The following is a 57,383-nucleotide window of genomic DNA, read 5'->3' as shown; positions in this document are numbered from 1 at the left end:
CCTGAAGGAAGAAGGCATTTGCCAAGACGATGAGATTTTGTTCGTCGGCACCAAGAAGGGGCTGGAATCCAAGATCGTGCCTGCCGCCGGGGTCAACTTTAAGACCATCGACATCCAAGGCTTTGACAGAAAGCACCTGTTGAACAATGTTAAGACCATCCAGCTCTTTTTAAAGGCGACCAAGCGGGCCAAGGAAATTCTGACTGACTTTCAGCCGGACGTTGTCCTGGGCACTGGCGGTTACGTCAGCGGGGCGATTGTCTACGAAGCCAGCAAGATGAAGATTCCGACCATGATTCACGAGTCTAACTCCGTGGTCGGGGTGGCCAACAAGTTCTTAGGCCACTACGTGGACAAGATCTGCTATACTTTTGACGACGCGGCCAAGGAATTTCCAGAAAAAAAGAAGCTGGTCAAGACCGGCAACCCGCGTTCCCAGCAGGTTTTGAGCTTAAATGCCAAGCCAGTTGACCTGGCAGGCGATTTGGGCCTTAACCCCCAGATTCCGACTGTCCTGGTCTTCGGGGGTTCCCGGGGCGCCTTGGCCATCAACCGGGTCATGCTCAAGTCTTTGATGGAGCTGAAGAAGAAGCCTTACCAAGTGATCTGGGCAACCGGGACTTACTACTATGACGCGATTGAGAAAAAGCTGGCTGATGTTGACTACGGCGACTCCATCAAGGTCGTGCCGTATATCGCCAACATGCCGGGCCTTTTGCCGGAAATGACCTGTGTTGTTTCCCGGTCCGGGGCAACCAGCCTGGCTGAGTTCACGGCCTTGGGCGTGCCAGTCATCTTGATTCCTAGTCCTAACGTGACCCACAACCACCAGATGAAGAATGCCATGGACCTGGAAAAGGCCGGGGCGGCTTTGGTGATTGCGGAAGATGATCTGAACGAAAATACCTTCGTGTCCTCCATCGACCACCTGCTTTTGGACCAGAGCTATGCCGAAAAAATGCGGCAGGCTTCCAAGGCCTTGGGCGTGCCCGATGCATCTGACCAGGTCATCAAGGTCATGAAGGAAATTGCCAAGAAGAACTGATAATAAACGATTAGGAGGAAGCAATGGCTCGCAAACGGATAACCCGCAGAGACCCAGAAGAGGAGCTCTCTAAATTCTTACGCCACGAACCTGGCCAGGGGCAGGAAACACGCAAATTGTCGAGCCAGCTTACTTCGCTTAAGAAAGAACGACGGCGGGGCCTGCTTACCCGGCTGGGTTCGATCATGACCGTCTGCCTTTTGGCCATCGCTTTTTTAACCTACTACGTCTCGCCTTTAGCCGACGTATCAACGGTCAGGGTGCTCGGAGCTGATGACCTGGATGGCAAAAGCATGGTTGAAGTGGCCCAGATCAAGGCTTCTGACAAGGTCGTTGATGCCTTGCGGGGGCAAAAGAAGATCAGCAAGAAGCTGGCCGCTAAATACCCTGAAGTGGCTTCGGTCACTTTATCGGTCAAGGGGCTGAACACCTTGAACATGCAGGTGCATGAGCGGAAAGTGATCGGCTATATTAAAGACGGGTCCAGCTACCGGAAGATTCTCGCTAGCGGGGACCTGGGCACCAAGAGCCTGGCCTGGAGCGAGGTCGACCATGACAAGCCGCTTTTTATCGGCTACAGCAAGCAGGTGGCCTTGAAGACCAACCTTAAAATTTTTAACTCTTTTCCTGAATATTTCAAAAAGCAGGTCAAGATGCTGTCTGGCAATACCAGGCGCAAAACCCAGATGATTCTGGTCATGAAAGATGGCAATGTGATAATCGGCAACACTGAGACGATAAAATCCAAGGTTAAGTACTATAACTCGATTAAACAGGATTTGACAACCAACAGTGTCATTGACATGGAAGTCGGTGCCTTTACCCGCCCTTTGACTAGCGCGGAAAAAAAGGCTTACGGCTTGTCTTAGTTTTGTATCTTTAAAGAATTATGATATTATCTATATATTAGAATTGGGGGAAGGAAACTTGGATAATTCAACTTTGTTAGTTGGTTTGGACATTGGGACCACGAGCATCAAAGTCGTTGTTGCCGACGCCGCTCATCAAGAGCTGCAGGTTTACGGGGCAGTCGCCGCTCCTACGCGGGGGATGCGGCATGGCAAGATCGTTGATATCGATCAAGTTGCTGAATCTGTCAAAAACGCTATCCAGCAGGTCAGCGAGAAGACCAATAGCAAGATCAACCGGGTAGTGACAGCCTTGCCAGTCAGCATGCTGCAGCTGGAAAGTACAACCGGTCTGGTCAACATTTCTGATTCCGGCAAGGAAGTCGCTAATGAAGACGTCCAGCGGGTCATGCAAGCGGCTATCAAGGCTGCCAAGAAAAAGGACCGGCAGGCAGTGGCCTTCTTCCCCAGCCGCTTTTTGATCGACGGGGAAAAGGACGTTGACGACCCGCGGACCATGATTGCCCGTTCACTTCTCGTGCAGGGGCTGGTAATGACGGCGCCGTCAGCGGAGATTCACAACATCAACACGGTCTTGAAGCACGCCGACATCCGGAACAACTTCTTTGTTCCGGCACCGATGGCCGTTTCCAGCGTAGCCCTGGATGAGGCAGAGAGAACCTTCGGGGCAATTCTGCTGGATATGGGCGGCGGCAGCACGACCGCCACGGTCATCCGCGATGGCCAGATCAAGTATGCTACCGTCGACTTGAAGGGGGCGGCCGACATTACCCACGACATTTCCGTGGTTTTGTCAACGACCATGAGCGATGCTGAAGCTTTGAAGCGGGATTATGGCTATGCCGACCCGGAACTGGCTTCAGAAAATGAAAAATTCGCGGTCAAGGCTGTAGGCAGGGACGAAAACAACCTGGTCAGCGAGAAGTATCTCAGTGAGATCATCAATGCCCGTCTGCAGCAGATCTTGCGCCGGGTGGGCCGGGGCCTTTACAACCATGATGCCCTGTCTTTGCCGGCCGGGGTTATTATTACCGGGGGCAGCGCTCTTTTGGCCGGGATTGATGACCTGGTAGCGGCTGACTATGACGTTAAGGCCAAGATCTACCAGCCAGCCCAGATTGGCCTGCGCAATCCGGTTTATTCAGTGGCCTACGGGATCGTCAACTATGCCAACAACCTGAGCGATATCGGCTACCTGGCCAACACCGTGATTTATCAAGATTCAGCTCTTGCTTCAAACGAGCGGCCGGCCAGTGCCGGAAATAGTCAAAAAAATGCTAAAAGAGTGACGCGGAAAGCTGAAAATGACACTGAATTAGCTTATAATAAGACTAAGCATGATGGGGAAGTAGACACTGAAACCCGACATGAAGAAAAGACTAATAATAACGAAAATAAAAATAAGGGCTTAGCTGCATTTTTCAGAAAGTTCTTTGATTAAGGGTGGTAAACGTAGATGGCTTTGGATTTTACTTTTGATTCAGATGACAACAACAACGCAGTTATCAAAGTAATTGGCGTTGGCGGGGCAGGCGGTAATGCCGTCAACCGGATGATTGAAGACGGCGTTCAAGGCGTCTCCTTTATCGCGGCCAACACTGATGTACAGGCTTTGAACAGCAACAACGCTGAAGTTAAGATTCAGCTGGGGCCGAAACTGACCAGGGGCTTGGGGGCAGGTTCACATCCTGAAACCGGGCAAAAGGCCGCTGAAGAAAGCGAAGAAACGATTGAAGACGCACTTAAGGGTGCGGACATGATTTTCATCACTGCCGGCATGGGCGGTGGTACTGGTACCGGGGCAGCCCCGGTAATCGCCAAAATTGCCCGGGAAACCGGCGCTTTGACGGTTGGGGTGGTTACCCGCCCATTCAGCTTTGAAGGTCCTAAGCGGTCTAAAAACGCTGCTGAGGGGATTGCCAAGCTGAAGGAATACGTTGACACCCTGGTCATCGTTGCCAACAACCGGCTTTTGGAAATCGTTGACAAGAAAACACCGATGATGGAAGCCTTCAAGGAAGCCGACAATGTCCTCAAGCAGGGTGTCCAGGGCATTTCCGACCTGATCACTTCAACTGACTACGTGAACCTGGACTTTGCTGACGTTAAGACGGTCATGGAAAACCAGGGGGCAGCCTTGATGGGGATCGGCCGGGCCAGCGGCGAAAACCGGACGGTGGAAGCAACCAAGATGGCGATTTCCTCACCGCTTTTGGAAGTTTCCATCGACGGGGCTAAGCAGGTCCTCTTGAACATCACTGGCGGTCCGGACTTGACCCTGTTTGAAGCCCAGGATGCTTCAGAAATCGTTTCAACGGCTGCCGGCGAAGACGTCAACATCATCTTCGGTACGGCCATCAACCCTAACCTGGGCGATGAAGTCGTGGTTACGGTGATCGCTACCGGGATTGATGACGAAGCTGAAGCAGCTGCTTCCAAGCAATTGCCAGGCCGCGGCCACCAAGTGAGCGCGCCTAGAGAAAAGCCAGCTGCGCCTAAGATCTTGACTCCAGAAGAAGCCGCTCCAGCTGCGCCTGTTCAAGAAGCGCCAGTTCAAGCTGAAGCAGCTAAGCCGGCCAGCCCGGTCAAGGAAGAGAAGCCAGCCATGATGGACCCGATCAGCGTTTGGGGCCTCAACGACGATGACTACTCAAGACGGCAAAACCCGGAAGAACAAAAGCGGCAGGCTGAAGAAAAGGAAGCGGCTTTGGATGCTGACCCAAGCAGCGCCATTTCCCAAATTGACATCAACACCGATTACGACGACGATGATGACGACGATATTCCGTTCTTCAAGCACCGCCGGGACCGGTAAAGGAGGCAGAGTAAATGAACAACAAATTTAAGGACTTTTTCGGCTTCGGCGACAACGATTCCTACGAGGAAAGAGACGCCTACGAGGAAAATTACGACGAACAAGAAGAAATGCAAAACAGCTACCGGCCAACTAACAGCCGTGACAGCAATGTCGTGTCCATTAAGGCCGGCCAGGCTGGCAGCGGCCCAAGCAAGATCGTCCTTTACGAACCGCGGGTATATTCTGACGCTAAGGAAGTAGCCCAGAACCTGCTCAACCAAAAGGCGATCATCATCAACTTCAGCCGGATGGACGACGCTTCTGCCCGCCGGGTAGTCGACTTCATCACCGGGACGGTTTACGCCCTCAATGGTGAAATCCAGCGCGTCGGCGACAAGATCTTTCTGGCTACTCCGCCGAAGTTTGAAACTGACGGCAAGATCACTGAACTGCTTGATAAGAAAGATACTTTAGGTTAATGCAAACATTTTTGGTTTTTTTGTACCGGCTGCTCTACTTCATCTGTGAAGCTTACAGCCTTTTGATCATTATTGATGCCTTTATGTCTTGGATTCCGGCCATCAGCGAATCAGCGGCCGGCCGCTGGATCGACCGAATCGTCAACCCCTTCGTCAACCTTTTCCGGCAGGGGCCGATCCTGCGCTTGATCTACGCGACTGGCATCGACATTTCACCAATGATTGCACTGTTTGTGATCTACTTTGTCCAAAGCGTTGCCTTGGGCTGGCTCTTTAATATTTTAGGGAGGATCTTCCTGTGATGGACAAGCGCCAGGCCAGCAGCTTTTACCCACATTTTGCAATTGAAGAAAGACCAACAATTGACCAATTTGTTGGTCTTTTTAATCGCCTCTTGTTTACCGGCCAGGCCTTTTTAACGGACTTCCTGGACCCCCGGCAAAGGCAGATCATGGAGACGATCGCCGGCGGGGAAGCCATCGTGCAGGCTTTTGGCGGCTATGAAGAAGCGGAAAAGTGCCGGCTCTACATCAGCCTGGAATGGGAGAACCTGCGCCCAGATGACTACCAGGTTCAGCTTTTTGAAATTGAATATCCGCAAAAGTTTGCCAGTCTCCGCCACAGCCAGATTCTGGGCAGCCTGGCCAATTCCGGGGTAAAAACAGATACTTTTGGCGATATCATCACGGATGGGCAAGGCCGGTGGCAGTTTTTCGCGGAAAAAGAACTGGCTGGCTTTTTTGCCAGTCAAATCGACCGGATGGGGCCAGTCAAGGTCCGCCTGGAAGAGAAGCCCTTAAAAGACCGCCTGGAAGCAGAAGACAATTCCGAGCTCATTACCGCTGTGGCTTCCTCCATGCGCCTGGACGCGGTTTTAGCAGCTCTAAGCAATAAGTCCCGCAGCCAGGTTAAAGAGGCCCTGGAGGCCGGCGAGGTCCGCTTAAACTGGCATGAAGAAGAAAAAGGTGAAAGCCTGTTGAAAGTTGGCGACATTTTGAGCCTGCGCCGCTTTGGCCGGGTCAAGCTCTTGTCTGTCCAGCCCAGCAAAAAAGGCCGCCTGCGGGTGGAAGGCCAGTTTTGGCCAGCAAAAAGGCAATAAATATTTGACAAAGGGCCGGTTGATGCCTTAAACTCTTTTACTGTAGATAGAAAACTTTTTTCATTGTTTTTTTATCTCTTGCATAATTACGATTAATAAATCAGACTGACAGTCCTGCTTAAAGGCGACCTTAGCGAGTTAATGATGGTGGAAGATTAACACAAGCCGGCGAGCGATCAGCTGCCGATTGGTCTGAGCGGGGGCCGGCACGATAAGCCGGCAGGAGTGGGGCCCTTCGGGGCTCAATTTAGGTGGTACCACGATAGTCTCGTCCTATTTTAGGATGAGGCTTTTTATTTTAGCGAAAGGATTTTTTTATATGCGGGTTAAGGATACGCTGAACCTGGGCAAGACCAAGTTCCCAATGCGGGGCAACCTGCCCAAGCGGGAAGCAGAATGGGAAAAGAACTGGGAAGACCAGAAGTTTTATGAAAGACGCTTGAAGCTTAACGAAGGCCATGAAAGATTTGACCTTCACGACGGCCCTCCATTTGCCAACGGCAACATTCACATGGGTCACGCCTTGAACAAGATCACCAAGGACATCATCGTCCGGAGCAAGAACATGGAAGGCTACTACGCTCCTTACGTTCCAGGCTGGGATACCCACGGCCTGCCAATTGAGCAGCAATTGACCAAGCAGGGCGTTGACCGCAAGACCATGGACCGGGCTGCTTACCGGGAATTGTGCCGGAAGTTTGCCATGGAGCAGGTTGAAAAGCAGCGGACCGACTTCAAGCGCTTGGGCGTCATGGGCGACTGGGACCACCCTTACATCACCCTTTTGCCGGAATTTGAAGCCGCAGAAATCCGGGTCTTCGGCAAGATGTACGAAAATGGCTACATCTACCAAGGCAAGAAGCCGGTTTACTGGTCCTGGTCCAGTGAATCAACTTTGGCGGAAGCCGAAGTCGAATACCACGACGTGGAATCACCATCAATTTACATTTCCTTCCCGGTTAAGGACGGCAAGGGCAAGCTGAGTGAAGAAAACACCTACTTCCTGATCTGGACGACCACTCCATGGACTATTCCTTCCAACCAAGGGATTGCCGTTAACCCGAAGTTTGACTACTCAGTTGTTGAAGTTGGCGACCGCCGCTACGTTGTCGGTACTGACCGCTTGAGCGCCGTAGCCGAAATCTTGGGCTGGGACAGCTACAAGACTGTTCAGCACCTTAAGGGGACGGACATGGAATACATGGTGGCCAAGCACCCTTACATCGAAGGCCGCGACAGCCTTTTGATGGAAGCTGTCTACGTTACTGACGATGATGGTACCGGCCTGGTCCACACCGCTTCCGGCTTTGGTGAAGACGACTACAACACTGCCATGCGCTACGGCTTTGACGTTTTGTCCCCAATGGACAACAAGGGCTGCTTCACTGAAGAAATCCCTGACCCGGACCTGGTAGGCAAGTTCTACACTGACACCAACGAAATCGTCAAGGACAAGCTGGCGGCTGCCGGCAACCTTTTGCACTACAGCACCTTTGTCCACTCCGCCGCTCACGACTGGCGGACCAAGAAGCCGGTAGTCTACCGGGCAACCACGCAATGGTTTGCCTCAATCTCCAAGTTCAGAGACCAGATCCTGGACCAGATTGAAAAGACCACCTTCTACCCGGCCTGGGGCAAGACCCGCCTTTACAACATGATCAAGGACCGGGGCGACTGGGTAATTTCCCGCCAACGTGCCTGGGGCGTGCCTTTGCCAATCTTCTACGCTGAAGACGGCACCGCCATCGTGACGCATGAAACCATCGAACACGTGGCTGACCTCTTTGCCAAGGAAGGCTCCAACGCCTGGTTCACCCACCCGGTTGAAGAACTTTTGCCAGAAGGCTTTACTTCAGAACACTCACCAAATGGCAAGTTCACCAAGGAAACTGACATCCTGGACGTTTGGTTTGACTCCGGGTCATCCTGGAGCGGGATCCAGGCTCTGGGCAGAGACGTTCACTACCCGACTTCCATGTACCTGGAAGGCAGCGACCAATACCGGGGCTGGTTCAACTCCAGTTTGATCACCAGCGTGGCTACCAACGGGGTAGCTCCTTACAAGTCAGTCCTGTCTCAAGGCTTTACTTTGGACGGGCAAGGGCGGAAGATGTCCAAGTCATTGGGCAACACGATCGCTCCTAACGATGTCATCAAGCAAATGGGGGCCGAAATCATCCGCCTCTGGGTTGCTTCTGTTGACGCTTCCGGCGACGTCGGCGTGTCAATGGACATCCTGCGCCAGGTTTCAGAAGGCTACCGGAAGATCAGAAACACCTTCCGCTACATGCTGGCCAACACCGCCGACTTTGATCCGGAAAAGGACCGGGTAGCTTACAAGGACCTGCGCAAGATCGACCAGTACCTGGAAGTCAAGCTTAACGACTTAGTTGCCGAAAGCATCGTCAACTACGATAAGTATGACTTCGCTGACGTTTACAAGCTGGTCTTCAAGTTCATTACCAACGACCTGTCCGCCTTCTACCTGGACTTTGCCAAGGATGTCCTTTACATCGAAGGCAAGGACAGCCACGCCCGCCGGTCAATGCAGACGGTGATCTACGATGCCGCTGTCAAGCTGGCCAAGATCCTGGCACCAATTTTGCCGCACACCATGGGCGAAGTTTGGGGCTACTTGAAGGAAAATGAAGAAGACGTCTACCTGTCCAACTTCCCTGAAATCGAAGACTACGCTGACGCTGACGATTTGAAGGAAAGCTGGGGCGAGTTCATGAAGCTCCGCGACGATGTTTTGAAGGCTCTGGAAGAAGCCCGGGACCAAAAGCTGATCGGGAAGTCCTTTGAAGCCAGCGTAACGGTTTACCCAGGCGAAGCAGCCAAGGCTGCCTTGGACAAGCTGGCTGGGGAAGACTTCCGGGAAATCTTGATCGTGTCCAACCTGGTCATGGGCCAAGGGGAAGTACCGGCTGAAGCCAAGCAATTTGACCAGGCCAGCGTACTTGTCCGCCGGGCCGAAGGCGAAGTCTGCCCACGTTGCCGGATGTACCGGACTGACCTGGGCGCTGACAGCCGTCTGCCGCAACTGTGCGGCCGCTGCGCATCTATCGTGGCCGGCGACCACCCGGAAGTACTTGAAGAAGGCCTGGAAGACTAATGCGGACCGGACTTGTAAAACAATTTGCCGAAAATGCAAGTTTCGGCTTTATCGAAGACGACCAAAATCACAAATCATATTTTGTCTTTTATACTGCCATCAAGGAGGAGGGCTATAAGAGGCTTGAAGTCGGCCAGCGGGTGAGATACCAGCTTGCCCAGGGTAAACACGGATTGCAGTGCATCAACGTTTACTTGGCCAAAGACTAAGCAAAGGAATGACATATGGATTTAAAGGAAACTGAAATTTCAACGAAGGAGGCTTTCCACGGCGGCTTCATCAACCTGCATGTTGAAACCGTGATGCTGCCAAACGGGAAAACCGCCTCCAGAGAGCTGGTCGACCACCGGCCTGCTGCCGCGGCCATCTGCATCAACGATGAAAAAAAGATGCTCCTGGTTACGCAATGGCGGGAAGCGATCAAGCAACTGACTCTCGAAATTCCAGCTGGAATGATTGATGCTAGCGACGTGAGTCCCTTGGATGCAATGAAGCGGGAGTTAAATGAAGAAGGCGGCCTGAAAGCCGAATACTGGGAAAAGGTTGCCGAATTCTATACTTCACCAGGATTTTGCAATGAAAAGCTGTACCTTTTCTACTGTGACACGCTCAGCCCAGTGGCTAACAAACTGGACCTGGACGAGGATGAATTTTTGACGGCAGAATGGTACAGCCTTGAAGAGTTAAAGAACTTGTTGACAGAGGGCAAAATTGTCGACGCAAAGACCATTTATGCTATTTCCGTATGGGAAAACATGCTGCTGACCGGTTCAGAAGGTTAGACTATGACAGAGAAACGTTCCGATTACCGCCGCCGCCAGGCAGAGCAAGCAGAAAAGGCAAATAGACAGGAAGCAGCTGATTCAGCTGCTTTTCCTGCTTTTAAGCAGGACCAGGACCAGAAGACCTTGAAGGCAGAAAGGCTGAAAAAAAGGCTGAATTTTGCTATCCTGGTCGTGTGCCTCTTGATCATCCTGGTTTGGGTGATTTTATTGAAATTTTAAACTGAATTGAGGATTACCGATGAAAATTGCAATCGTTGTTCCAATGGCTGAAGAAGCTGAATTTTATCATCAATACTTTTCCTCAGGTAAAAAAGAAATGTTCGGTTCAACGGAATTCGAACATTTTTCCGTTGCCGGCAACGATCTTTACCTGGGCTTGACCGGGATCGGCAAGGTCCAGGCAGCCATGAACCTGACCAGCCTCCTGGCCAAGGAAAAGATCGACCTGGTCATCATGACCGGGTCGGCAGGGTCCTTGCAAAAAGAGGTTCAGCGGATGGACCTGGTTTTACCAAGCGAATTCGCCTACCACGATGCCCACAATACTTCAGCGGGCAACTATGTCGAAGGGCAAATCCCGCAGGAGCCGGCCCGCTTTAAGCTGGACAGCGCGGAAAGAGACAAGTTCAAGGACTTTTTGGGCAAAAAGGGCGTAGCTTACAAGGAAGGCTTGGTCGTGACCGGGGATTCCTTCATCTCCTCCCAGGCGCAAAAAGATGAAATTCTGGACAATTTCCCAACTGCCCTGTGCGTGGAAATGGAGGGGGCAGCCTTTGCCCAAGTGGCCTACCACTTTAACGTTCCGCTGGTCGCCTTAAGGGCCATCTCTGACAATGGGGATGAAGACGCCGACAACGACTTTGCAGCCTTTGTCAGAAAGGTCGGTGCCCAGGCGGCAGAACTGATCGTGGAATACTTAAGGGAGAATGATTTTTAATGAAGCAGGTATATCTTGACAACGCGGCAACCACGCCGATGTCACCGACCGTCATTGACGTGATTGCTGATGAAATGGCCAATGACTTCGGCAATGCCTCTAGCACCCACACCCTGGGCCGGAAGGCCCGCAACAGCGTGGAAAAGGCCCGGCACACCATCGCCCAGGCAATCAATGCCAAAGACCAGGAGATTATTTTTACCTCCGGCGGTTCTGAAAGCAACAATACGGTAATTTTTGGCGTGGCGGAAATGCAAAAAGCAGTTGGCCGGCACTTGATTACGACCAAGATCGAACATGAATCAGTTTTAAAGTCCATGCAGCACTTGGAAGAGCTGGGCTATGAGGTGACTTACCTGGACGTGGACAGAGACGGGCATATTTCCCTTGACCAGCTCCGCGAGGCCATCAGACCAGACACGATTCTGGTCTCAGTCATGGCTGTCAACAACGAAGTCGGCAGCATCAACCCCCTCAAGGATATCGGCCAAATCGTCAAGGACAGCCAGGCCTTCTTCCATGTTGACGCTGTCCAGGGCCTGGGCAACATCGACCTGGACGTGGAAGAAATGGGAATCGACTTTATGTCAACCTCAGCCCACAAGATCAACGGGCCGAAATTCCTGGGCTTCCTGTATGAAAGAGACGGGATCCGCCTGCCAAACCGGATTTACGGCGGTGACCAGGAACTGAAGCGGCGGGCCGGTACGGAAAACGTGCCGGGGATTGCCGGCTTTGGCCAGGCTGTAGCGGAAGTTCAGGCAGAAAGCAAGGCTGATCTGCAGGCCAAGTACACTGATTTCCAGAAGATCATCTTGAGCCGGCTGGATGAGAGCGGGGTGGCCTATGAGGTCAACAGCCCCTTGACCGGCCTGGTTTCCCACCATGTCTTGAATCTCCGTTTAAACGGTTTGTCCACTTATGTCCTTTTGGCCAACCTGGACCTGGCTGGCTTCGCTGTTTCAGGCGGGTCGGCCTGCACGGCCGGCAGCCTGACCCCGTCCCACGTTTTGACGGCCATGTTTGGCCAGGATTCACCAAAGGTCAGCGAATCGATTAGGATTTCTTTTGGCCGCTACAACACGGCTGAAGAAGTGGAAGCTTTCGCGGCTGCCCTGGTGAAGGTGGCCCGCAAGCTGCAGGACCGGAAGCGGGAAGTCTAAATAGTTGCTTTTTTTACGGAATTTACTTACAATTAATAAGCGAGGTTTTACTTTATGGCTAATACTGTGATGATCAATGGCGACAAGCGGAAGTTCATGCTTAACCCAGACGTGAAGCTGTATGCGTTGATTGACGCCGGCTTCCAGAAGACCCCCCGGGGCAACTTTGTCTATGAGCACCCGCTTTACAACGAATCGCCTTACAACGCGACGACCAAGCTGAAGATGACCATCAAGAGTGACTTGACCAGCTTGACTATGGTCGTTACGGATCCAAGCGGCCTGAAGAAGGTAAACATTTTTAAGAGTAAGCAGCTGGCTCCGACGGTTGAACTTTTGGACTACATCTTGAAGGACCTGGAGGAGCGGAAGATTTTAAGCGAAGTGAAGGATTGATTTAATGGTTGACAATAGCAAGATCAGAGTCGTTGTCGGCATGAGCGGCGGGGTCGACTCATCAGTTTCGGCCCTCTTGCTCAAGCAGCAGGGCTACGACGTCGTCGGCGTTTTTATGAAGAACTGGGATGACACCAATGATGATGGTGTCTGCACGGCAACTGAAGACTACGAAGACGTCAAAAAGGTAGCCGACAAGATCGGCATCCCTTACTATTCGATCAACTTCGAAAAAGAATACTGGGAGCGGGTCTTCCAGTACTTTTTGAAGGAATACAAGGCTGGACGCACGCCTAACCCCGACATCATGTGCAACACCGAAATCAAGTTCAAATCCTTCCTGGAATATGCCCTGGACCTGGACGCGGACTACCTGGCCATGGGCCACTATGCCAAGACCATGGTCGATGAAAACGGGGTAACCCACATGATGCGGCCAAAGGATGGCAACAAGGACCAGACTTACTTCCTGAGTCAATTGACCCAAGAGCAGATCAAGCGGGTCATGTTCCCCCTGCAGGACTTGACCAAGCCGGAAGTGCGGCGGATTGCCGAAGAAGCCGGCCTGGTTAACGCCAAGAAGAAGGACTCAACTGGCATCTGCTTCATTGGGGAAAGAAACTTCAAGCACTTCCTCAGCGAATTTCTGCCAGCCCAAGGCGGGGACATGGTAACCCCGGACGGGCAGGTTGTCGGCCAGCATGCCGGCCTCATGTACTATACGATCGGCCAGCGGCAGGGCCTGGGCCTGGGTTCAACCAAGGAGTCAACCGCTCCCTGGTTTGTCGTGGGCAAGGACCTGGAAAAGAACCAGCTGATCGTGGAGCAGGGCTATGACAGCCCCCGCCTTTACGCTGACCGCCTGCAGGCTTCCGGCATGACTTTCTTTACCGGCAACCCTGAGGAGGACACGGAATTCAAGGCAACCGCCAAGTTCCGCTACCGGCAGTGCGACGTTGGCGTTACGGTCAAGTACCACGCGGCCAGCAAGACTGCTGATGTCTACTTTGACGAGCCAGCCCGGGCAGTTACCCCGGGCCAGGCTTTGGTTTTATATAATGGCGAGGAATGCCTGGGCGGCGGAAACATTGACGCTGCCTTCAAGGATGACAAAAAGCTGCAATTAGTTTAATGGCAAGGCCAAGTCCCGGCGGACTTGGCCTTGTTCGTGTTTAGCGGGGCCGTCTTTTGCTATAATAAATAGCGATAGTTACGAGAGGCGATAAAAATCATGGAAATATATTTTGTAAGACATGGCAAGACTCAGTGGAACCTGGAGCAGCGTTTCCAGGGCGGGCAGGGTGATTCAAAATTATTGCCGGAAAGTTTGGCCGACATTGAGAAGCTAGGACGTTATTTACAAGGGGAGCATTTTAAGGCGGTTTACGCCAGCCCCCTGGACCGGGCGAGAATGACGGCCCAAGGGCTGATTGACGCGGCTGGGATCCGCCTGCCCTTGCACATCGATGAACGCTTGCGGGAAATGAACCTGGGCAAGCTGGAAGGAATGAAGTACGCTGAGGCCGAAAAGCTCTATCCCCAGGAAATCGACAATTTTTGGCACCACCCGGACAAATACGACAATACTGTTGTAGAGGGGGAAAGCTATGAGCATGCCATGGCCAGGGGGCTGGATTTCGGCCAGGAAATGGCCAAAAAATACCCCAAAGACAGCGACAAGGTCCTGGTGGTCAGCCACGGAGCAGTTCTGTCAGCCATCATGGGGGCGCTTTTAGGCTATGACCTGGCCAATCTCAGACAAAACGGGGTTATCTACAATACCAGCGTTTCAGTCTTGGCCAGCCAGGAAAAGGGCCCTGCCTTCAAGCTGGTCAAGTGGTCAGACGTTACTCCTTTAGAGCATAAGATGTCAGAAACGGATGGTTTGTAATGGATCAGAAGATCAATCAGCTTTATGAAGAAGGAAAAGTCGACCAGGCAATTCATGCCTTGATTGAAAAAATCGATCATCATCCCCGGGAAACTGCCAATTACCTGCAGCTGGCCACCTACCTCCTGGACCAGGGCAGCGCTGAGCAAGCCAGGGAGCTCTTGACCAAGGCCCGGGGGATCGCGGAAGATCCCCAGGCCTTGACCTATGACCTGGCGGTTTGTGACTACGCCCTGGGCGACTTTGACCAGGCCCTGGCCCGCTTGGCCCAGATTCCGGATGATGACCTGACCATGTACCAAAAGGCCCTGGTCTACCTCAAGCTGGGCCAGAGCCAGAAGGCCCTGGCTTATGCCCTGTCGATCAAAGAAAGTGACGACCGGGTAAAAGAGCTCATCGGGGACATCTGGCTGGCTTTAGGAGAGCTGGAAGCAGCCCGGGCCAGCTACCTGGAAATTGCTGAAGGGCAGAGAAGCAGCAAGCTGAACTTTTTGCTGGGCCTCACTTATTTCAGCCAGGACCGGGAGCAGGCGGAAGAATTTTTGGCCAAGTCCAAAAAGCAGGATCCCAAATATTACCAAAAAGCCAAAGACCAGTATGAGTCCCTGCTGAAGCTGCTGAGCCAGGGAAAGGCAGGGGCTGGGAAAGAATAATAAGGAGCAGGAAATGACCGAGTTTAGCGGTGAAGTAAAGAGCGTTATTTATGAAAACGCGCAAAACATGTACAAGATCTTGCTGGTCGCCGTAAGTCAGCCTCTGGCCGGCTATGACGATGATGAAATCAAGGTGACGGGGACCTTCGGGGACCTGGAGCTTGGCCAGGAATACAACTTTACCGGTGACTTGGTCACCCACCCCAAGTACGGCTTGCAGTTTCAAGCGACTGGCTGCCAGCCGGCCCTACCGAAAGAGACTGGCGGGGTGGTCAAGTACTTGTCTTCTGACAAGTTCCCTGGCATCGGGCCCAAGACGGCGGAAAAAATTGTTGACCAGCTGGGCAGCGGGGGCTTAAAGAGCCTGCAGGCTGATCCAGCCTTGATCGCCAAGCTGGATCTTTCCCAAAAGCAAAAAGACAGCCTCTTGTCCGGCCTGGCCCAGATGGATTCCTTTGACGACCTGGCTATGACTTTGGCCAGTTACGGGATTCCCCGCAAGGTGGCCGGCCGCCTCTATCAGAAGTACCATGACCAGACCTTGAAAAAGCTGCAGGCCGATCCCTACCTGCCTTTAGGCGAGGTAACCGGCTATTCCTTCAAGCAGGCCGACCACCTGGGAATTGGCTTTGGAATTGCCCTTGACAGTCTGGAGCGGGCTGATGGCAGTATCCTGGCGGTTTTGCTCCAGGCCTTGACCATGGAGGGGGAAACCTACCTGGAACTGGAAGAACTTTTGCCAGCCGCCAAGGAACTGACAAATATAAATTTTGACCGCCTGGCAGAAGCAGTTAACGACCTGCAGGACAAGAAAAAGGTCGTCGTGGAAGAAGGCCGGGCCAGCCTGCTGGCCCCATTTCAAGTGGAAAGCGAGATCGTGACCGACCTGGAAGATCTTTTAGCCAAGGGCAAGGAAACGGACTACCGGGAAAAGGACTTGGACCAGGCTATCAAGCGGGCCGAAAAGAAGCTGGGGATCAGCTATGACCCTGAGCAAAAGCAGGCCATCAAAAACGCGGTAACCAGTCCGGTCTCCATCTTGACTGGGGGACCCGGGAGCGGGAAGACGACCATCATTGACGGGATCCTGCTGGTCTTAAAGGACCTGGCCGACATGGACGAAGAAGAAGCTGAAGAAGCGATTCTCCTGGCCGCGCCAACCGGCCGGGCAGCCAAGCGGATGGGAGAAGTCACCGGCTATCCGGCCAAGACTATCCACCGCCTCTTGGGCCTGGGGATCGATAACAGCGAGGAAATGGAGCTGAATGAATTGGAAGGGGAGATCCTGATCGTCGACGAAATGTCCATGGTCGACATCTACCTCTTTGAAAAGCTGCTCAGCGCCATCAGCAATGTTCACCACCTGGTCTTTGTCGGTGACAAGGACCAATTGCCATCCGTTGGGGCAGGGAAGGTTTTCGCTGACTTGATCGAGGCGGACTTTATACCGACCTGCCAGTTGCAGGTGGTCCACCGGCAAAAGGACGATTCAACAATCATTCCCCTGGCCCATGCGGTCAACGAAGGAGCCAACCCGGCTGTTCTCTTGCAAAAGACGGCCAGCTACTCCTTTATTCCTTGCCGGCCCCATGCCGTGCCTAGCGCCGTCGAGCAGATCACCCAGGCAGCCTTAAAGAGCGGCTTTGCGGCTGACGACATCCAGGTTCTGGGGGCCATGTACCGGGGCGACGGGGGGATCAACAGTCTGAATGACACCCTCCAGCGGGTGATCAACCCGGAAAAGGGCAATGATAAAGCCGTTGAGGCCCATGGTGAGAACTTCCGCCTGCATGACCGGGTCCTGCAGCTGCAAAATGACCCGGAGCGGGGGATCTACAACGGCGAGATTGGCAAGGTCGTGGCCGTTGACCCGGAAATGCTGGAAGACGAGGATGACGAAGTCAAGCTTTTGGTCAATTTTGACGGCAAGGAAGTGGCTTACACGCAGGCGGACTTGAATAACCTGACCCGGGCCTATGCCATCACCATCCACAAGTCCCAGGGGTCAGAATTTCCTTTGGTCATTCTCTGCTTAACTATGCAGAACTATATCATGCTCAAGCGCAATCTTTTGTATACGGCCATCACCCGGGCTTCCCAGAAGCTGGTCATGGTCGGAGAAGAGCAGGCTTTTGCCCAGGCCATGCGGGTCAAGGGCAATGAGCGGCGGACTAACCTGGTCTGGCTCTTGAAGGACCGCTTTAAGCCAGAAGAACAAAGTAAGCAAGAGAGTAGTGACTCTACAGAGAATACTCTGGATAAAGGAGAAAAAGCCGAAGACTACATCTTGACCGGGGCCCGGATCAGCCGGGCGGAGATTTCCCCCATGGTTGGCATGGAGGACCTGGTTCAGGGATGCAGGAATCTGGCGGAAATCGTCCGGACCAAGGGGCCAGGAGCCTAACTTAATAAAGTTTTTGCCAGAAAGACCACTTAGCTTGGTCTTTCTTTTTTGCCCAAAAATTAAGAAAGTTACTTTTTGTAAGTAAATTGCTGACAAGAGGAAGGCGATGGGGTATACTAAAAGCAACTTACAAAAAGTTAGTTAATTTTTGAGGAAGTTGGGTAAAAAATGACAGAAAAAGCAACAAAGAAGACAGTCAAAAATATTATCATCGGTTTTGGCAAGGGGGGCAAGACCCTGGCCAAGTTCCTGGGTCAGCAGCGCGAAGAAGTCCTCCTGGTGGAAAAGTCAGCCAAGATGTACGGGGGCACCTGCATCAACATCGCCTGCCTGCCGTCCAAGCGCCTGATTTTGGAAGGGGCAGCCGGTAGCGATTTTTCGGAAGCAGTCGCTGGCAAAAATGAGATGACGGCCCAGTTGCGGGAGAAAAACTACCAGATGCTGGCGCAAGAAGAGACGGTGACCGTCCTTGACGGCCAGGCCCGCTTTATTGGCGAAAAAGAAATCGAAGTCACGGGGCTGTCTGGCAAGCAGATTTTTAAGGGCGACCGGATCTTCATCAACACCGGGGCCAGCCCGGTCTTGCCGCCAGTTCCTGGTTTAAAAGAGAGCAAGAAGCGGCTGGATTCCACCCAGGCCATGGACTTGACCAGCCTGCCAAAAGAGCTCTTGATCCTAGGGGCTGGTTACATCGGCCTGGAATTCGCGGCCATGTTTGCCAATTATGGCAGCCAGGTGACTGTTTTGGACCACAGCCCGGAATTTTTGCCAAGAGAAGATGACGATATTAAAGCCGCCGTCAAGGCTGACCTGGAAAGAGCCGGGGTTAAATTCATCTTAGGCGCAGATGTCGAAAAAGTCAGCGACGAAGCTGACCAGGTCGTAATTGACTACCAATTAGGCGAAGAAAAACTGACGGCTGCTGCTAACAAAGTCTTGGTCGCTGCCGGCCGGCGGGCCAACACGGCTGATCTTAATTTGCCAGCAGCCGGGATTGAAACTGACGACCGGGGCAATATCAAGGTTGATGACCGCTTAAGAACAAGTGCTGACCAGGTCTGGGCCCTGGGCGATGTCAAGGGCGGACCGCAATTTACCTATGTCTCCCTAGATGACTTCAGAATTGTCAAGGACCAGCTTTTTGGCGCAGGCAAGCGGAGAGTCAGTGACCGGCAAATCCTGCCGACCAGCGTTTTCATCACCCCGCCTCTGTCAGCTGTTGGCCTTAATGAAAAAGCCGCCCAAAAGGCCGGGCTTGACTACCAGCTCTTCAAGCTGCCAGTTGCCGCCATTCCCAAGGCCAAAGTCGCCAAGGACAGCCGGGGCTTGTTCAAGGCCCTGGTTGACCCGGCAAGCGGGCAGATCCTGGGGGCCAGCCTGTACGGCCTGGAATCCCATGAACTGATCAACCAGATCGCTCTGGCCATGAAGGCCAAGCTGCCTTACAGCTTCCTGCGTGACCAGATCTACACCCACCCGACCATGAGCGAGGCCTTTAATGACCTCTTCAAGCAATAAAAAAAGAACTCCGGAAGGAGTTCTTTTTTGCTATCAAGCTTTATTTCTTTTCAACCAGCATTGGCAGAATCATTGGCCGTCTTTCAGTCCGGGAGTAGAGGAAGTCCTGCAGGTTCTCGATGATCGCCTTGCGGATTTCGCTGTCCTTAGGCTTGTCGCTCTTGGCCATTTCCGTCTTCAAGACATGGTAGACATGCTTCTGGGCCGCGTTGATCAAGTCCTGGGACTCACGCATGTAGACAAAGCCCCGGCTGAGGATGTCAGGGCCTGCCAAAACCCGCTTGTGCTTGTAGTCAACCGTGGCTACGGCTACTACCAGCCCTTCTTCAGACAGGATCTGCCGGTCACGGACCACGATGTTGCCGACGTCAGCAGCACCGGAAGTGTCGACGAAGACGTCCTTGACGTGGATGTCACCGGCGATTCTGGCCCCTTCAGGGCTGAAGCAGACCACTTCACCGTTCTTCAAGACGAAGGTGTTCTCTGCCGGCACGCCTGCTTGCTGGGCCAGGTGGGCGTGGACAACCTGCATCCGGTATTCACCGTGCACCGGGATCATGTACTTCGGCTTGGCCAGTTCGACCATCAGCTTCAGTTCTTCCTGGCCGCCGTGGCCGGAAGTGTGGACATTGTTGACCCGGCCGTGGACCACATTGGCCCCGCCTTCCATCAGCTTGTTGATCAGCTGGTTAACGCTCAAGGTGTTGCCTGGAATCGGGTTGGAAGAGAAGATCACAGTGTCATGCGGCTTCAACTTGATCTGCCGGTGGGTGCCGTTGGCAATCCGGGAGAGGGCGGCCAGGGGTTCACCCTGGGAACCGGTACAGAGGATCATTACCTTTTCCGGCGGCAGGGAGTTGATTGTTTCAGCATCGACAATCAGGCCTTCCGGCACGTCCAGGTAGCCCAGGTCGATCCCGTTTTGGATCCCGTTCTCCATGCTCCGGCCAAAAATCGCCACCTTGCGGCCGGTGTCGATCGCGGCTTGAATGGCGGTTGACACCCGGTAAAGGTTGGAAGCGAAAGTGGCAAAGATGATCCGGCCTTCGATGCCGGTGATAATGTTGTGCAAAGAGCCGGCAACGAAGCGTTCAGACTTGGTAAACTGCGGCACTTCCGCGTTGGTTGAGTCACTCAAGAGGGCCAAAACGCCTTCTTCGCCCAGCTGGGCCATTCTCTGGAAGTTAGGAGCCGGCTGGTTCATGACCGGGGTCAAGTCGAACTTGAAGTCGCCAGTAAAGACAACCGCGCCCAGCGGAGTGTGGACGGCAATCCCCAAAGTGTCGGGGATTGAGTGGGTGGTTCTGAAGAAGGTTACCTTCAGCTTGTCAAAAGTCAAAACCGTGTCTTCGTGCTCTTCATGCAGCTCGGTCCGGTCCAGGATCCCGTGTTCTTCACACTTGCTCTTGATCAGGGCCAGGGCAAAAGGCGTGGCATAGACTGGAATTTCCGGAATCTTTTCCAGCAGGAAGGGAATCCCGCCGATGTGGTCTTCATGGCCGTGGCTGACAACCAGGGCCTTGATCTTCTCCCGGTTCTTGACCAGGTAGGAGTAGTCGGAGATGACATAGTTGATCCCCAGCAGCTCATCTTCCGGGAACTTGATGCCGCAGTCCATGATGACGATTTCGTCTTGGTACTGGACGCAGTACATGTTACGGCCGATTTCGTGTAATCCCCCGATCGCGAAAACGGCTACTTCGTTTTGTTTAATCTTCACTGTCAGTTTGGCCGAAGGCAGTCAGCTTGAAGTCAGCGTGTTCTTGTTCGTACTTCAAGGAGTTGCCGGTTAATTCTTGGATGAGCTCGATGTTGTAGGGGGTGTTTTGTTCAACGAGGGCTCTGGCTTGGACAACGTTGTCGGCTTCCATGTAGAGAGTCTGGGTTGTTTCTCTGCGTGGGTTAACGATCTTGTCCTTTTGATATAAAACTTTGTAGATCATAAAAAATCTCCTTATTGTTTAATTGTAATTTGATCTCTGTTTGAGAAATTTTGCCAAAAATACTCAATAGCTAATTAAAGTTTAGCATAATTAGAAAAGCAAGTATAGAAACATACTTGATCAAAGGAGGCAAAAAAGCCCAAGCCAGGACGAAGCGGGCTGGCTTGGACTCTTGAGCCTAGTAGATGACGATAGTGTCTTCATCCAGGGCAAATGGGTTTTCCTTGTTGATCCGGTCGTAGAAGAGGTGGCCGTTCAAGTGGTCGATTTCGTGGCCGGAGACGATGGCTGGGTAGCCCTTGAGGCGGATGGTCTTTTCCTCGCCGTCAACGGTCCAGTAGTGAATCGTAACCTTGTTTGGCCGCGGAACATAGCCGTCGATGACCTTGTCAACGCTCAGGCAGCCTTCGCCTTCGCCCAGGCAGGTCTTGCGGACGGATTCAGAGATGATTTCCGGGTTAACGTAAACTTCCTTAAAGATGATTTCACCCTTGTCGTCTGGCACGAGCAGGGCAGCCATAGACACGCCTTCACCAACCTGCGGGGCAGCCAGACCGACCCCGGCCCGGAGCTGGTGCTTGGCGGCAATCTTTGGATCTTGTGAGTTTACCAGGTATTCCATCATGTCATCGGCCAGCTTGCGGTAGTGGTCTGACAAGGGAAAAGTCAATTTTTGCGCAACTTGCCGCAAAACGGGATCTCCGTCGCGGACAATATCTTTCATTAAGATCAATTTGGGTTCTCCTTTTAAAATAATCGCTAATATATTTTTACCACAAAAAGGCCTGCTATGGTTAAACATTCTCTGAAAAGCCTATGTAAACTAAAGGAAATTTGTTGACCAGGCCCAAGAGTGGTTGTACAATAGATGATTGTAAAAAATATAAACATTACTTCGGCCAGCCTGCTATCTAAGGCTAAAGGGAACTGTGCTTTTGTCACAGTTCTTTTTATGAGGAACGGGGAGGAAACATTTTTGGCAGATCAAAAGAGAAGAGAAAACATTAGAAACATCGCGATCATCGCGCACGTCGACCACGGTAAGACTACCCTGGTTAACCAGCTGCTTAAGCAGTCAGACACTTTACCAGAACACATGAACCTGGAAGACCGGGCAATGGACTCCAACGCCATTGAACGTGAACGTGGGATCACGATTCTGTCAAAGAACACCGCGGTCAGCTACAAGGGCACGACCATCAACATCCTGGACACCCCAGGCCACGCCGACTTTGGTGGGGAAGTTGAACGGATCATGCACATGGTTGACGGTGCCCTGCTTCTGGTCGACGCTTACGAAGGCCCAATGCCGCAGACCCGCTTTGTTTTGCAAAAGGCCCTGGAAGCCGGCGTTAAGCCAGTTGTTGTCGTGAACAAGATCGACCGTCCAGGTGCCCGTCCAGCTGAAGTTCTGGATGAAGTTCTGGAACTCTTCATCGAACTTGGCGCCAACGACGAACAACTTGAATTCCCAGTTGTTTACGCTTCTGCCTTGAACGGTACTTCCAGCTACTCAGACGACCCGGCTGACCAGGAAGAAACCATGGACCCGGTCTTCGACACGATCATCAAGGCCATTCCAGCTCCGCTTGACAACGAAGACGAACCTTTGCAGTTCCAAATCACCATGCTTGACTGGGACGACTACGTTGGCCGGATCGGTGTCGGCCGCGTTTACCGGGGCAAGATCAAGGTCGGCGACGAAGTTACTGTCATGAAGCTTGACGGCTCCAAGCAAAACTTCCGCGTGACCAAGCTCTTTGGTTACTTCGGTTTGAAGAGAAACGAAATCAAGGAAGCCAAGGCTGGTGACATCATCGCCATCAGCGGGATCAACGACATCTTCGTCGGTGAAACCATTGCTTCCAAGGAAAACCCAGAAGCCTTGCCAATTCTGCGGATTGACCCGCCGACTCTGCAAATGGACTTCGTGGCCAACGACTCACCATTTGCCGGCCGGGAAGGCAGCCAGGTTACCCCAGCCAAGCTGGAAGAACGGCTTTTGCGGCAAACCCGGACTGACGTTTCCCTGAAGGTTGAACCAACTGACCAATTGAACGCCTGGACTGTTTCAGGCCGTGGGGAACTGCACTTGTCCATCCTGGTTGAAGAAATGCGCCGGGAAGGCTTCGAACTGCAACTGTCCCGGCCAAAGGTTATCTACCGGGAAGTTGACGGGCAAATGTGCGAACCATACGAAGCTGTTCAAGTTGACGTACCGGACGAATACGTCGGCTCAGTTATCGACGGCTTGTCCCAACGCAAGGGTGAAATGCAGAACATGGTTTCCAAGGGCAACGGCCAGACCCGGTTGGAATTCTCAGTTCCTTCCCGTGGCTTGATCGGCTACAACAACGAATTCATGTCCGCAACTGGTGGTTACGGGATCATGAACCACACCTTCAGCGAATACAAGCCAGTCGTTAAGAACTGGAACCCAGGCCGGCGCAACGGTGCTTTGGTTTCCATCAACCAAGGTCAGTCAACTACTTACTCCCTGCAGTCAGTTGAACAACGCGGCCAGCTCTTCATCGGTGCCGGCGTGCAAGTTTACGAAGGGATGATCGTTGGTGTATCTTCCCGTGACCGTGACATCGCTGTTAACGTAACCAAGGGCAAGAACCTGACCAACACCCGTGCTTCCGGTAAGGACCACGCTGCGGCCATCAGAACGCCAAAGACTTTGACTTTGGAAGAATCAATCGAATTCTTGAACGATGACGAATACTGTGAAGTAACTCCAGAAAGCCTGCGCCTGCGGAAGAAGATCTTGAACACTTCAGAACGGCAAAAATTTGACAAGAAGAAGGCCAAGACCAACTAATTGTTAGTTTTTTGGTAAGTCTCCCCCCCTATTTATAGGAGGAGGGGCTTTTTTGTTTTATAATGAAAAGCGACGATTATTTTTAGAAGGGGAAAAACGTGAAGAAAAATAAAGTTGCTGCCACGGCCGCCAAAATAAAAGAGACATTCAAATATTTCGACTACCGGATCTTCATCGTCTACTTGCTTTTGATGACAATCGGGGTGATCGCGGTCTATTCGGCCAGTTCAGAAATCTTGCTGATCAATGGCTTCAAGGCTACGGTTTACGGGCAAAAGCAGCTCATCTACGCCTTTTTCGGGGTATTGATCTGCCTGGCCTGCTATAGCATCAACCTGGACTACTTAAGGCGGGGCAAGCTGCTCTTATGGCTACTGGCAATTGTGATTGGACTTTTAATCTATGTCCGCCTTTTTGGCCAGGCGGTCAACGGGGCCAAGGGCTGGATCAATCTGGGCCCGATCAACATCCAGCCCTTGGAATTAGCCAAGCTGGTCCTGCTCTTGTATCTGGCCCGGATGCTGGCTAAGGCCGACGGGCGGTTAGTGCGCGGGCATATTATTTCCCAGCTTTTGCCGACAGCTTTGGTGGCAGGATTTTTAATGGTCCTGGTTTTGATTGAGCCCGACTTCGGGGGGACGGCCATCCTTTTTTGCCTGGTTCTGATCATGTATTCAGTTTCCGGGATCCCGACCGGCTACGCCCTCTTGAGTATCATCGGCATCACCATTCTGGTGGTCGGGGGCTTCAGCTTGATCGTGGCCTGGAATCCGAGCTTCTTGCAGGATGTTTACGTCTACAAGCGTTTTATTGCCTTCCTAAACCCATTTAAGACGGCTGCCAATGAAGGGGCCCAGCTGGTCAATTCATATTACGCTATCCATAACGGGGGCCTTTTTGGCTTAGGCCTGGGCAACAGTATCCAGAAGCGGGGCTATCTGCCGGAACCTTATACCGACTTTATTTTGTCGATCATTGCCGAAGAAGTTGGCTCTCTTGGCGCATTAATAGTCTTGGGCCTGCTTTTCTACCTGATGATTTTGATCATGGAGCGGGGGGTCAAGGCCCAGTCTCAGTACTCCACCTTGATCTGCTTCGGGGTGACCGCGATTATCTTTTTCCAGACTTTATTTAATGTTGGCGCGGTCTTAGGCCTGATGCCGATCACCGGGGTGACCCTGCCCTTTATCTCTTACGGCGGGTCCTCACTTTGGGTCTTGTCGGCAGCGATCGGCCTGGTTTTAAATGTTACCGCGGAAGAAAAAATCAGACAGGAGGTGCAAGCAGAGGATGAGTATTAACCAAGAATTAGCTGACCAAGAGATTGCCAGCCGGACCAGCTTGATCGTTTACTTGCGTAATGTCAACAATGATCAGTTCAAGCTGCGCCGGTTCGGGGACATCGTTTATTTTTCCAAAAAGCTGCACTATTTGATTCTCTACGTTAACCAGGCAGAGGCGGAAGAAACGGCAAGCAAGCTGCGGACCTTCAGCTTTGTCAAGAAGGTTGAATTTTCCCAAAATGATGCCCTGGACCTGGACAATCAGAAGATTGAGCAGCAGATCAGTGACATGGCCAAGGAGGCCGAAGAGAAGTTAAATCAGACAGATAAAGAGGACTGGATTAAGTGAGAATTATTTCTGGAAAATACGCCAAACGGAACTTATTTACCCTCAAGAGCCAGAAGACCCGGCCGACCAGCGACAAGGTCAAGGAATCCTTGTTCAACTCCCTGGGCCAGTTTTTTGCTGGAGGAGAGGTCCTGGACCTGTACGCGGGCAGCGGGGCTTTGGGGATTGAGGCAGTTTCTAGAGGCTGCGAGCATGCGGTGCTGAACGACGTCAGCCGGCCGGCCTGCCAGATCATCAGGAAAAACGTGGACTTGACCAAGGAGCCAGACCGCTTTGAGGTCTTCACCATGCCGGCGAAAGTGGCCTTGAAGGTCTTCGCTGACCAGGAAAGGAAGTTTGACCTGGTCTTTTTGGACCCGCCATATGCCAAGCAGCAGATGGTCAAGGACATGACGGCTCTGGCTTCCCTGGACCTGCTTAAGCCGGGGGCAAAAATTGTCGTGGAAACTGATGAGCAGACAGACTTGCCGCCGGTTGATGGCTTTGACCTATTGAAAGACCACCATATGGGCAAGACGATCGTAAGAATTTACCAGAGGGCAGAATAGATGACGACAGCGCTGTTTCCGGGGAGTTTTGACCCCATTACCAACGGGCATATGGATACAATTGAGCAGGCGGCGAAGGTCTTTGACCGCCTCTTGGTCGTAGTGATGACCAACAGCTCAAAAAAGGCGCTTTTTACGCCGGATGAGCGGGTGGACTTGATCCAGGACGCGGTAAAAGACCAAGGCCTGGCCAATGTTGAGGTCCTGGCCCGGCCTGGCCAGCTGACGGTGGACCTGGCTAAAGAGCTGGGGGCCGGGGTCTTAGTCCGCGGGGTCCGCAACAGCAGCGATTTTCTCTATGAGCAGCAGATCGCCCAGCTGAACCGGGACCTGGCCCCGGACCTGCCGACTGTTTTGTTTATGGCTGAGGCGGCCAACAGTGCTTTGGCATCGAGCATGCTGAAGGAAATCGCCATGTTTGGCGGCGAGCTGGACCGCTTTTTGCCCAAAAAGGCTGCCCGAGCCTTGAAGGAGAAGCTGCAAAGTGAAAGTTAAGAAAGACGGACAAAGCAAGAAGTGGCGCCGGGCCCTGGTCGGCTTGTTTGCGGTTATCCTGCTGGCCCTGGTCCTGCTTTTGCCAACCAAATACGTGATTGAGGCGCCCGGGGATGCCCTGCCGGTCGGCAATTATTTAAAGACGACCGGGGTCAAGGCTAAAAACAACCTCTACTTCGTGACCGTAAGCGAGCGGCGGGCGGTTTTGGGCGACTATTTATGGTCCTTTACCCAGCCTTATGAAGACCGCCTGACCATGGATGAAGTGACCGGGGGATCAAGCACGGAGCAATATGAGCAGCTGCAGGAATGGTACATGCAGACCAGCCAGCAGACGGCCATCTATTACGCGGCCAAGAAGGCCGGGCTTAAACCCAAGCTGAAATACCAGGGCGTATATGTGATGGACCTGCAGTCCACTTCGAGCTTTAAAAAGAAGCTCTTGATCGGGGACACGATCGTAGCGGCTAATGGGCACAAGTTCAAGTCTGTCCAGGGCTTTATGAGCTACCTGCAGAAGCAGAAGATCGGGCAGAAGGTGGCGATTACGGTTTTGCGGTCCGGGAAGAAGCAGACTTTTACTGGGAAAATCGTCAAGGTAAAAGGCACTGGCAAGCCGGGGATCGGGATCAGCATGGTGGAAAGGGTCAAGGTGGAAGTCAGCCCGAAGACGACGATTAGCACGGGCGACATTGGCGGTCCGTCAGCTGGTCTGATGTTCTCCCTGGCCTGCTACCAAAACTATACTGGCAAGGACCTTACCAAGGGCCACAAGGTAGCCGGGACGGGGACGATCGACGCAAACGGCAAGGTCGGCATTATCGGCGGTGTGGACAAGAAGGTCGTGGCCGCGGATAAAGAAGGGGCAGAAGTATTTTTCGCCCCAACTGATCAGACTGGGGTCAAGAAGTCCCAGACCAACTACGCGGTGGCCAAAAGAACTGCCAAGAAGCTGGGCACGAAGATGAAGATCGTGCCGGTAGCAACTTTTGACGACGCCTTGAAATACCTAGAAAAGCATTACAAGTAGGAAATTGAATAGTTAAGAAGAGAACCGAAGGCAGCCTTCGGTTCTCTTTTTGCCTCAGTAATTTTTGTCTTTTTCTTTTTTCTTTTATTTATTGGGAAAAAAGACTATTTTTGGCGTACTAGTTATTGAGGTGATAAAAATGAATCAGTCAAATGAAAAAACGGCAGGCAAGCAAAAGCTGCAGGACCTGCTTGCCTGGCTTATGGATAAGAAAATGTATATCGTAATCGTCTTGCTGGCGGTCGGGGGCTTTTACTATGCCAACCGGCAGCCGGCTGCTGACAATTCTGCTCTTTTGTCCAGCAGCCAGAGCATGAGTGAAAACAGCGGGCAAAGCTCCAGTGTCAGTTCAGTGGCGGCCAGCGCCAGCTCGGCGGCTTCTGCGGCAAATACTGAAGTAGTCTGCGACATTTCAGGAGCGGTCAAGCACCAGGGGGTCTACCGGCTGAAAAACGGTGCCCGGCTGGAAGACTTGATTGAAAAGGCCGGGGGCTTGACCAAGGATGCCCAATTGAAAGCCATCAACCGCAGCCAGCTTTTAAAAGACCAAGACAAGATCTACATCCCCGGCAAGGGGGACAAGGCGGAAGCGGCCCAGACCGCTAACTCTGCTGCAGCATCTGCTCCAGCTTCTTCTCCTTCTGCATCAGCCTCATCCTCATCAGTTTCTTCTTCAACTTCCGGGGCAGCTTCTGGTGACTTGATCAACTTGAACACGGCTACAGCCAGCGATCTGCAGAAGCTGAACGGGATCGGGGAGAAGAAAGCCGAGCAGATCATTGCCTACCGGCAGGAAAAAGGATCTTTTAAGAGCATTGACGAGTTGAAAGAGGTGTCGGGAATTGGCGACAAGACCTTTGCGGCAATTAAGGACCAGCTTACAATCTAGCCTAGAAGCCGGCTTTTACTTTCTTTTGGCCTTGGCCAGCGTCAGCTTGTGCGGGATCTTCCAGTTGCAAAAATGGGGGAAGCTTTTTGCCCTGGCCGCCTTGCTCTACCTGCTCTTTTTGCTCAAGGATAAATATGGCGGTTTGTTTAAACTCGCCCTGGCCTTCTTGCTCTTATTGACTTTGGTCCTGGCTAAGGACCAGGTTAAGCCGGGTGAGCCGGCAGGCGACATCCGCCTGTACCCCGACCAGGTGAAAATTACCGACGGCTGGCTGAGCGGACGGGGGCAGACGGCCACGCAGAAAGTGCAAGTTTACGGGCCGGCAAGCCGGGAGGCCCTGGCCTTGCTGGAAAACGGGCAAAGCATCGACTTAACTGAAGTTAGCGGCGCGGTCAGTGAAATAGAGCCGGCGACCAATCCTGGCCAGTTCGACTACCGCCGCTATTTGGCCAGCCAGCATGTCTACCGGCAGGTCAAGCTGGCTCATTATCAGGTCAAGCTGGCGCCGGCTAGTCTTCTTACCCGCCTGCATGGCCTCCGCTGGAAAATTCAAGCTTATCTGAAGCGCCTGCCCCGCCTATTGGCCTTTTTTGCCAGTGAACTGCTGCTAGCGGAAAATCCGGCTAGGGACAACCAAGCCAACTTGAATACCTACCGGGACCTGGGGGTTATTCATATCTTGAGCATTTCGGGGATGCATGTGGGCATCTACGTCTTTGCTCTGGCGGTTTTCGGCAGCTGCCTGCACATGACCAAGGAGGAAGTTTTTGCCGCTTCCTGCGCTCTATTGGCCTTTGAGGTCTTCCTAAGCGCGGGCCAGCCAGGTTTTATCCGGGCGACTCTCAGCTATGTTTTTTCAGCTGGATTAGCCTTTAAGGGCCGGCGGATCGGCCGAGCTGACCTGCTGGGCTTGACTTATTGCTGTCAGCAGCTTTTTACTCCCCGCCTTTTGCTGGAAACCGGCGGGATCTTGACTTATGTATTAGCCCTGGGCCTGGTCTTGACGGCGAAATTGCCGAACTTTAAGCAGGCCTTTTGGCTGAACGGCCTGCTGACGCCTTTTTTGCTCTACTTTTTCTACCAGGTCAATGTCTGCACGATTTTTTACAATATTTTAGTCGTGCCCTATTTCAACTATATCGTCATGCCCTTGACCGGCCTAGCCTTGCTGGCTCCGCCAGGTTTGACGGCTTTTTTTGAAAAAATCCTGGAGGCGGCGGAAGGGATGCTGGCTAATGTGGCGAAAACCGGCTTTGGCCAGCTGATTTATGGCCAGGTCAAGGCCTGGCAGCTGGCCCTGCTTTTTGCCTTAACCTTCCTGTATCTCATCACGCGGAAAAAGAAATACCGCCATATTCTGGCGGCGGTCTATCTCTTAATTTTTGTCAGCATCCACTTTCCCTTGGAAGGGCAGGTCTCTTTTATCGATGTGGGTCAGGGTGACAGCATCCTTTTAACGACGCCCATCCGCCGCCGGGTCTACTTGATCGATACCGGGGGCAAGCTGACTTTTGGCAAAAAGAAACAGAGCCAGCCCCAGATCGACCGGATTACCATTCCTTTGCTTAAAGCCCAGGGAATCAACCAGATCGACGGGGTCTTCGTCAGCCACCAGGACGCTGACCATGTTGGTGACCTGGGCCCCCTGCTCGCGGAAATGCCGGTTAAGCGCCTCTATATGGGAGCAGGTCTTATTCAAAATCCGAGTTTTAGGGCCAGGATAGCCGGCCGGGTAGAGAAGACCAAGCTGGTTGAGCTGAAGGCCGGGATGGAGGTGAAAGAAGCGATCAACTTCCAGGTTCTGCACCCGGAAGTAGCGGGAAAAGGGGAAAACAAGGACTCCTTGTCGCTTACCTGCCGCCTGGCTGGGAAAAGCTGGGCTTTTACGGGGGACCTGGACCAGGCAGGCGAGGAGGCAATCATTAAGAAGTTTCCCGATTTAAAAATTGACTACTTCAAACTTGGCCACCACGGCAGCGATACTTCCTCTTCAACTGTCTTTTTGCAGGCAATCCAGCCAAAATTAGTCTTTATCTCCGCTGGTCGGAACAACCGCTACCACCACCCCAAGCCGGAAACCTTAACCAAATTGCACCAGCTGGGGATTCCCTATCTCAATACCCAAACGGAAGGGATGATCAGCTGGCATTACGGCATCAGGGAATACTTCAGCAGTTTTCTGGAAGGGCGGCGGGTGTGTTATCATTATTAAAGAGTTTACTTTTAGAGGGAGGAAAGCGGCTTGCCAAATTTGATATCCCTGTTTCCTAACAGCCAGGCGGGAAACCCGAATGTCCTGCTGCAGGGACCGGACGCTTTTTTAAATGACTATCTGGCCCATAACTATGTCCAGCAGGCAGCCTTTCAAGGCCTGGAGAAGGTGACGGTTGACTGTGAGAGCGACCCGCTGGACGACTTGATCGCGGCCTTGGCGGAAGCCAGCCTCTTCAGCCAGCAAAAATTAGTCTTAGTCAAGAACCCCATCTTTTTGACGGGAAAGTTCCCGGCCAAGTACAAGCAGCAAGGTGACCGGCTGCTGGAAATCTTCAGTCACCTGGACCAGATCGATGACGTGATCGTTTTAGTCGCCAGCTATGAGAAGCTGGACCGGCGCAAGAAACTGACCAAGCAGGTGGAAAAGAGCTTCAATACGGTCTCAACCGCGGTCAAAAGCTATGAAAGCGGCCGGGTCATGCAGGCCTTAGTCAAGGCTGAAGGCTACCGCTTTGGCAGGGGGGCTATGGACTTGCTCATGGAGAGAAGCGACCAGGTTTTGGACGCGGCCCTGGGCAATTACAACAAGCTGAAGGCAATTAGCGATGGCCAGGAAATCAGCCGGGACCTGGTGGACCGGAATATCGACCTTAGCTTAGACCAGAACGTTTTTGCTATTCTGGAGGCTGCCTTAAGAGGGGACTACCAGGAGGCAATCGACCGCCTGGACGGGCAGCTGCGGGAGGGGACTTACCCCTTGCAGCTGGTCGCGGTCTTTTTCAGCCAGGTTGAATTTTTGCTCTGCGTAAAGGTGATGGGGCAGAGAAGGCGGAGTGAAAGCGAGATTGCCAAGGAATTGTCCGCCCACCCCTACCGGGTCAAGACCGCCTTGAAGTCCAGGGCGAAGGTTGGCCAGCTGAAGAAAATGCTGGGCCAGCTGATCCAGCTGGACTACCGCTACAAGAGCGGGGTCTACCAGGGCAGCCGCTTTTTAAAGGCTTTTATCCTGACCTGCTAGGCAAAAAAGAGAAAAGAAAAAGAGCGGGAAACGGATTGTTTCTCGCTCTTTTGTTGATTGCTAGTTTAATTACTTAGCAAGCTTAGCCAAACGACTCTTGTCACGGTTAGCCTTGTTCTTGTGGATCAAGCCCTTTGAAGCAGCCTTGTCCAATTCACGGATAGCAGCAACGTGTAATTCGGAGGCGTTGTCCGCACCAGCAGCTTGAGCAGCCTTAAACTTCTTAACGGCAGTTCTCATAGTGCTGAGTTGAGCAGCATTGCGTTCGTTAGCAACAGCTTGAGTCTTAACACGCTTGATAGCAGATTTGATTTGTGGCATTAGGTTCACCTCCAATAACTGATTGAAATTCACTAAATTATTATACTGAAAGCCAGCGCCAGATGCAAGAAGAAATTTTACTTGCTTTTTCCAAAAAATCGGGTATGATTATATTTGTTATGTGAACCCCGGACGTTGTCTTTACGTTTCACCTAACGGCTGACGCTGTCCGGGGCAATTTTTTTAAAGAAAGGTGCAGAAACATGGCAGTTTCAAAAGAAAGAAAGAACGAAATCATCAAGGAATACGCAACCCACGAAGGCGACACTGGTTCCGTAGAAGTACAAGTTGCTGTTTTGACTGAAGACATCAACAACTTGACTCAACACATGCGTGAACACTCACACGACCACCACTCATACGTTGGTCTGTTGAAGAAGATCGGTCACCGTCGTAACTTGCTCCGCTACTTGCAAGAAAACGACTTGGAACGTTACCGTGCTTTGATCGCTCGTTTGGGTCTGCGTCGTTAATCAAAGACCTACCAAGAGGCTGGGATTTCCCGGCCTCTTTTCTTTTTTTGTTTTCAGCTTCATTTTTTCTTTCTTTTCCTTTGCGGGCTTAGTGACTATCATGCTCATGCCCTTTATGTTAAAATTAAAAAGATTATAAGCGTTTTGATCGACAGATCCATATAAAGCATCTATCAGACAAAGAATTAATTTAACATGATTACGAAAAGGAGAGCTTTATGTCAGACAAGTTAAAAATAATGGTTCTAAGCGGGGTCCGCGAGCAGGGCAAGGACATGTTTGCCGTTCAGGTAAACGATGAAATCTTTGTTTTGGACGCTGGCCTCAAGTACCCGGACAGTTCATTGTTCGGGATCGATGTGGTAATTCCGGACATGGAATTCTTCAAGCAATACGGCGACCAAGTGGCGGGGATCTTTTTGACTCACGGCCACGCTGACTCCATCGGGGCCTTGCCATACATTTTGCGAGACTGGGATATTCCGGTTTTTGGTTCAAAACTCACCATTGAACTGGCCAAGATCGACGTGCAAAGAGAAAACAAGCGGCGGAACAACCAGCTGTTCAACGTCATCGACGCCGATACGGAAATCGACTTTAAGAATGCCAGCGTGTCCTTCTTCCACACCACTCACTCAGTGCCCGACTCTTTGGGGATCGTCATCCATGCTCCCCAAGGGCAGATCGTCTACACCGGTGACTTTAAGTTTGACCCGTCAGCCCGGCCAGCTTACCGCACTGACATGACCCGGCTGGCTGAAATCGCGGAAAACGGCGTTCTGGCCCTTTTGCCGGACTCATCCAATGCTGAAGCTGTTTTACCGAATGCTGGCGAAAACGAAGTCGGCACTTACATCACCAATGTCTTCAGAAACGCCAAGGGCCGGATCATCGTGGCCGGCAAGGCATCCAACCTGAACCGGGTCCAGCAGGTCTTTAACGCCGCTGCTGCTACCGGCCGCCGGGTCCTTTTGACTGGCCGGGACGTGGCTAAGATTGTCCACACGGCCATGAAGCTGGGCTATCTGGAAGTGCCAGACGGGCTTTTGATGAAGGTCAAGGAACTCAAGGACGTGCCGGATGAAAAGACGGTCATCCTGGAAACCGGCCGGATGGGTGAACCGCTCCAGTCCCTGCAGAAGATGGCCAACAACCGCCACCGGATGATCACCATCCACGAAGGGGACCTGGTCTTTATTGCCACGACCCCGTCACATGCTGTTGAAACCACGGTAGCCATCACCAGTGACATGGTTTACCGGGCAGGCGGCACGGTTATCGAACTTGGCCGCAACATGCACACTTCCGGCCACGCGACTGGCCGGGACCTGCAGACCTTGATCGACCTCTTGAAGCCGCAGATTTTGGTACCGGTCATCGGGGACTACCGGCTTTTGGAAGCAGTCAAGGACTTAGCCGTTGAAACCGGGATGGACCCGGACGACGTCTACATTACCCAAAACGGGGACTGCCTGGAATACGACACTAAGCGCGGCCAGTTCTTCCGCGGGGATGCCGTGCCGGGTGAAGACACGATGATCGACGGCTCCGGGGTCGGCGACGTGGGCAACATTGTTTTGCGCGACCGGGAAGTTTTGTCAGATGACGGGATCTTCATCGCGGTAGTGACGATTGACCGCAAGAAGAAGAAGATCGTGTCTGAACCGCAAGTCACCAGCCGGGGCTTTGTCTACATCAAGGCCAACCACAAGCTGATGAATGACTCTATCCAGGTCATCAAGGATGCTATCCAGGCCAACTTTGAACACAAGAAGTTTGACTGGACTGAACTCAAGCAAGATATGCGCTCCAGCCTGGAGAAGTTCCTTTACAAGCAGACCAACCGCCGGCCGGTCGTTTTGCCAGTTGTCATGGAAGTCAACCAGAACCGGCACCGGGCAATGCAGAAGAAGGCTGAAGACGCGGCTGAAGGCTCTAAGGAAAAGCCGGTTAAGAAGAACAACCGCAAGAAGCAGACCCGGTCGGCAAACAAGTCCGCTAAGACTGGCAAGAAGCCAGCCGCTAAGGGCAAGAAGCCGGTAAACAAGAATAAGAAGAAGGACAGCAAGGCAGATGACAAGCGTTAGCCAAGAGAACCTGCGGAAATTGGCCATAGAGGCTGAAGCAGGAGGGGACTACCAGGCCGCCTGCGGGCACTTGGAGGAGGCCTTGAGGCTGGGCTTTGACGAGGACCTGGCCCTGGACTTGTCCTGTCTTTTGCGCTTAAACAAGGAAGAAGATCAGGCTTATGCCCTTATCAAGGCATTGCCTGATCTTTTTTCCCGGGATAAAGTGCTGGAGGAGTATGGACAAGTCCTGGCGGCCAATAATTTTTTGATCGAGGCTCTCCAGGTCAAGCATTTGACTGAGGGAGAGGTCGACTTCCCGGTTTTGCCAGCAGACAAAAAAGAACAAGAGAAAATCCTGCTTGCTTTTAGACAAAAGCAGGCAGTCAGCCAAAGCCAGTACGAGCAGCTCTTGAAGCTGGATTTGCCGACCTACCTGGCCTTTGCCAGAAGCCTTTTGCTGGATCCCCTGGCTAACTACGCCTTGCGCCTGGCGGTGTGCGAGGACCTGGTCAAGCTGGGGGTTAAAGAAGAGATGCAGGTTATGATCCTGGGGGACTTGAAGAGTTTTGTGCCCGCTGAAACGGATTTGCTCAAGCAGGATCCGGTTTACCGGGAATTTATCGCTTCTCTGGCCAGCCGCTACCAAAACCGCCCAAGCGAATTGCCTTTGATTCTGGCGGAAGGAAATTTCGCTTTTGGCCAGCTTTATCCCTGCCAGGGAGATTACGTGACTAATCCCGATGCTTTTGCCCGGGACTTGACCGGCTTTTTACGGCAAAAGCGGGGCGGGGACAGCCAGAAATTGCTGGAAAAAATCTATCAGAAAAATAGTGATTAATCTTTTTGCAAATCACTTTACTTTTTGCCGGCATTTAGTATAATCATTTTTGGATATTTTCAAGAAGTTGCGCTATTGCTACTAGCGTACTTCTTAGGAAAGTAGTACAATATTCAACAGAGAATCATCCGTTAGTTTTGTCTCAACGGACTTCTTGTAAAATTTCAGGAGGGTCATTTTAATGGCAGAAAAAGAACATTACGTTAGAACTAAGCCACACGTTAACATTGGTACTATTGGCCACGTTGACCACGGTAAGACTACTTTGACCGCAGCTATCACTACTGTGTTGGCTAAGAAGGGTTTGGCACAAGCTGAAGATTACTCACAAATCGACGCAGCTCCAGAAGAAAAGGAACGTGGTATCACTATCAACACTGCCCACGTTGAATACGAAACTGAAAAGCGCCACTACGCCCACATGGACGCCCCAGGCCACGCCGACTACATCAAGAACATGATCACTGGTGCCGCTCAAATGGACGGTGCTATCTTGGTTGTTGCCGCAACTGACGGTCCTATGCCACAAACTCGTGAACACATCTTGTTGGCTCGTCAGGTTGGTGTTAACTACATCGTAGTCTTCTTGAACAAGTGCGACTTGGTTGACGACCCAGAATTGATCGACTTGGTTGAAATGGAAGTAAGAGACTTGCTTTCAGAATACGGTTACCCAGGTGACGATGTTCCTGTAGTTCGTGGTTCAGCTTTGAAGGCTCTTGAAGGCGACGAAGAAGCTCAAAAGAAGATCGAAGAACTGATGGACGTTGTTGACGAATACATCCCAACTCCAGAACGTGAAACTGACAAGCCATTCTTGATGCCAGTTGAAGACGTCTTCACTATCACTGGTCGTGGTACTGTTGCTTCAGGCCGTATCGACCGTGGTACTGTTAAGGTTGGCGACAGCGTTGAAATCGTTGGTTTGGTAGAAAAGGTCTTGACTTCAGTTGTAACTGGTTTGGAAATGTTCCACAAGACTCTTGACTTGGGTGAAGCCGGCGACAACGTTGGTGTATTGCTCCGTGGTATCGACCGTGACCAAATCGTTCGTGGTCAAGTTTTGGCAGCTCCAGGCTCAATCAAGACCCACGAAACTTTCAAGGGTCAAGTCTACATCTTGAGCAAGGACGAAGGTGGCCGTCACACTCCATTCTTCTCAGACTACCGTCCACAATTCTACTTCCACACCACTGACATCACTGGTGAAATTGAATTGCCAGAAGGTACTGAAATGGTTATGCCTGGTGACAACACTGAATTCTCAGTTACTTTGATCAAGCCAGCCGCTATCGAAGTTGGTACTAAGTTCACTATCCGTGAAGGTGGTAGAACTGTTGGTGCCGGCCAAGTTACTGAAATTGACGACTAATTTTTAGTTTTTGAATTTTAGTTCTAACAGTGTAAAAAGGTGTTCTTCTCAGAAGAACGCCTTTTTTTATCCAAAAAAGCCCTATTTTGTAGTACTTTGATTGTTTTTTGACCGTCTTTAAGGTAAGATATTTAAGTATGCAAAGTAGCAAACTCAAAATAGACATTGGAGGTATTTGATTAATGTCTGCTAACTGGAAAACTACCGGTAAGACTACTGGTGAACTTTCTTTTGAAATTTCTCAAGATGAAATCAAGAAGAGCCTGGACAAGGCTTTTGACCGCGTAAAGAAGAGCTTGCGTGTACCTGGCTTCCGTAAGGGTCACGTTTCCCGTGTAATCTTCAACCAATACTACGGTGAAGAAGCTCTTTACGAAGACGCTTTGAACTTTGCTTTGCCAGAAGCCTACAGCGCTGCTGTCAAGGAAACTGGCATCAAGGCAGTTGGCCAACCTCAAATCGTTCCTGTATCAATGGACAAGAACAAGGCCTGGGAAATGAAGGCAATCGTAACGGTTGAACCAGAAGTTGAACTTGGCCAATACACTGAAATTGAAGTACCAAAGCAAAACACCCGCGTTTACCAAAAGGACATCGACGCTGAATTGACTAAGCGTCAAGAACAAAACGCTGAAATGGTTTTGAAGAACGACAAGGCTGAAAACGGCGACACTGTAACCATCGACTACGTTGGTACTGTTGACGGCGTTGAATTTGACGGCGGCTCAGCACAAAACTACTCCCTGGAACTGGGCTCAAACACCTTCATTCCTGGCTTTGAAGACCAACTGGTTGGTCACGGCGCCGGCGAAGAAGTTGACGTTGTCGTAACCTTCCCAGAAGACTACGGCGCAAAGGACCTGGCTGGCAAGGAAGCTCACTTCGCAACTAAGATCCACGAAGTTAAGGCAAAGCAATTGCCAGAACTTGACGACGAATTTGCCAAGGATGTTGACGACTCAGTTGAAACCCTTGACGAATTGAAGGAAAAGATCAAGGCTGAACTGAAGTCCGAAAAGGAAGAAGCAGCCAAGGCAGCTATCCAAGAAGCAGCGATCACTACTGCAGTCAAGAACGCTACTGTGGAAGAAATTCCTGACGTGATGATCCAAGAAGACGTTGACAACCAACTCAACCAATACTTGGGCGACATGCAACGTCAAGGGATTGACCCGCAAACTTACTTCAAGTTGACTAACACGACTGAAGACCAACTGCGCAGCCAATTGTCAGCAAACGCTGCTGAACGCGTTAAGACTAATCTTGTTTTGGAAGCAATCGTTGCCAAGGAAGGCTTCGAAGCAAGCAAGGAAGAAATCGACGCTGAAATCAAGGACCTGGCTGACAACTACAACATGAGCGAAAAGGCAGTTCGCAACGCTTTGAGCGACGAAATGCTGGCTCACGACATCAACGTCCGCAAGGCAATGGACTTGATCACTGACAGCGCTAAGCAAGTAGCTAAGGCTAAGCTTGAAGAAGGCAGCGAAGACGAAGAAGACAAGTAATCGCCTGTCTATAGACTGAATCCCCCAGAAGTGGCAACTGCCCCTTTTGGGGTTTTCTTTTGCCAAGGCTGATGAAAAATACAAGGCTAATTTCGCGCAAGTTGCCCGTATTTATGCTAATCTAGTCTTTAGCAAATAGAGGAGGGAATACATGGCTACTAAGTTTACAGATCCAGAAGAAGTGAAATGCTCATTCTGCGGCAAGTCTGCCAGCCAAGTAAAGAAAATGATTGCCGGTAACGGCGTATACATCTGCAACGAGGACATTGAACTCGCCAAGCGGATCATTGATGATGAGCTGCGTCTGGATTCACTGAAGGAAGCGCGCGAGCTTCCCAAGCCAATGCAAATTAAAGAAGAACTGGACCAGTATGTGATTGGTCAGGACCGGGCCAAGCGGGTTCTGTCCGTAGCGGTTTACAATCACTACAAGCGGATCAGTCAAATGGATGTTGATTCTTCAACCGAATTACAGAAGTCAAACATTGCCTTGATCGGGCCAACCGGGTCCGGCAAGACCTACCTGGCTCAGACTTTGGCCAGGATTTTGAATGTGCCGTTCGCGATCGCGGACGCGACTACTTTGACTGAAGCCGGTTATGTCGGTGAAGACGTCGAGAATATCCTGCTTAAGCTGCTCCAGAATGCCGATTACGACCTGGAGAGAGCCCAGCGGGGGATCATTTACATCGACGAAATTGACAAGATCTCCAAGAAGTCAGAAAATGTGTCGATTACCCGGGACGTGTCCGGTGAAGGGGTCCAGCAGGCCCTTTTGAAGATCCTGGAAGGGACCATTGCTTCTATTCCGCCGCAGGGCGGCCGCAAGCACCCGCAGCAGGAAATGATCCGGATGGACACCACCAACATCCTCTTCATTGTCGGCGGGGCTTTTGACGGTATCGAAGAAATCGTTAAGAACCGGCTGGGCAAGAAGACCATCGGTTTTGGGGCAGAACAAGAATCTGGCAAGGTTGATGATGACAACTGGAACCGTTTCTTGACGACCGGGGACTTGGTCAAGTTTGGCTTGATCCCTGAATTCATTGGCCGGATTCCGATTATCACTACCTTGGACCGGCTGGACAGCGCTGATTTGGTCCGGATCCTGACTGAACCAAAGAATGCCTTGATTAAGCAATACCAGAAGCTGCTTTCCCTTGACGGGGTTGACCTGGAATTTGAACCTGCCGCCGTCAAGCAGATTGCTGACCTGGCTATTGAACGGAAGATGGGGGCCAGAGGTCTTAGAACCATCATTGAAAATGCCATGATGGACATCATGTACCGGACGCCGAGCGAAAGCGACATCAGCAAGGTCATTATCACGCCGGAAACAATTACCGGGATGGGCGAACCGAAGGTGGTCCGCCGCGAACTGGAAGAGGTTGCCGATGATCATTAACCAATCAGAATTTGCCGTCAGCGCGGTTAAAGCCAGCCAGTACCCCGAAGGCGGCCTGGATGAAATCGCCCTGGCTGGCCGGTCAAACGTGGGCAAGTCCAGCTTGATCAACACCCTTTTGCAAAGAAAGAACCTGGCCCGGACCTCCTCGTCGCCGGGCAAGACCCAGACCTTGAACTTCTACCGGGTGGACAGCGACCAAGCTGACTTTTACCTGGTCGATGTGCCGGGCTACGGCTATGCCAAGGTCTCCAAGAAGCAGAGGGAAGAGTTCGGGGAAATGATCCAGGATTACCTGGAAACCCGGGCCTACCTCAAGGGCTTGATCCTGCTGATCGATGGCCGCCACGAACCGACCGCCGACGACATTGCCATGTATGACTATGCCCAGTATCTCAACCTGCCGATTTTAGTAGTGGCCACGAAGATGGATAAGATCAAGAAGAATGCTTTTAACAAGACTGAAGCAGCCTTCAGAAAGCACTTGAACTTGAATAAGGACAATGTGACTTTCCTGCCATTTTCATCAGTGACTAAGCTGAACGTTGACCAGGTCAAGGACTGGATCCAAGCCAGATTGGACGAAGAATAGCAGACAAAACAAAAATGCTCAAAGGATTTTCCTTTGGGCATTTTGCGTTTACCGGTGCTTTTTCGGCATTTGCGGCCGGTGGTTGAAGAGCTCAGCCACCAGCTTGAAGGCTCCGTAGATGATCAAGAGGATCCCGATTTCGATGATCGACTGGTGGTTGAAGTATTCTGGGTTGATGATTACGATGATCCCCAGGGCAAAAGAAATGATGGCTTCCGCCCCGGTGATGATTATGCGGAAGACCCCGGTCTGCCGCCTTAAGATAATCTTGCGGCTGCGGCCATAGGCGTAAAAGAGCAGGAAGGCCCCCAGGAAGTAGTGAGCCAAAAAGACCAGGAGCTGGTTGCTCGATAAAAGGGCTATAGAGACCGCGAACAAGACCAGGTAGGTAATTAGGAAGAAGCGTTTCTGCTGCGGCTTAAAGGCCGAAACTGAGACCGTGAGGATATGGTTGACGCTGAAAATGATCCCCCCGACAGCAGCTAGCACCCCGAAGGCCTTGAAGGCATAGTTAGGTGCTGTCAGACTGATGATGCCGAGCAGGACCAGGAGCCAGCCGGCCATGGTGTCCCGGCTGAACAAGGCTGCTCCGATCTGCTGGTTCTTGATCAACTGCCAGATCGAGGAAAAGAGGTTGCCCAAAATGAATTTGGTCCGCCTTGAGGAGTTAGTCACCGACAAAAGGATGGCCCCGAAGCCCCCGAAGCCGTTCTTGGCCAGCTGGTTGATCTTGCTCGATCCGCTGGCCGCCAGGGCATCAAAGAGGTCCTGGGTTAGGGCTTCCCGCTCTTCCAGGCTGGCTGACCCGATCCATTGGTTGATCAGCTGGTTGTAGACCCGGGACTCAGGATTGGGCCGCTTGCGGGTCACGAAATGGCTGCCTTTGATCTGCCAGGAATAGGTATCGTGCTGGGCGATATTGCCATTGGTTGAGTAGACGATGACCGGGTCGACCTCTCTTGGTTCAAAGAGGCGGCCGATAATCGAAAAGTCGGGTACGTAGCGGCGGAGGACCCTTTGCAAGAAGTCCTCGTTGTAGTCGACTCCGGCTTCGCTGGCCAGGCCGGGGCTGTCAAAGGTATAGACGGCCTTGATCCGGGCCCGGTAGTCTTCTGGGAGATTCAAGGCGGCGTATTCAGCCAGGTTGCCCCCCTTAGAGTGGCCGCCCAGGATGTAGTCAGCTGAGTCGCCGGCCAGGAGGTCCTTGAGGTAACGGGCACCTAAGATCTGGGCCTTGGTTTCTTTAAAAGAAATCTCAAAGTCTTCCCGCCAGCCAACCAGGGTGTCGTCGGTCCCTCTAAAGGCCACATAGTGGGTGCCGTCTTCAAGGACAATTTTCAAGGCGCTGAACTGGCACTGGTCAGTCAAAACGGTGTTGAAGTGGGACAAGCGGGCATCCTTAAAGCGGTCGGCTTCGCTCATCAAGTGGAAGAGCTCCTGGTACTGGCTGGCGTCCAGGCCGGTGAAGGAAGAGGCGAAGTATTTCTCGGCGATTTCGCTCACTGTCACTTCTTTGTTGCCGGAAGGGATGTACTTTTCCAGGTTAAGATAAGAAAAAATTGCTAAGACTAAAGCGTCGATTTCGTTGAAAGGAGACTTTTCCAAGGGAATGTCGCCGCGCCATTCCAGGTAGGTCAGCAAATTGCTGTTGTCCAAGATGCTCACATCCTTAAAGAAAATAATTGCAAATGCTTACAAGTTAATTTTAGCCTAAATAGGGCAGGGATGGGCAGATTTACCGGAAAATTTAGCGACTTTTATAAAATATAAAAAGCCGCCAACAAGCGGCTTACTTTGCCTCTTTGCCGGCAGCTTTGTCGTCTTTCTTTTCCTTGCCCTTGCCGGAAGCGGCTTTCTTCGGGTCGGGAACGCTGGCGAATTTGTCGAAGAGCTTGTCTAAGTCGTCTTGTCTTTTAAAGGTTAAACCCATTTGTCCATATCCTGCTTTCCATTGAAATAAAAGTTCTGCTTTTGAGTCAATTATAACGATATTTTTGCTATTCAGTCAATTTTGAACTATACTTACAAAAAACAAGGACAAAAATGATCAATATTTAAGAGAGGTGTAAAATGACTGACGCGATTGATGCAATTGAAAAGCGCCACAGCACGCGCTATTTTGACCAAGGCAAGGAGCCCAGCCGGGCAGACCTGGAAGAAGTAATCCGCTTGGCCGGCCTCGCTCCGTCTTGGGTAGATTCCCAGCCCTGGCGGGTTTATCTGGCTATGGGGGAAACAGCCAAAAAGATCCATGCCCGCCACCTGGCTTTGGCTGAAGCAGGGACGGCGGCATCCCCAGACTGGGAGACCTGGCACCGGGAGGACTGGGATCCTTATCCAAGAGAAAACATGGCCCGGCACAATCAGGCCAGCCAGGAATATCTGAACACGCCGGAATTGCTGGACCTCAGGACTAATATTTTGCAGAAAAATCTCTACTATGCCCCGGCGCTTGCCTATTTAACTATTCCCAAGCAGTCCAACCTCTGGTCAGTCTATGACCTGGGAGCCTTTGCCCAGACTCTGGCGCTTGCCGCCAAGGCAAAGGGGATTGACAGCATGCCGGCCTATGAATTGGTCAAGTACCCAGCCAGTGTCCGGGAAATTATGGGGATTCCAGAAGACCAGACCCTGGCTATGGGAATCGGCCTGGGTTATGGCAAAGATGAGTACGTCAACGGCTACCAGGCTCCCCGCCGGGATCTGCCTGACTTCTTGACAATTAAGGATTAGGAAAAATCTTATAAAAAATCGTTGACTTTTAGTAAGTGAGTCTGTAAGATTGAATTAAATCAAATTGAGAAAGGAGCTAAATCATGTTTGCAATGCAAGAAAACCAAACTATGTGCGTTTGTTGTATGTCACTTATGTCATACGACTGTTTTGTGTTGCCTAAACTGGATTTAGCTCAGACCAAGTGATTTGCCAAGTAATTGTTAGCTTAGTGGCAAATGAAGCAGCTGTTTCCTTTAGGGAGCAGCTGCTTTTTTGTTTCAGGAGGAAAAAATGCAAAAGATCAAGAAATTCACCCTTGCCGCCGTCAGCGTCAGTGCCGCCTTCCTGCTGGCCGCTTGCGGCAGTCAGCAGAGCTCAAGCTCAGCAAGTAAGGACAAGCAGGTTTTAAAGCTTAGCGCGACCGCTCCGCTGGATACGATCGACATCAGCAAGGCGACCGGCTACGGGCAGACGGGGAACGTTTTTGAAAGCTTCTACCGTTTGGGCAAGAACGGGCAGCCAGCCGCCGGCTTAGCCAAGTCCGGCACTGTATCCAAGGATGGCAAGACCTGGACCTTCAAGCTGCGGTCTAATGCCAAGTGGTCCAACGGGGAAAAGATTATCGCCCAGGACTTCGTCTACTCCTGGCGGCGGACGATCAACCCCAAGACTGCTTCGCCTTACGCCTATCTTTTCTCCGGCATCAAGAACGCCGATGAAATCATTGCCGGCAAGAAGGATCCGTCCAGCCTGGGCATCAAGGCTTTGAACCAGGAAACCGTGCAAGTTAAGCTCAACCGGCCGATTGCCTACTTCAAAGTTTTGATGGCTTACCCGCTCTTTGGGCCGCAAAACGAAGCCTTTATCAAGAAGACGGGCAAGAAGTACGCGACCAGCTCCAAGTACATGCTTTACTCCGGCCCATTTAAGATCACCGGCTGGAAGGGGACCAATGATACTTGGTCTTTTGTCAAAAACAACCAATACTGGGACAAGCAGGCAGTCAAGTTGAGCAAGATCAGCTACCAGGTCGTTAAGACCACGAACACCGGCTACCAGCTCTACCAGCAGGGCAAGCTGGACCTCACTCCGTTATCCAGTGAACAGGTTAAGCAGCTGAAGAAGAACAAGGACTTCAAGACCTACCCATATTCCTACGTTGCCTTCTTGGCCTACAACTTCCAGGCCAAGGACGCGACAGTTAAGAAGGCTTTGAACAACAAGAATATCCGCCTGGCCCTGTCTCTGTCACTGGACCGGAAGATTCTGACCAGCAAGGTCTTCGGTGACGGGTCAAGCGTGCCAACTGGCTTCGTGGCTTCCGGCCTGGCCTATGACCCGGCTAACAAGGAAGACTTTGCCAAGGAGCAAAAGGTGGCGAATACCGTTGACTATAATGAAAAGCTGGCTGAAAAGTACTGGAAGACCGGCTTGAAGGAACTGGGCTTAAAGAACCTGAACCTGACCTTGCTGGCTTCAAACGAGAGCACCAACGCCGACGCTCTGACCCAGTACCTGCAGTCCCAATGGACTAAGGTTTTGTCCGGCATCAACGTGAAGGTTAACTCCATTCCAAGCAAGAACGCCTACACCAAGGCTTCAAGCGGGGACTTCGACATCTACGTCTCCGGCTGGGGCGGGGACTTCAGCGACCCGATGACCTTCATGCAGATCTTGCAAAAGGGGACTTCCTACAACTACGGTAAGTGGAACAATGCGGAATACAACAGCTTGATCAATAAGGCTTTGACGACTGATGCCAACGACGTTAACAAGCGCTGGCAGGACCTGGTTAAGGCAGCCCAAGTGGCCAACGCCGATCAGGCAGTCAGCCCGATCTACCAGCAGACGACCGCCTACCTGCAAAATAGCAAGGTCAAGGGGATCATCCACAACAATGCTGGTACCCAGTGGAGCTACAAGTACGCCTACATTAAGTAGCTGGTAGTTAGCAAATTAAGATATGCAAACAAAAACGAGACCGCTTGGTCTCGTTTTTTTAATGCCGGCTGGCCCGGTGGCTGGAGCTGGCCTTGATTTTGTGGGGATGCCGCTTGAATTTGACCTGGCCGCCCTCTGGCAGGAAGCGGAAGTGGCGCATTTTGGCGTTAAAGGGCCGGCCAGAGAGGCGGATGGCGGTCCAGTCCTTCATCAATTTGATCATCCGGTCCAGTTCCTGGACTCTTTTAGCCTGGCCCTCTGCTTCAGCGGCCTGGTGGATGTCGCCTTCCAGGCGTTCGATTAGGTTCTGGTGGTAGGCAAGAAGTTCGGGAGTCAAGGGAGCCCGCCGGTACTGGTTGAAGAGCTTTTGGATCAGTTCCATGGCCTCCAGGCTGTCACGGGGCTGGATATAGCGGGAGTCATTATCTTCATTCATGGATTTTGTCCTTTCTATTGTTTCTGTTTCTATTTTTTATCAAGCTTTTTGCCTTTTTCTGGCTTTTTAGTTAAAAATTACAGGAGTGTTAAAAAAAGCGATATCTAAAAAATACTCTAGCTATCTTTTAATTTTTTTGTCATAATATATAAAAAGCACCAGGCTTTTAACCTAGGATACCAGAATCAGCATAAACGAGAAGATATTTGACAAAATTTGTCAGTTAATTGAGGAGAAAAAAGATGAAGGCATACTTGTTCGGCATTACGCCGGTGGAAGAAGCTTTTTTAAAAGAGTGGCAGGACCAGCACCCAGATGATGAAATTTCTTATACCCACAGCCCTTTGACGGCCGATAATTTAGAGCTGGCCAAGGGTTTTGATGCGGTTTCGACCCAGCAGGCGGAGCCCTTGACGGCGGCTGACCTTGAGACCTTGGCGGCTGGCGGCGTCAAGCACCTGGCCTTGCGGAAGGTGGGGGCGGACAATATTGACCTGGAAGCGGCAGCTAAATACGGAATTACCGTTGCTAATGTGCCGGCTTATTCACCGCGGGCAATCGCGGAAAACGGCTTGACCGGGGCCATGTACCTCTTGCGCAAGTGGGGCTACTACCACCGGAAGATGCGGCGGGGAGACTTCACCCGGCCAACGGAACTGATGAGTGATGAAATCTTCAATCAGACGGTCGGCATCGTCGGCCTGGGCCGGATCGGGGCAGCCGCGGCAGAAATGTACCATGCCCTGGGGGCCAGAGTTATCGGCTATGACCCGGTCTACAATGCTTCTTTAGAGCCCTTTTTGGACTTCGTCGATTTTAAGACCTTGATCAAGGAAAGCGACATCGTCCAGGTGCACATTCCGCTGACTCCGGAAAACAAGGGCATGTTCAGCGCCAATGAATTTGCCAAGATGAAAGACGACGCGATCCTGGTCAACCAGTCAAGAGGTGAACTGGTCGATACCGCGGCCTTGATCGTGGCCTTGAAGTACCATGAAATCGGCGGGGCCGCCCTGGACGTTTTGGAAGGGGAAGAAAAAATCTTCGGCCGCAAGTTTGAGGATGTGGGTTCCCTGCCGGACGAGTACACGGAGCTGATCAACCTGCCAAACGTGGTCATGTCCCCGCACTCAGCCTACTATACCAAGATGGCGGTCAAGAATATGTTCTTCCAGAGCATGACCGATATTGAGCGGACCCTGTCCGGGAAAAAGGCCTTTTTCAAGGTAAATTAATTAAAACAAGAAGAGAAATCAAAGCCCTGGCAGGGAAATTCTGCCGGGGCTTTTTCCATCTGTAAAGCTTTTTGTAAAGATTAACACCAGCTAAAAAATTCTGTTAGACTTAAAGTAAAGCGAAGTAAAAAGTTTTTGCAAAGGACAAGGAAATGGCAAATCAAGACCAAGCATATTTAGACTTACTGAATAAGATCATGACGGAAGGCAATGACAAAAATGACCGGACCGGGACGGGGACCAGAAGCCTCTTTGGGGCCCAGATGCGCTTTGACTTAAGCCAGGGCTTCCCGATCCTGACGACCAAGCGGGTGCCTTTCGGCCTGATCAAGAGTGAGCTTTTGTGGTTCTTGCGGGGGGACACCAACATCCGCTTCTTGCTTGAACATAAAAACCACATTTGGGACGAATGGGCCTTCAAGAACTGGGTGACCAGCCCGGAATACCAGGGCCCGGACATGACTGATTTTGGCCTCAGGAGTCAAAAGGACCCGGAGTTTAAGGCAGTCTATGACGAAGAAATGCAAAAGTTCTGCCAGCGGATTCTGGATGATGAAGCTTTTGCCCAAAAATACGGCAACCTGGGTGACGTCTATGGGGCCCAGTGGCGGCACTGGGGTAAGCGGGACGGCGGCTTTATCGACCAGATCGCGGACGTGATTGAGCAGATCAAGACCAATCCTGACTCCCGCCGCTTGATCGTAACGGCCTGGAACCCGGAAGACGTTCCTTCCAGCGCCCTGCCGCCGTGCCATGTCCTCTTCCAGTTTTACGTGGCTGACGGCAAGCTCAGCTTGCAGCTTTACCAGCGCTCAGGCGACATGTTCTTAGGCGTGCCCTTCAACATTGCCAGCTACTCTTTGCTCTTGTCCTTGATTGCCCGGGAGACCGGCCTGGAAGTGGGCGAGTTTGTGCACACTATTGGGGATGCCCACATTTACAAGAACCACTTTGCCCAAGTGGAAGAGCAGCTGAAGCGGACGCCGTTTGACGCGCCAACTTTGTGGCTGAATCCAGAGAAGAAAAAAGTAGCTGATTTTGAAATGGCTGATATTAAATTGGTCAACTACCAGCACGGGTCTACAATCAAGGCCCCGGTCGCCGTTTAGAAAGAGTGAAGAAATGCTTAGCTACGTTTGGGCAGAAGATGAAAAAGGCGCCATTGGCTACCAGGGCCGCCTGCCCTGGCACCTGCCAGCTGATTTAGCCCATTTTAAGGCAAAAACCATGGGCCACCCCATGCTGATGGGGAGAAAGACTTTTGCGTCCTTGCCGGGCCTGTTGCCTGGCCGGCAGCATGTCGTCCTTTCCAGCAGGAAATTAGACCTGCCAGCTGGGGTTTTGCAGCTGAAAAGCGAAGAAGAAGTTTCCGCCTGGCTGAAGGAGCAGGCGGGGGAAGTCTGCGTTATTGGCGGCTCCAGCCTCTTTGCCCTGCTGGCTGACCAGGTTGACAAGCTGGAAGTGACCCGAATCAAGGGAATTTTTCCCGCTGACACCTACATGCCAGACCTTGACTGGTCGGCTTTTGCCCTGGTAAAGAGTGAAGCCCACCAGGCAGACGGCAAGAATAAGTATGACTATGTCTTTGAGACTTACCTGCGTAAAAAATAGCAGGCAAGCAGTGAAAAGTGAGATGTGAGTGTTATGAAAACAAATTTGGAGACGGGCTTGACCGAGGAGGAGGTCGCGCAGAAAAGCGCGGCCGGCAAGGTCAACACCGCCATTGATGATGAGTTCAAGACCAACCGGCAGATCATCGTTGAAAACACCTTTACCTACTTCAACTTGATCTTCCTGGTTTTGACCATCCTGCTTTTGATTGCCGGGGATATCCGGGATCTGACCTTTTTGCCGGTGATCATTTTGAACACGATCGTGGGGATCGTCCAGGAAATCCGGGCAAAATCTGTTTTAAGCAAGCTGCAGGTCTTAAACCAGACCAAGCTTTTAGCCCTGAGAGGCGGAAAAAGGCGGCAGGTGCCAATCGACCAGTTGGTTGAAGGAGACCTGGTCCTCTTGAAAGCTGGTGACCAGATCCCGGCCGACGCCAAGGTGGTCGACGGCAGCGTCCGGGTAAATGAATCCCTTTTAACCGGGGAAAGCGATGAAATTGCCAAGGAAGTTGGCGACGAGCTCTTATCCGGTTCTTTCGTCGTTTCCGGCGAAGTCATGGCCCAGCTGGTCAAGGTAGGCAGCGAATCCTACATCGCCAAATTAACGGCGGAGGCCAAGGCTATGGGCGGGGGAGAAGAGTCAAAGATGATCCGGGCCATCAACCGCTTGATCAAGTGGGTTGGCATCATCATTATTCCAATGGGGCTAGCCCTTTTTGCCCAGGCCTACTTCCTCAACCACCGGTCTTTTGCTGAATCCATCAGTTCCATGGAAGCAGCTATTATCGGCATGATCCCGGAAGGGCTCTACCTGCTGACGACGGTTGCCCTGGCCCTGGCCGCCATGCGCCTGGCCCGCAACCAGGTTATGCTGCACGACATGAAGAGCGTGGAAACCCTGGCCCGGGTCAATGTCCTCTGCGTTGACAAGACAGGGACGATTACTGAGCCGAAGATGGCGGTGGAAAAAGTCGTCCCGGCCAAAAATTACCCGGGAAATGATTTGGAAGACCGGCTTGCCGCCTACGTTTCCAACATGCCTGTCGACAATATCACGGCTGAGGCCTTGAGCCAGAAGTTTGGCCAGGATCAGCCCCTGGTCAATGCCAAAAGGATTATTCCTTTTACCTCAGTCAACAAGTACAGCGGGGCGGTTTTTGCAGGCTACACCCTTTTGCTGGGGGCACCGGAAATGATCCTGCGCTCGCAGCTGAAAGCCTGCCAGGAAGAATTTGCCCGCTATCCGGAAGAAGGCTACCGGGTCCTGGCCTTTGCCAAGTATCCGGCAGAACTGGCAGATGAAAAAGAGAAATTAGCCCAGGAAGTTGAAGTCTTGGGCTACGTCCTTTTGTCCAATCCGATCCGGAAAGAGGCCAAGGAGACTTTTGCATACTTTGCCAAGCAAGGGGTGGAAATCAAGGTTATTTCCGGGGACAACCCGGTCACCGTTTCCCGGGTGGCCGGCCAGGCCGGGATTGCCGGGGCAGAGAAGTATATCGATGCCCAGACGATCAAGCCAGGCGAATATGAGCAGGCCATGGCTGAATACAATGTCTTTGGCCGGGTTAAGCCCGAGCAGAAGAAAGAATTCGTCCAGGCCCTGCAGAAGATCGGGAAGACCGTGGCCATGACCGGGGACGGGGTTAACGACATCCTGGCCATGAAGGAAGCTGATTGCAGCATTGCCATGGCTTCAGGCAATAGCGCGGCGGTTCAGGCTTCCCAGGTGGTCTTGCTGGACTCAAACTTTGCCAAAATGCCCCAGGTGGTCAATGAAGGCCGGCAGGTGGTCAACAATATTGAACGTTCAGCTGGCCTCTTTTTGGTCAAAAACATCTTCTCCTTGCTGATGGCGGTCTTTTCCTTGATCTTGACGATCAACTATCCGATCAAGCCGGCCCAGATCACCTTGATCTCCAGCTTTACGATCGGCCTGCCTTCCTTCCTTTTGGCCCTGGAAAAGAACCATTCCCGGATCCGGGGCAATTTCACGGTCAATATCCTGACTAAGTCGATTCCAGGCGGGATTACCGACTGGCTGGCCGTCAGCATCCTGGTCTTGACCAACAAGTTTACCAATATCGGGGACAATGAAGTTGCTACCGCGTCAACGGCTCTCCTGGTCCTGGTGGGCTTGATGGTCCTCTTCTGGATCTCCCGGCCACTTAACAAGTACAAGCTGGGCGTTTTGGCCCTGTCGGTGGTCTGCATCATCTTGTCAATTATCTTCATCCCTGACTTCTTCAAGCTGAGTCCTTTGTCAGGCCGGGCTGTCTTCACGGTTGTCGTCCTTTTCTTTGCCGGCATGACCCTCTTCAGAATCATGTCGCGGATCTGCGATGGAATCAAAGAAGTCAGCAACGTGCTGACGGAGAAGGGAAAAGATGCCAAGCTGCGGGACCTTTTAGCCGCTTATGGCAAGGACCGGGACGAGCTTTAACAGTTTTTTTAGAAAAAGGCTTGACTTGCTTAAAAAATAATGATAAATTTAGAGCATCAAGTTAAGAAAAGTTATCTCGAAAAGCAGAGTAGTCGGGTGACGATCCTTTACAGAGAGGCGGCAGATGGTGAAAGCCGCCAGGAGAGTTCCGGTGAACATGGGCTTGGAATGATATGCCGCGGTGATATTTAGCCGCTGCCGGGGTTGCTCTCGTTAAACAAGCAAGCTGTTTCTATTTGTCAGAGACAGCTGGTGAGATTTATTACGCAAGTAATGAATGAACTAAAGGTGGTATCACGAGCGCTCGTCCTTTATCAAGGGCAGGCGCTTTTTCTTTTCCGTTCAAATTTGACTGCCGCTTTTTCGGGATTGCTGCTGTGTTTCTGGAGGTATTAATCATGAGAAAAAAGAAACAAAGAAACATTATTATCGCTGCCGTGGCCGTTGTGGTCATTGCCGTTATCGCCTTCTTCTCCTTTGGCAAGAAGGGCAGCCAGCAAAGCGCCAAGACGGTGACGGTAACCGTCGGGACTGTCGGGGCAACCAAGGCTGAACGGGCCATCTGGAAGAGTGTAGCGGCCACGGCCAAGAAGAAGTATGGTATCATTGTCAAGACCAAGAACTTCTCTGACTACAACCAGCCAAACAGCGCCTTGAAGTCAGGGGACCTGGACCTTAACGCCTTCCAGCACTACAACTTCCTCAACAACTGGAACAAGGCCAACAAGAGCAACCTGGTTGCCATCGGCAAGACCTACATTGCGCCAATCCGCCTTTACTCACTGAAGTACAAGTCTTTGAAGTCCCTGCCTAAGGGGGCAACGATCGCCATTCCAAACGACGCGACCAACGAAGCCCGGGCGCTTCTGGTTCTGAAGAACGCCGGCCTGATCACCCTGAAGGGGACCAGCGCAACCAAGCTGTACTCAGTTGCTGACATCAAGAGCAACCCGAAGAACTTCAAGATCAAAGAAGTTGCGACTGAACAAGCTGCCAGAGTTCTGAAGTCAGTTGACGCTGCTGTTGTCAACAACGACTACGCTAACCCGGCAGGTCTGGGCGACAAGCAAACCATCTACGTTGAACCAATCAACAAGGACTCATACCAATGGATCAACATCATCGTTGCCCGCAAGAAGGACAAGAACAAGAAGGCTTACAAGGAAGTCGTTAAGGCTTACCAGACTGAAAAGACCAAGCAGCTGTACAAGAAGTACTACGGTAGCAAGCAAGTTGCGGCTTGGGATGCCAAGTTCTAAGATTTTTAACTTAACCTAGAAAGAAGCTTTGATCATATGAGCATTATTCAACTGGACCACGTCAGTGTGACTTTTAAGCGGAAAAAGGCTGCCGATGTGCAGGCCGTGCAGGATGTGACTTTGCACATCGAAAAAGGCGACATCTACGGGATCGTCGGCTTTTCAGGGGCCGGGAAATCAACCCTGGTCAGAACCATCAACCTTTTGCAAAAGCCAACGGCCGGAGACGTCGTGGTTGGGGGTGTCGACTTTGTCAAAGACGGTAAACAGGTGATCAGCGGCAAGGACTTGCAGGCCCGCCGCCGGAAGATCGGGATGATTTTCCAGCAGTTCAACCTGCTTAATGAAACGACCGTCATTGAAAATATCGCCTTTGCCCTCAAGCACTCAGACCTGTCTGACGATGAGCTGGAAGAAAAATGCCACAAGCTTCTGAAGCTGGTTGACCTGGAAGACAAGGCCAATGCCTACCCGGCCCAGCTCTCCGGCGGCCAGCAGCAGCGGGTGGCGATCGCCCGGGCCCTGGCTAACGATCCGGAAATCCTTTTGTCAGACGAAGCAACCAGTGCCCTGGACCCGCAGACGACCATCCAGATCCTGGACCTGTTGAAGAAACTGAACCGGGAACTGGGCTTGACCATCGTTTTGATCACCCACGAAATGGACGCGGTCAAGAAGATCGCCAATAAGGTGGCGGTCATGGAAAACGGCCGGGTTGTCGAAAACGGCAACTTGCGGGATGTCTTCCTGGCGCCAAAGGCTGAATTGACTCAGAAGTTTGTCGGCGGTTCTTTGGCTGTAGTTGACACCTTGAAGAGCCTCAACATTAGCCTGGCTGAAAACGAAGCCCTCTACCAGCTGGTTTACAGCTTGAACAATGTGGCCAAGTCAATCATCATCGAGCTTTACCGGGAGGTCGGCGTGGAAGCTTCGATGCTCTACGGCAATGTGGAAGTCCTGGCTGACGAACCGGTCGGGACCCTGTTAGTCACGGTCAAGGGGGATGCGGACAAGCAAAAGGCAACCTTGAAGTTCTTAAACGATGAGGGTGTCACGGTAACGGAATTAGACGAAAGAGGTAACCGCTTATGATTAATGGTTTGGTACACTGGATCGCGCAGAACTTCCCGAATATTTACAACTTGGGCTGGACCGGGGACACCGGCTGGGGCACCTCCATTCTGCAGATCATCTACATGACCTTCTGGCCGTCAATCTTCGGCGGGGTCCTGGGCCTCTTCTTCGGGGTCATCCTGGTTTTGACCGAGCCAGGCGGGATCTTGGAAAACAAGTTCTGGTTCAACTTCTGCGACAAGCTGATTTCCATTCTGCGGGCCATTCCTTTCATCATCCTTTTGGCCTTCATTTCACCTTTGACCCGCTTGATTGTCGGGACGGAAATCGGGGACACGGCTGCCTTGGTTCCGCTGACTTTAGGGATCTTCCCATTTTATGCCCGCCAGGTCCAGGTCGCTTTGGAAAGCTTGGATCCGGGCAAGGTTGAAGCAGCCCAGAGCTTGGGCGCAAGCAACTGGGACATTATTTTTGACGTCTACCTCAAGGAAACGCGGTCAGAAATCATCCGGGTGTCAACTGTTTCCATCATCAGTTTGATCGGCTTGACCGCCATGGCCGGGGCCGTTGGGGCTGGTGGTCTGGGTACAACCGCTATCCAGTACGGCTACCGCGACTTTGCCAACGACGTGACCTTCCTGGCCACTGTCCTGGTCGTCATCATGATCTTTATCGTGCAAGTGGTCGGCGACTTCCTGGCCAAGAAGCTGAACCACCAGCACCGGTAAGAAATTTTTGGAAAGAATCTTCTCTTTGCAGGAGATTCTTTTCTTTTTGTCTTTTTGAAAGTAAGAAAAAGAATTTACATTTTTAAAAAATAGCCTTTTCAATTTTAAAAAGTTAAAAAATGGTTTATAATGTGGAGGTAAGTAATAAATAATTGAGTAGAGGAACTATCATGGCAAAATACGAATTTAAGTCCAGTCCAATTGATTTAGTCAACCCAAGCTACGACTTAGTAGTTATCGGGGCCGGTGGTACCGGTTTGTCAGCTGCTTTGCAGGCACATGAACTCGGCGCCAGCGTGGCTGTTTTTGAAAAGAACGAAGTTTTGGGCGGGAACACCAGCAAGGCTTCATCAGGGATGAACGCGGCTGAATCCCTGGTTCAATTCAAGCACGGCATCATCGACAACAAGGCCGACTTCTACCAGGAAACCCTTAAGGGCGGCGGCAACTTGAACGATGAAGCAATGCTGAGCTACTTCGTTGATCACGCTGCTTTGGCAATCGACTGGCTGAAGCAATACGGCGTTGAGCTGGATGACTTGACGATTACCGGTGGGATGAGCAAGAAGCGGGCTCACCGGCCGGCATCTATGGCGCCAGTTGGCGGCTACCTGATCACTGGCCTGTTGAAGAGCATTGAAGCAGCCCGGATTCCAGTCTTCAACAAGACCAAGGTTGTTAAGCTTTTGCAAGACGAAAAGGGCAAGGTAACTGGCATCGACATCATTGGCCCAGACGGCCGCCGGCAAGTTAAGGCCAAGGCTGTTATCCTGGCAACTGGTGGTTTCGGCGCTTCTAAGGAAATCATCAAGAAGTACCGGCCAGACCTGGAAGGCTACAAGACGACCAACCAAGCCGGTGCTACTGGTGACGGTCTGATCCTGGGTGAAGAAGCCGGTGCAGAACTGGTGCAAATGGACTTCATCCAAGTTCACCCAACCGCGCAAACTGATGGTGAAAAGACCTTCTTGATCGGGGAAGCTGTCCGGGGCGAAGGCGCTATTTTGGTCAACAAGGCCGGCCAGCGTTTCATCAACGAACTGGACACCCGGAAGGTCGTTTCAGCAGCTATCACTGGCTTGAATGAAGACGGTGCCTACCTCATCTTTGACCAAGGCGTCCGCGACCACGTTAAGGCAGTTGAATTCTACGACCACATCGGCCTGGTAGAACATGGGGCTACTTTGGAAGAACTGGCTGGCAAGATCGGCGTTGACGCTGCTGGTCTTGAAGCAACTGTTGCCAGCTGGAACGAAGCAGTCAAGGACCAAGACGACCAAGCCTTTGGCCGGACTACCGGGATGGACCGCGACATTTCAGTTGCGCCATACTTTGCTATCCACATTCACCCAGCCATCCACTACACGATGGGTGGTCTGCACATCAACCCTGAAACCCAGGTTTTGGGCAAGGACGACAAGGTGATCGAAGGCCTCTACGCCGCTGGTGAAGTTTCCGGGGGCCTGCACGGTAACAACCGGATCGGCGGTAACTCAGTTGCTGAAACTGTAGTCTTTGGCCGGCAAGCTGGTATTCAAGCAAGTAAGTTCGTGCGCGGCGAAAACTAAGCTGAAAAAGAACAAGTTACAATAAAGAATACTATTTTCGACAGTAGCTCTCAGGCTGCTGTCTTTTTTTACCAAAAATTAGCAGATTAAAGTTCACTCCTTCACATACCTGTGCTATCATAAAGGAAAACGGTTGAAACCGCTTTATGATAATTGATTTGATGATGAAAGGAAGAGATCATGAGTACACGGGAACGCTATCAGCAGAGTGAACTGGTCAAGGCGAACAGCAAGTTCAGCCGGGTCCGGGCGACTATTGAATCAGCTTTTTACGGCAACAATGTCCATGAAGTCAAGAGTGTAGCGGAAGCATATGAACTGGCCAAGCGTCAGCCTGGCGTAATTGAGACTGACCTGCCGATCCTGCACACCAGTGATTTGGGTCTGCCAGTCGGGGCCAAGCAATTGGTTTACAACCACGGCAAGATTTTGGGCCGGACGGCATCAGCCCGGCACTTTGTCGATGATCCAGAGGAAGACGCAGCTGCTTTGACCAACTGTTTGTATGAAGACATTTATGCCGGCCATGAGCAGAAGTATTTGAAGACGACGGTCCTGGTTGGGCTGGACCCGTCCTTTAGCTTAAAGGCCCACTTGCTGCTGCCGGAGGACCAGGCCTTCAACCTGCTCAGCTACATGCTCAACTTCCGCTTTTTTGATGAAAAGGCGGCTGAGATGTACGAAAAATCCAAGCTTTATGATGAAGGGGACTTGTACTTCTACTTTGACCCGAACGTGAAGGATCCGGCTTATCCAAACGGACTGGCAATTTTTGACGCTCCGCACAACTGCGCCGCGGTGTTTGGCCTACGCTACTTTGGTGAGCTGAAGAAGGGAACCTTGACCTTGGCCTGGGCCCTGGCCCACCGGCACGGCTATGCTGCCTGCCACGGGGGCGAGCAAGCCTTCCACTTTGAAGACAAGGAAGACAAGGTATTTGCCTTTTACGGCTTGTCGGGCTCAGGTAAGTCAACCTTGACCCACGCTGACCATGACGGCAAGTATGATATTACTGTTTTGCACGACGACGCCTTTATTATTTCAAGAGAAGACGGCAGCTCGGTAGCCTTGGAGCCGGCCTACTTTGATAAGACTCACGACTATCCAGCCGGTCACCACGAGACCAAGTACTACACGACTGTGATGAACTGCGCGGTTACCCTGGATGAAGCAGGGCGGAAAGTTTTGGTTACGGAAGACCTCCGGAACAATAACGGCCGGGTGATCAAGAGCCGGTATACTTCAGCCAACCGGGTTGATGTGGAAGAAAATCCGATCACGGCCCTCTTCTGGATCATGAAGGACAACTCTTTGCCGCCGGTATTGAAGGTGACGGATCCGGTTTTGGCTACAACCCTGGGCTTAACTTTAGCCACCAAGCGGACGTCAGCTGAGAATCTGCCAAAGGGTTTTGACATGAATACTTTGGTCATCGAACCATTTGCGGATCCCTTCAGAGCTTACCCAGTTGGGGGCGACTATGGCGACTTCAAGGAGCTTTTTACCAAGCGGGGAGCGGAATGCTACGTTTTAAACACGGATGCCTTCTGCGGGAAAAACATTCCTAAGGAACTGACTTTAGAGATCATTGAAAAGCTGGTGGATGATACTGACCAGTGGCAGGCCTTTGGCGATTTTGCCGGAGTCAGCTACATGCCGCTGGCTGACTATCCGGTTGACCTGGACTCCGCTGAATACAAGCAGAATCTCAGAGCCCGGATGCAGGACCGGCTGGACTGGCTGAACACGTACAACGGTGAGCACCCAAAGACGCCGCTGCCAGAAGAAGCCAAAGAATGCTTAGAGAAAATTGTTAGTGAACTGAAGTAAGCATCTATCTATATTAGGCAAATAGCAGCCAATCTTTTAACAGACCTCAGGGTCTGTTTTTTATTTTGAAAAAGAAAATAGAAAAAGTTTTATCTTTTTTGCCAGCAGAAATAGAGATAATCCGAACTATCGTTTCTTTGAAAAATAATTCCTGCGGAAAGAAAAAACAAAAGAAAGAGTAAGCAAGTTTGCTTTTATTACAACGGGTCCTGGTGCACCAGG

At 51.8% G+C, this 57,383-nt stretch carries 53 protein-coding genes (1 of these 53 running past the window's edge); 46 read left to right on the top strand and 7 right to left on the bottom strand.

The genetic code is table 11. The annotated features are described in order from the left end of the window. The 19 genes from murG to ACLUXO_RS00175 form a co-directional block, all read left to right on the top strand. On the top strand, positions 1-1,045 hold the 3' portion of the coding sequence (gene murG, locus ACLUXO_RS00265; protein WP_412135858.1) for an undecaprenyldiphospho-muramoylpentapeptide beta-N-acetylglucosaminyltransferase. It extends 68 nt beyond the left edge of the window; 1,045 of the gene's 1,113 nt are visible here — the last part of the coding sequence; its start codon lies off the left edge, out of view; the stop codon is at positions 1,043-1,045. Between the two features lie 23 nt (positions 1,046-1,068). Beyond that, complete coding sequence (locus ACLUXO_RS00260) at positions 1,069-1,914, top strand: cell division protein FtsQ/DivIB (RefSeq protein ID WP_412135857.1); 846 nt, start codon at positions 1,069-1,071, stop codon at positions 1,912-1,914. 58 nt (positions 1,915-1,972) lie between these two features. Beyond that, positions 1,973-3,355 carry a cell division protein FtsA gene (ftsA, locus tag ACLUXO_RS00255; RefSeq protein WP_412135856.1) on the top strand — a complete coding sequence of 461 codons (1,383 nt, stop codon included), beginning with the start codon at positions 1,973-1,975 and terminating at the stop codon, positions 3,353-3,355. A 15-nt stretch (positions 3,356-3,370) separates the two neighbouring features. Beyond that, on the top strand, positions 3,371-4,729 hold the full coding sequence (gene ftsZ / locus ACLUXO_RS00250; protein ID WP_412135855.1) for a cell division protein FtsZ: 1,359 nt from the start codon (positions 3,371-3,373) through the stop codon (positions 4,727-4,729). A gap of 14 nt (positions 4,730-4,743) precedes the next feature. After that, positions 4,744-5,190, top strand: coding sequence for a cell division protein SepF (locus tag ACLUXO_RS00245; RefSeq protein ID WP_296228188.1), 447 nt, complete (start codon positions 4,744-4,746; stop codon positions 5,188-5,190). Further along, entirely contained in the window at positions 5,190-5,492 is a 303-nt protein-coding gene (locus tag ACLUXO_RS00240) for a YggT family protein (protein WP_412135854.1), read from the top strand. Before ACLUXO_RS00245 ends, ACLUXO_RS00240 begins: the two co-directional genes overlap by 1 nt. Then, a complete protein-coding gene (locus ACLUXO_RS00235) occupies positions 5,492-6,289 on the top strand; it encodes a YlmH family RNA-binding protein (RefSeq protein WP_412135853.1) in 798 nt (265 codons plus the stop codon). The genes ACLUXO_RS00240 and ACLUXO_RS00235 overlap by 1 nt, the downstream gene beginning before the upstream one ends. A 319-nt stretch (positions 6,290-6,608) precedes the next feature. Then, positions 6,609-9,404 (top strand): isoleucine--tRNA ligase, encoded by a 2,796-nt coding sequence (gene ileS / locus ACLUXO_RS00230; protein WP_412135852.1) that lies wholly within the window; start codon positions 6,609-6,611, stop codon positions 9,402-9,404. Continuing rightward, a complete protein-coding gene (locus ACLUXO_RS00225) occupies positions 9,404-9,613 on the top strand; it encodes a cold-shock protein (protein WP_412135851.1) in 210 nt (69 codons plus the stop codon). The genes ileS and ACLUXO_RS00225 overlap by 1 nt, the downstream gene beginning before the upstream one ends. Positions 9,614-9,628: 15 nt before the next feature. Then, positions 9,629-10,186 carry an NUDIX hydrolase gene (locus ACLUXO_RS00220; RefSeq protein WP_412135850.1) on the top strand — a complete coding sequence of 186 codons (558 nt, stop codon included), beginning with the start codon at positions 9,629-9,631 and terminating at the stop codon, positions 10,184-10,186. 3 nt (positions 10,187-10,189) lie between these two features. After that, positions 10,190-10,408 carry a hypothetical protein gene (locus ACLUXO_RS00215; RefSeq protein ID WP_003617478.1) on the top strand — a complete coding sequence of 73 codons (219 nt, stop codon included), beginning with the start codon at positions 10,190-10,192 and terminating at the stop codon, positions 10,406-10,408. 19 nt (positions 10,409-10,427) lie between these two features. Beyond that, complete coding sequence (locus ACLUXO_RS00210; RefSeq protein ID WP_412135849.1) at positions 10,428-11,126, top strand: 5'-methylthioadenosine/adenosylhomocysteine nucleosidase; 699 nt, start codon at positions 10,428-10,430, stop codon at positions 11,124-11,126. Beyond that, entirely contained in the window at positions 11,126-12,289 is a 1,164-nt protein-coding gene (locus ACLUXO_RS00205; RefSeq protein ID WP_412135848.1) for a cysteine desulfurase family protein, read from the top strand. Before ACLUXO_RS00210 ends, ACLUXO_RS00205 begins: the two co-directional genes overlap by 1 nt. A gap of 54 nt (positions 12,290-12,343) precedes the next feature. Continuing rightward, positions 12,344-12,685: a DUF1831 domain-containing protein gene (locus ACLUXO_RS00200; RefSeq protein ID WP_412135847.1), complete on the top strand. Its 342-nt coding sequence runs from the start codon at positions 12,344-12,346 to the stop codon at positions 12,683-12,685. A gap of 4 nt (positions 12,686-12,689) precedes the next feature. Then, on the top strand, positions 12,690-13,817 hold the full coding sequence (mnmA, locus tag ACLUXO_RS00195) for a tRNA 2-thiouridine(34) synthase MnmA (protein ID WP_412135846.1): 1,128 nt from the start codon (positions 12,690-12,692) through the stop codon (positions 13,815-13,817). A gap of 99 nt (positions 13,818-13,916) precedes the next feature. Next, positions 13,917-14,576, top strand: a complete 660-nt coding sequence (locus ACLUXO_RS00190; RefSeq protein ID WP_412135845.1) for a histidine phosphatase family protein — start codon at positions 13,917-13,919, stop codon at positions 14,574-14,576. Continuing rightward, the gene (locus ACLUXO_RS00185; RefSeq protein WP_412135844.1) at positions 14,576-15,229 is read left to right on the top strand and encodes a tetratricopeptide repeat protein; all 654 of its coding nucleotides are present in this window, start codon (positions 14,576-14,578) and stop codon (positions 15,227-15,229) included. Before ACLUXO_RS00190 ends, ACLUXO_RS00185 begins: the two co-directional genes overlap by 1 nt. A gap of 13 nt (positions 15,230-15,242) precedes the next feature. Beyond that, a complete protein-coding gene (recD2, locus tag ACLUXO_RS00180; protein WP_412135843.1) occupies positions 15,243-17,633 on the top strand; it encodes an SF1B family DNA helicase RecD2 in 2,391 nt (796 codons plus the stop codon). 168 nt (positions 17,634-17,801) lie between these two features. Further along, on the top strand, positions 17,802-19,151 hold the full coding sequence (locus ACLUXO_RS00175) for an FAD-dependent oxidoreductase (RefSeq protein ID WP_412135842.1): 1,350 nt from the start codon (positions 17,802-17,804) through the stop codon (positions 19,149-19,151). A 40-nt stretch (positions 19,152-19,191) separates the two neighbouring features. On the opposite strand, the gene rnjA is transcribed toward ACLUXO_RS00175, so the two are convergent. From rnjA to def, 3 genes are all read right to left on the bottom strand, one after another. Further along, positions 19,192-20,871, bottom strand: a complete 1,680-nt coding sequence (gene rnjA, locus ACLUXO_RS00170) for a ribonuclease J1 (RefSeq protein ID WP_412135841.1) — start codon at positions 20,869-20,871, stop codon at positions 19,192-19,194. After that, a complete protein-coding gene (locus ACLUXO_RS00165; RefSeq protein WP_270448174.1) occupies positions 20,861-21,094 on the bottom strand; it encodes a DNA-dependent RNA polymerase subunit epsilon in 234 nt (77 codons plus the stop codon). Before ACLUXO_RS00165 ends, rnjA begins: the two co-directional genes overlap by 11 nt. Positions 21,095-21,272: 178 nt before the next feature. Further along, complete coding sequence (gene def / locus ACLUXO_RS00160; RefSeq protein ID WP_296228223.1) at positions 21,273-21,827, bottom strand: peptide deformylase; 555 nt, start codon at positions 21,825-21,827, stop codon at positions 21,273-21,275. A 219-nt stretch (positions 21,828-22,046) separates the two neighbouring features. Here def and typA point away from each other — a divergent pair, with 219 nt between their 5' ends. The 9 genes from typA to holA all read left to right on the top strand — a co-directional run bounded on the left by typA (position 22,047) and on the right by holA (position 31,744). Further along, entirely contained in the window at positions 22,047-23,918 is a 1,872-nt protein-coding gene (gene typA, locus ACLUXO_RS00155; RefSeq protein ID WP_270448173.1) for a translational GTPase TypA, read from the top strand. 98 nt (positions 23,919-24,016) lie between these two features. After that, the gene (locus ACLUXO_RS00150) at positions 24,017-25,219 is read left to right on the top strand and encodes an FtsW/RodA/SpoVE family cell cycle protein (protein WP_412135840.1); all 1,203 of its coding nucleotides are present in this window, start codon (positions 24,017-24,019) and stop codon (positions 25,217-25,219) included. Next, positions 25,209-25,550 (top strand): YlbG family protein, encoded by a 342-nt coding sequence (locus tag ACLUXO_RS00145; protein ID WP_002879092.1) that lies wholly within the window; start codon positions 25,209-25,211, stop codon positions 25,548-25,550. The genes ACLUXO_RS00150 and ACLUXO_RS00145 overlap by 11 nt, the downstream gene beginning before the upstream one ends. Beyond that, positions 25,547-26,098: a 16S rRNA (guanine(966)-N(2))-methyltransferase RsmD gene (rsmD, locus tag ACLUXO_RS00140; RefSeq protein ID WP_412135839.1), complete on the top strand. Its 552-nt coding sequence runs from the start codon at positions 25,547-25,549 to the stop codon at positions 26,096-26,098. Before ACLUXO_RS00145 ends, rsmD begins: the two co-directional genes overlap by 4 nt. Further along, on the top strand, positions 26,099-26,593 hold the full coding sequence (gene coaD / locus ACLUXO_RS00135) for a pantetheine-phosphate adenylyltransferase (RefSeq protein WP_412135838.1): 495 nt from the start codon (positions 26,099-26,101) through the stop codon (positions 26,591-26,593). It begins immediately after the preceding gene. Continuing rightward, on the top strand, positions 26,583-27,623 hold the full coding sequence (locus tag ACLUXO_RS00130; protein ID WP_412135837.1) for a SepM family pheromone-processing serine protease: 1,041 nt from the start codon (positions 26,583-26,585) through the stop codon (positions 27,621-27,623). The genes coaD and ACLUXO_RS00130 overlap by 11 nt, the downstream gene beginning before the upstream one ends. Before the next feature lie 139 nt (positions 27,624-27,762). Next, positions 27,763-28,512, top strand: a complete 750-nt coding sequence (locus tag ACLUXO_RS00125; protein ID WP_412135836.1) for a helix-hairpin-helix domain-containing protein — start codon at positions 27,763-27,765, stop codon at positions 28,510-28,512. Then, on the top strand, positions 28,481-30,724 hold the full coding sequence (locus ACLUXO_RS00120; protein WP_412136028.1) for a DNA internalization-related competence protein ComEC/Rec2: 2,244 nt from the start codon (positions 28,481-28,483) through the stop codon (positions 30,722-30,724). Before ACLUXO_RS00125 ends, ACLUXO_RS00120 begins: the two co-directional genes overlap by 32 nt. Positions 30,725-30,754: 30 nt before the next feature. Next, complete coding sequence (holA, locus tag ACLUXO_RS00115; RefSeq protein ID WP_412135835.1) at positions 30,755-31,744, top strand: DNA polymerase III subunit delta; 990 nt, start codon at positions 30,755-30,757, stop codon at positions 31,742-31,744. Between the two features lie 69 nt (positions 31,745-31,813). Here holA and rpsT read toward each other — a convergent pair whose 3' ends face one another. Continuing rightward, the gene (gene rpsT / locus ACLUXO_RS00110) at positions 31,814-32,065 is read right to left on the bottom strand and encodes a 30S ribosomal protein S20 (RefSeq protein WP_270448164.1); all 252 of its coding nucleotides are present in this window, start codon (positions 32,063-32,065) and stop codon (positions 31,814-31,816) included. 203 nt (positions 32,066-32,268) lie between these two features. Between rpsT and rpsO the strand changes: the two genes are divergently transcribed. The 7 genes from rpsO (at position 32,269) to yihA (ending at position 40,322) form a co-directional block, all read left to right on the top strand. Continuing rightward, complete coding sequence (gene rpsO, locus ACLUXO_RS00105; RefSeq protein WP_002879084.1) at positions 32,269-32,538, top strand: 30S ribosomal protein S15; 270 nt, start codon at positions 32,269-32,271, stop codon at positions 32,536-32,538. Positions 32,539-32,756: 218 nt separating this feature from the next. After that, on the top strand, positions 32,757-34,625 hold the full coding sequence (locus ACLUXO_RS00100; protein ID WP_412135834.1) for a ribonuclease J: 1,869 nt from the start codon (positions 32,757-32,759) through the stop codon (positions 34,623-34,625). After that, on the top strand, positions 34,612-35,445 hold the full coding sequence (locus ACLUXO_RS00095) for a tetratricopeptide repeat protein (RefSeq protein WP_412135833.1): 834 nt from the start codon (positions 34,612-34,614) through the stop codon (positions 35,443-35,445). The genes ACLUXO_RS00100 and ACLUXO_RS00095 overlap by 14 nt, the downstream gene beginning before the upstream one ends. Positions 35,446-35,626: 181 nt before the next feature. Then, entirely contained in the window at positions 35,627-36,817 is a 1,191-nt protein-coding gene (gene tuf / locus ACLUXO_RS00090; protein WP_300616111.1) for an elongation factor Tu, read from the top strand. 182 nt (positions 36,818-36,999) lie between these two features. Beyond that, on the top strand, positions 37,000-38,325 hold the full coding sequence (tig, locus tag ACLUXO_RS00085) for a trigger factor (RefSeq protein ID WP_412135832.1): 1,326 nt from the start codon (positions 37,000-37,002) through the stop codon (positions 38,323-38,325). A gap of 151 nt (positions 38,326-38,476) precedes the next feature. Continuing rightward, the gene (gene clpX, locus ACLUXO_RS00080) at positions 38,477-39,730 is read left to right on the top strand and encodes an ATP-dependent Clp protease ATP-binding subunit ClpX (protein ID WP_003612593.1); all 1,254 of its coding nucleotides are present in this window, start codon (positions 38,477-38,479) and stop codon (positions 39,728-39,730) included. After that, entirely contained in the window at positions 39,720-40,322 is a 603-nt protein-coding gene (gene yihA, locus ACLUXO_RS00075; RefSeq protein WP_412135831.1) for a ribosome biogenesis GTP-binding protein YihA/YsxC, read from the top strand. The genes clpX and yihA overlap by 11 nt, the downstream gene beginning before the upstream one ends. Positions 40,323-40,370: 48 nt before the next feature. Here yihA and ACLUXO_RS00070 read toward each other — a convergent pair whose 3' ends face one another. After that, positions 40,371-41,978, bottom strand: a complete 1,608-nt coding sequence (locus ACLUXO_RS00070; protein ID WP_412135830.1) for an Mbeg1-like protein — start codon at positions 41,976-41,978, stop codon at positions 40,371-40,373. 133 nt (positions 41,979-42,111) lie between these two features. Next, entirely contained in the window at positions 42,112-42,252 is a 141-nt protein-coding gene (locus ACLUXO_RS00065) for an SPJ_0845 family protein (protein WP_412135829.1), read from the bottom strand. 140 nt (positions 42,253-42,392) lie between these two features. On the opposite strand from ACLUXO_RS00065, the gene ACLUXO_RS00060 reads away from it, so the two are divergent. Together ACLUXO_RS00060 and ACLUXO_RS00055 are read left to right on the top strand one after the other, a co-directional pair. Beyond that, positions 42,393-43,055, top strand: coding sequence for a nitroreductase (locus ACLUXO_RS00060; protein ID WP_412135828.1), 663 nt, complete (start codon positions 42,393-42,395; stop codon positions 43,053-43,055). A 273-nt stretch (positions 43,056-43,328) separates the two neighbouring features. Next, on the top strand, positions 43,329-44,978 hold the full coding sequence (locus ACLUXO_RS00055; RefSeq protein WP_412135827.1) for a peptide ABC transporter substrate-binding protein: 1,650 nt from the start codon (positions 43,329-43,331) through the stop codon (positions 44,976-44,978). Positions 44,979-45,036: 58 nt separating this feature from the next. Here the strand turns inward: ACLUXO_RS00055 and ACLUXO_RS00050 are convergent, their stop codons facing one another. Beyond that, the gene (locus ACLUXO_RS00050) at positions 45,037-45,414 is read right to left on the bottom strand and encodes a hypothetical protein (RefSeq protein WP_412135826.1); all 378 of its coding nucleotides are present in this window, start codon (positions 45,412-45,414) and stop codon (positions 45,037-45,039) included. Between the two features lie 242 nt (positions 45,415-45,656). Here ACLUXO_RS00050 and ACLUXO_RS00045 point away from each other — a divergent pair, with 242 nt between their 5' ends. From ACLUXO_RS00045 to ACLUXO_RS00005, 9 genes are all read left to right on the top strand, one after another. Beyond that, positions 45,657-46,649: a D-2-hydroxyacid dehydrogenase gene (locus ACLUXO_RS00045; RefSeq protein WP_412135825.1), complete on the top strand. Its 993-nt coding sequence runs from the start codon at positions 45,657-45,659 to the stop codon at positions 46,647-46,649. 152 nt (positions 46,650-46,801) lie between these two features. Continuing rightward, entirely contained in the window at positions 46,802-47,758 is a 957-nt protein-coding gene (locus ACLUXO_RS00040) for a thymidylate synthase (protein ID WP_412135824.1), read from the top strand. A 13-nt stretch (positions 47,759-47,771) separates the two neighbouring features. Then, positions 47,772-48,260, top strand: a complete 489-nt coding sequence (locus ACLUXO_RS00035) for a dihydrofolate reductase (RefSeq protein WP_412135823.1) — start codon at positions 47,772-47,774, stop codon at positions 48,258-48,260. 33 nt (positions 48,261-48,293) lie between these two features. After that, on the top strand, positions 48,294-50,702 hold the full coding sequence (locus ACLUXO_RS00030) for an HAD-IC family P-type ATPase (protein WP_412135822.1): 2,409 nt from the start codon (positions 48,294-48,296) through the stop codon (positions 50,700-50,702). 398 nt (positions 50,703-51,100) lie between these two features. Continuing rightward, positions 51,101-51,961: a MetQ/NlpA family ABC transporter substrate-binding protein gene (locus ACLUXO_RS00025; RefSeq protein ID WP_412135821.1), complete on the top strand. Its 861-nt coding sequence runs from the start codon at positions 51,101-51,103 to the stop codon at positions 51,959-51,961. A 36-nt stretch (positions 51,962-51,997) separates the two neighbouring features. After that, on the top strand, positions 51,998-53,053 hold the full coding sequence (locus ACLUXO_RS00020) for a methionine ABC transporter ATP-binding protein (protein WP_412135820.1): 1,056 nt from the start codon (positions 51,998-52,000) through the stop codon (positions 53,051-53,053). Beyond that, on the top strand, positions 53,050-53,763 hold the full coding sequence (locus ACLUXO_RS00015) for a methionine ABC transporter permease (RefSeq protein WP_003613663.1): 714 nt from the start codon (positions 53,050-53,052) through the stop codon (positions 53,761-53,763). Before ACLUXO_RS00020 ends, ACLUXO_RS00015 begins: the two co-directional genes overlap by 4 nt. A 170-nt stretch (positions 53,764-53,933) precedes the next feature. Further along, positions 53,934-55,331 (top strand): flavocytochrome c, encoded by a 1,398-nt coding sequence (locus ACLUXO_RS00010; protein WP_412135819.1) that lies wholly within the window; start codon positions 53,934-53,936, stop codon positions 55,329-55,331. A gap of 180 nt (positions 55,332-55,511) precedes the next feature. Next, positions 55,512-57,161, top strand: coding sequence for a phosphoenolpyruvate carboxykinase (ATP) (locus tag ACLUXO_RS00005; RefSeq protein ID WP_412135818.1), 1,650 nt, complete (start codon positions 55,512-55,514; stop codon positions 57,159-57,161). Positions 57,162-57,383 lie beyond the last annotated feature (222 nt).

Source organism: Lactobacillus delbrueckii subsp. bulgaricus, from assembly GCF_046938665.1.
Lineage (GTDB): Bacteria > Bacillota > Bacilli > Lactobacillales > Lactobacillaceae > Lactobacillus > Lactobacillus delbrueckii_C.
Note: the sequence above shows the minus strand (reverse complement) of the source record. Positions and strands in the feature narration are given on the sequence as shown.

Excerpts from the sequence above, each read along its gene's own strand:
- rpsT (WP_270448164.1), bottom strand. The coding sequence starts at position 32,065 with ATGCCACAAATCAAATCTGCTATCAAGCGTGTTAAGACTCAAGCTGTT.
- ACLUXO_RS00185 (WP_412135844.1), top strand. The coding sequence starts at position 14,576 with ATGGATCAGAAGATCAATCAGCTTTATGAAGAAGGAAAAGTCGACCAG.
- ACLUXO_RS00035 (WP_412135823.1), top strand. The coding sequence starts at position 47,772 with ATGCTTAGCTACGTTTGGGCAGAAGATGAAAAAGGCGCCATTGGCTAC.
- ACLUXO_RS00100 (WP_412135834.1), top strand. The coding sequence starts at position 32,757 with ATGTCAGACAAGTTAAAAATAATGGTTCTAAGCGGGGTCCGCGAGCAG.
- ACLUXO_RS00015 (WP_003613663.1), top strand. The coding sequence starts at position 53,050 with ATGATTAATGGTTTGGTACACTGGATCGCGCAGAACTTCCCGAATATT.
- clpX (WP_003612593.1), top strand. The coding sequence starts at position 38,477 with ATGGCTACTAAGTTTACAGATCCAGAAGAAGTGAAATGCTCATTCTGC.
- ACLUXO_RS00065 (WP_412135829.1), bottom strand. The coding sequence starts at position 42,252 with ATGGGTTTAACCTTTAAAAGACAAGACGACTTAGACAAGCTCTTCGAC.
- ACLUXO_RS00165 (WP_270448174.1), bottom strand. The coding sequence starts at position 21,094 with ATGATCTACAAAGTTTTATATCAAAAGGACAAGATCGTTAACCCACGC.
- ACLUXO_RS00240 (WP_412135854.1), top strand. The coding sequence starts at position 5,190 with ATGCAAACATTTTTGGTTTTTTTGTACCGGCTGCTCTACTTCATCTGT.
- ACLUXO_RS00205 (WP_412135848.1), top strand. The coding sequence starts at position 11,126 with ATGAAGCAGGTATATCTTGACAACGCGGCAACCACGCCGATGTCACCG.
- mnmA (WP_412135846.1), top strand. The coding sequence starts at position 12,690 with ATGGTTGACAATAGCAAGATCAGAGTCGTTGTCGGCATGAGCGGCGGG.
- ACLUXO_RS00200 (WP_412135847.1), top strand. The coding sequence starts at position 12,344 with ATGGCTAATACTGTGATGATCAATGGCGACAAGCGGAAGTTCATGCTT.
- coaD (WP_412135838.1), top strand. The coding sequence starts at position 26,099 with ATGACGACAGCGCTGTTTCCGGGGAGTTTTGACCCCATTACCAACGGG.
- ACLUXO_RS00210 (WP_412135849.1), top strand. The coding sequence starts at position 10,428 with ATGAAAATTGCAATCGTTGTTCCAATGGCTGAAGAAGCTGAATTTTAT.
- ACLUXO_RS00050 (WP_412135826.1), bottom strand. The coding sequence starts at position 45,414 with ATGAATGAAGATAATGACTCCCGCTATATCCAGCCCCGTGACAGCCTG.
- ACLUXO_RS00020 (WP_412135820.1), top strand. The coding sequence starts at position 51,998 with ATGAGCATTATTCAACTGGACCACGTCAGTGTGACTTTTAAGCGGAAA.
- ACLUXO_RS00215 (WP_003617478.1), top strand. The coding sequence starts at position 10,190 with ATGACAGAGAAACGTTCCGATTACCGCCGCCGCCAGGCAGAGCAAGCA.
- ACLUXO_RS00175 (WP_412135842.1), top strand. The coding sequence starts at position 17,802 with ATGACAGAAAAAGCAACAAAGAAGACAGTCAAAAATATTATCATCGGT.
- ftsZ (WP_412135855.1), top strand. The coding sequence starts at position 3,371 with ATGGCTTTGGATTTTACTTTTGATTCAGATGACAACAACAACGCAGTT.
- ACLUXO_RS00045 (WP_412135825.1), top strand. The coding sequence starts at position 45,657 with ATGAAGGCATACTTGTTCGGCATTACGCCGGTGGAAGAAGCTTTTTTA.
- ACLUXO_RS00025 (WP_412135821.1), top strand. The coding sequence starts at position 51,101 with ATGAGAAAAAAGAAACAAAGAAACATTATTATCGCTGCCGTGGCCGTT.
- ACLUXO_RS00145 (WP_002879092.1), top strand. The coding sequence starts at position 25,209 with ATGAGTATTAACCAAGAATTAGCTGACCAAGAGATTGCCAGCCGGACC.
- ACLUXO_RS00005 (WP_412135818.1), top strand. The coding sequence starts at position 55,512 with ATGAGTACACGGGAACGCTATCAGCAGAGTGAACTGGTCAAGGCGAAC.
- ACLUXO_RS00245 (WP_296228188.1), top strand. The coding sequence starts at position 4,744 with ATGAACAACAAATTTAAGGACTTTTTCGGCTTCGGCGACAACGATTCC.
- ACLUXO_RS00190 (WP_412135845.1), top strand. The coding sequence starts at position 13,917 with ATGGAAATATATTTTGTAAGACATGGCAAGACTCAGTGGAACCTGGAG.
- yihA (WP_412135831.1), top strand. The coding sequence starts at position 39,720 with ATGATCATTAACCAATCAGAATTTGCCGTCAGCGCGGTTAAAGCCAGC.
- ACLUXO_RS00040 (WP_412135824.1), top strand. The coding sequence starts at position 46,802 with ATGGCAAATCAAGACCAAGCATATTTAGACTTACTGAATAAGATCATG.
- ACLUXO_RS00235 (WP_412135853.1), top strand. The coding sequence starts at position 5,492 with ATGGACAAGCGCCAGGCCAGCAGCTTTTACCCACATTTTGCAATTGAA.
- tig (WP_412135832.1), top strand. The coding sequence starts at position 37,000 with ATGTCTGCTAACTGGAAAACTACCGGTAAGACTACTGGTGAACTTTCT.
- ACLUXO_RS00060 (WP_412135828.1), top strand. The coding sequence starts at position 42,393 with ATGACTGACGCGATTGATGCAATTGAAAAGCGCCACAGCACGCGCTAT.
- ACLUXO_RS00260 (WP_412135857.1), top strand. The coding sequence starts at position 1,069 with ATGGCTCGCAAACGGATAACCCGCAGAGACCCAGAAGAGGAGCTCTCT.
- ACLUXO_RS00030 (WP_412135822.1), top strand. The coding sequence starts at position 48,294 with ATGAAAACAAATTTGGAGACGGGCTTGACCGAGGAGGAGGTCGCGCAG.
- ACLUXO_RS00125 (WP_412135836.1), top strand. The coding sequence starts at position 27,763 with ATGAATCAGTCAAATGAAAAAACGGCAGGCAAGCAAAAGCTGCAGGAC.
- ACLUXO_RS00220 (WP_412135850.1), top strand. The coding sequence starts at position 9,629 with ATGGATTTAAAGGAAACTGAAATTTCAACGAAGGAGGCTTTCCACGGC.
- typA (WP_270448173.1), top strand. The coding sequence starts at position 22,047 with ATGAGGAACGGGGAGGAAACATTTTTGGCAGATCAAAAGAGAAGAGAA.
- ACLUXO_RS00225 (WP_412135851.1), top strand. The coding sequence starts at position 9,404 with ATGCGGACCGGACTTGTAAAACAATTTGCCGAAAATGCAAGTTTCGGC.
- recD2 (WP_412135843.1), top strand. The coding sequence starts at position 15,243 with ATGACCGAGTTTAGCGGTGAAGTAAAGAGCGTTATTTATGAAAACGCG.
- rpsO (WP_002879084.1), top strand. The coding sequence starts at position 32,269 with ATGGCAGTTTCAAAAGAAAGAAAGAACGAAATCATCAAGGAATACGCA.
- ileS (WP_412135852.1), top strand. The coding sequence starts at position 6,609 with ATGCGGGTTAAGGATACGCTGAACCTGGGCAAGACCAAGTTCCCAATG.
- ACLUXO_RS00010 (WP_412135819.1), top strand. The coding sequence starts at position 53,934 with ATGGCAAAATACGAATTTAAGTCCAGTCCAATTGATTTAGTCAACCCA.
- ACLUXO_RS00095 (WP_412135833.1), top strand. The coding sequence starts at position 34,612 with ATGACAAGCGTTAGCCAAGAGAACCTGCGGAAATTGGCCATAGAGGCT.
- tuf (WP_300616111.1), top strand. The coding sequence starts at position 35,627 with ATGGCAGAAAAAGAACATTACGTTAGAACTAAGCCACACGTTAACATT.
- ACLUXO_RS00055 (WP_412135827.1), top strand. The coding sequence starts at position 43,329 with ATGCAAAAGATCAAGAAATTCACCCTTGCCGCCGTCAGCGTCAGTGCC.